The sequence below is a fragment of the Parahaliea aestuarii genome, assembly GCF_008064635.1.
Taxonomy (GTDB): Bacteria; Pseudomonadota; Gammaproteobacteria; order Pseudomonadales; family Halieaceae; genus Parahaliea; species Parahaliea aestuarii.
Genome location: NZ_VRYZ01000005.1, coordinates 286,212 through 343,882, shown reverse-complemented (window position 1 = coordinate 343,882; position 57,671 = coordinate 286,212). Strand labels below are relative to the sequence as shown.

At 62.1% G+C, this 57,671-nt stretch carries 49 protein-coding genes and 2 tRNA genes (2 of these 51 cut by a window edge); 16 read left to right on the top strand and 35 right to left on the bottom strand.

The features are described 5' to 3' along the window. The 3 genes in view from dnaQ to FVW59_RS13200 are tightly spaced (each overlapping or abutting the next) and all read right to left on the bottom strand, a layout consistent with a single transcriptional unit that may run on beyond the window. Window positions 1-325: the beginning of a DNA polymerase III subunit epsilon gene (gene dnaQ, locus FVW59_RS13210; RefSeq protein ID WP_148064809.1), read on the bottom strand. It extends 398 nt beyond the left edge of the window; the window shows 325 of its 723 coding nt (coding positions 1-325); its start codon is at window positions 323-325; the stop codon falls past the left edge of the window. Further along, window positions 322-759: a ribonuclease HI gene (gene rnhA / locus FVW59_RS13205; RefSeq protein ID WP_148064808.1), complete on the bottom strand. Its 438-nt coding sequence runs from the start codon at window positions 757-759 to the stop codon at window positions 322-324. Before rnhA ends, dnaQ begins: the two co-directional genes overlap by 4 nt. Continuing rightward, window positions 756-1,505, bottom strand: a complete 750-nt coding sequence (locus FVW59_RS13200; protein ID WP_187275881.1) for a class I SAM-dependent methyltransferase — start codon at window positions 1,503-1,505, stop codon at window positions 756-758. The genes rnhA and FVW59_RS13200 overlap by 4 nt, the downstream gene beginning before the upstream one ends. 115 nt (window positions 1,506-1,620) lie before the next feature. Here FVW59_RS13200 and gloB point away from each other — a divergent pair, with 115 nt between their 5' ends. From gloB to FVW59_RS13185, 3 genes are all read left to right on the top strand, one after another. Continuing rightward, window positions 1,621-2,388, top strand: coding sequence for a hydroxyacylglutathione hydrolase (gloB, locus tag FVW59_RS13195; protein WP_148064806.1), 768 nt, complete (start codon window positions 1,621-1,623; stop codon window positions 2,386-2,388). 150 nt (window positions 2,389-2,538) lie between these two features. Further along, the gene (locus FVW59_RS13190) at window positions 2,539-3,783 is read left to right on the top strand and encodes a LysM peptidoglycan-binding domain-containing protein (protein WP_246139732.1); all 1,245 of its coding nucleotides are present in this window, start codon (window positions 2,539-2,541) and stop codon (window positions 3,781-3,783) included. Continuing rightward, window positions 3,783-4,928 carry a class I SAM-dependent methyltransferase gene (locus FVW59_RS13185; RefSeq protein WP_148064805.1) on the top strand — a complete coding sequence of 382 codons (1,146 nt, stop codon included), beginning with the start codon at window positions 3,783-3,785 and terminating at the stop codon, window positions 4,926-4,928. The genes FVW59_RS13190 and FVW59_RS13185 overlap by 1 nt, the downstream gene beginning before the upstream one ends. Here FVW59_RS13185 and FVW59_RS13180 read toward each other — a convergent pair whose 3' ends face one another. After that, window positions 4,929-5,657 carry an NAD-dependent deacylase gene (locus FVW59_RS13180; protein ID WP_148064804.1) on the bottom strand — a complete coding sequence of 243 codons (729 nt, stop codon included), beginning with the start codon at window positions 5,655-5,657 and terminating at the stop codon, window positions 4,929-4,931. It lies immediately after the preceding gene. Between the two features lie 86 nt (window positions 5,658-5,743). Here FVW59_RS13180 and FVW59_RS13175 point away from each other — a divergent pair, with 86 nt between their 5' ends. Next, window positions 5,744-6,622 (top strand): LLM class F420-dependent oxidoreductase, encoded by an 879-nt coding sequence (locus FVW59_RS13175; protein WP_148064803.1) that lies wholly within the window; start codon window positions 5,744-5,746, stop codon window positions 6,620-6,622. Here the strand turns inward: FVW59_RS13175 and FVW59_RS13170 are convergent. Then, a complete protein-coding gene (locus tag FVW59_RS13170; RefSeq protein ID WP_148064802.1) occupies window positions 6,619-9,945 on the bottom strand; it encodes a UvrD-helicase domain-containing protein in 3,327 nt (1,108 codons plus the stop codon). The genes FVW59_RS13175 and FVW59_RS13170 overlap by 4 nt on opposite strands. Continuing rightward, complete coding sequence (locus tag FVW59_RS13165; protein WP_187275880.1) at window positions 9,942-12,647, bottom strand: PD-(D/E)XK nuclease family protein; 2,706 nt, start codon at window positions 12,645-12,647, stop codon at window positions 9,942-9,944. Before FVW59_RS13165 ends, FVW59_RS13170 begins: the two co-directional genes overlap by 4 nt. Window positions 12,648-12,811: 164 nt before the next feature. Here FVW59_RS13165 and FVW59_RS13160 point away from each other — a divergent pair, with 164 nt between their 5' ends. Further along, a complete protein-coding gene (locus tag FVW59_RS13160) occupies window positions 12,812-13,888 on the top strand; it encodes a 3-deoxy-7-phosphoheptulonate synthase (RefSeq protein WP_148064800.1) in 1,077 nt (358 codons plus the stop codon). A gap of 273 nt (window positions 13,889-14,161) precedes the next feature. Here FVW59_RS13160 and nfuA read toward each other — a convergent pair whose 3' ends face one another. Next, window positions 14,162-14,737, bottom strand: coding sequence for a Fe-S biogenesis protein NfuA (gene nfuA, locus FVW59_RS13155; protein ID WP_148064799.1), 576 nt, complete (start codon window positions 14,735-14,737; stop codon window positions 14,162-14,164). A 207-nt stretch (window positions 14,738-14,944) separates the two neighbouring features. Here nfuA and metH point away from each other — a divergent pair, with 207 nt between their 5' ends. Next, window positions 14,945-18,631: a methionine synthase gene (gene metH / locus FVW59_RS13150; protein ID WP_148064798.1), complete on the top strand. Its 3,687-nt coding sequence runs from the start codon at window positions 14,945-14,947 to the stop codon at window positions 18,629-18,631. A gap of 16 nt (window positions 18,632-18,647) precedes the next feature. Continuing rightward, complete coding sequence (locus FVW59_RS13145) at window positions 18,648-18,878, top strand: DUF2970 domain-containing protein (RefSeq protein ID WP_148064797.1); 231 nt, start codon at window positions 18,648-18,650, stop codon at window positions 18,876-18,878. A 23-nt stretch (window positions 18,879-18,901) separates the two neighbouring features. On the opposite strand, the gene FVW59_RS19705 is transcribed toward FVW59_RS13145, so the two are convergent. Then, complete coding sequence (locus FVW59_RS19705; RefSeq protein WP_222711508.1) at window positions 18,902-19,015, bottom strand: methionine synthase; 114 nt, start codon at window positions 19,013-19,015, stop codon at window positions 18,902-18,904. Window positions 19,016-19,220: 205 nt separating this feature from the next. Between FVW59_RS19705 and FVW59_RS13140 the strand changes: the two genes are divergently transcribed. From FVW59_RS13140 to FVW59_RS13130, 3 genes are all read left to right on the top strand, one after another. Further along, on the top strand, window positions 19,221-20,885 hold the full coding sequence (locus tag FVW59_RS13140; RefSeq protein WP_148064796.1) for a nitrite/sulfite reductase: 1,665 nt from the start codon (window positions 19,221-19,223) through the stop codon (window positions 20,883-20,885). Beyond that, window positions 20,869-21,339, top strand: coding sequence for a DUF934 domain-containing protein (locus tag FVW59_RS13135; RefSeq protein WP_148064795.1), 471 nt, complete (start codon window positions 20,869-20,871; stop codon window positions 21,337-21,339). The genes FVW59_RS13140 and FVW59_RS13135 overlap by 17 nt, the downstream gene beginning before the upstream one ends. 91 nt (window positions 21,340-21,430) lie before the next feature. Continuing rightward, entirely contained in the window at window positions 21,431-22,609 is a 1,179-nt protein-coding gene (locus FVW59_RS13130) for a cation:proton antiporter domain-containing protein (RefSeq protein WP_148064794.1), read from the top strand. 527 nt (window positions 22,610-23,136) lie between these two features. On the opposite strand, the gene FVW59_RS13125 is transcribed toward FVW59_RS13130, so the two are convergent. Beyond that, a complete protein-coding gene (locus FVW59_RS13125) occupies window positions 23,137-24,066 on the bottom strand; it encodes an electron transfer flavoprotein subunit alpha/FixB family protein (RefSeq protein ID WP_148064793.1) in 930 nt (309 codons plus the stop codon). Next, window positions 24,066-24,815 carry an electron transfer flavoprotein subunit beta/FixA family protein gene (locus FVW59_RS13120; protein WP_148064792.1) on the bottom strand — a complete coding sequence of 250 codons (750 nt, stop codon included), beginning with the start codon at window positions 24,813-24,815 and terminating at the stop codon, window positions 24,066-24,068. Before FVW59_RS13120 ends, FVW59_RS13125 begins: the two co-directional genes overlap by 1 nt. Before the next feature lie 306 nt (window positions 24,816-25,121). On the opposite strand from FVW59_RS13120, the gene FVW59_RS13115 reads away from it, so the two are divergent. Continuing rightward, a complete protein-coding gene (locus tag FVW59_RS13115) occupies window positions 25,122-26,774 on the top strand; it encodes an electron transfer flavoprotein-ubiquinone oxidoreductase (RefSeq protein WP_148064791.1) in 1,653 nt (550 codons plus the stop codon). Window positions 26,775-27,267: 493 nt separating this feature from the next. Here FVW59_RS13115 and FVW59_RS13110 read toward each other — a convergent pair whose 3' ends face one another. Then, window positions 27,268-27,786 carry a DUF1285 domain-containing protein gene (locus FVW59_RS13110; RefSeq protein WP_222711507.1) on the bottom strand — a complete coding sequence of 173 codons (519 nt, stop codon included), beginning with the start codon at window positions 27,784-27,786 and terminating at the stop codon, window positions 27,268-27,270. Between the two features lie 83 nt (window positions 27,787-27,869). Here FVW59_RS13110 and FVW59_RS13105 point away from each other — a divergent pair, with 83 nt between their 5' ends. Further along, window positions 27,870-28,721 carry a YiiX/YebB-like N1pC/P60 family cysteine hydrolase gene (locus FVW59_RS13105; protein WP_148064789.1) on the top strand — a complete coding sequence of 284 codons (852 nt, stop codon included), beginning with the start codon at window positions 27,870-27,872 and terminating at the stop codon, window positions 28,719-28,721. Window positions 28,722-28,731: 10 nt separating this feature from the next. Here FVW59_RS13105 and FVW59_RS13100 read toward each other — a convergent pair whose 3' ends face one another. From FVW59_RS13100 to FVW59_RS13000, 21 genes are all read right to left on the bottom strand, one after another. Continuing rightward, window positions 28,732-29,916 carry a phosphoglycerate dehydrogenase gene (locus tag FVW59_RS13100; protein ID WP_148064788.1) on the bottom strand — a complete coding sequence of 395 codons (1,185 nt, stop codon included), beginning with the start codon at window positions 29,914-29,916 and terminating at the stop codon, window positions 28,732-28,734. A gap of 44 nt (window positions 29,917-29,960) precedes the next feature. Beyond that, complete coding sequence (locus FVW59_RS13095; RefSeq protein WP_148064787.1) at window positions 29,961-31,841, bottom strand: SurA N-terminal domain-containing protein; 1,881 nt, start codon at window positions 31,839-31,841, stop codon at window positions 29,961-29,963. Between the two features lie 175 nt (window positions 31,842-32,016). After that, a complete protein-coding gene (locus FVW59_RS13090; protein ID WP_116364149.1) occupies window positions 32,017-32,292 on the bottom strand; it encodes an HU family DNA-binding protein in 276 nt (91 codons plus the stop codon). A gap of 219 nt (window positions 32,293-32,511) precedes the next feature. After that, entirely contained in the window at window positions 32,512-34,923 is a 2,412-nt protein-coding gene (gene lon, locus FVW59_RS13085; RefSeq protein ID WP_148064786.1) for an endopeptidase La, read from the bottom strand. A 116-nt stretch (window positions 34,924-35,039) separates the two neighbouring features. Beyond that, complete coding sequence (gene clpX / locus FVW59_RS13080) at window positions 35,040-36,329, bottom strand: ATP-dependent Clp protease ATP-binding subunit ClpX (RefSeq protein WP_148064785.1); 1,290 nt, start codon at window positions 36,327-36,329, stop codon at window positions 35,040-35,042. A 110-nt stretch (window positions 36,330-36,439) separates the two neighbouring features. Then, entirely contained in the window at window positions 36,440-37,084 is a 645-nt protein-coding gene (gene clpP, locus FVW59_RS13075; RefSeq protein WP_148064784.1) for an ATP-dependent Clp endopeptidase proteolytic subunit ClpP, read from the bottom strand. A gap of 70 nt (window positions 37,085-37,154) precedes the next feature. Further along, the gene (gene tig / locus FVW59_RS13070; protein ID WP_148064783.1) at window positions 37,155-38,477 is read right to left on the bottom strand and encodes a trigger factor; all 1,323 of its coding nucleotides are present in this window, start codon (window positions 38,475-38,477) and stop codon (window positions 37,155-37,157) included. 104 nt (window positions 38,478-38,581) lie between these two features. Continuing rightward, a tRNA-Leu gene (locus tag FVW59_RS13065) sits at window positions 38,582-38,666 on the bottom strand. Window positions 38,667-38,829: 163 nt separating this feature from the next. After that, entirely contained in the window at window positions 38,830-40,125 is a 1,296-nt protein-coding gene (locus tag FVW59_RS13060; protein WP_148064782.1) for a hypothetical protein, read from the bottom strand. Between the two features lie 3 nt (window positions 40,126-40,128). Beyond that, the gene (locus tag FVW59_RS13055) at window positions 40,129-41,223 is read right to left on the bottom strand and encodes a beta-N-acetylglucosaminidase domain-containing protein (protein ID WP_148064781.1); all 1,095 of its coding nucleotides are present in this window, start codon (window positions 41,221-41,223) and stop codon (window positions 40,129-40,131) included. Between the two features lie 321 nt (window positions 41,224-41,544). Then, the gene (locus FVW59_RS13050; RefSeq protein WP_148064780.1) at window positions 41,545-41,898 is read right to left on the bottom strand and encodes a PilZ domain-containing protein; all 354 of its coding nucleotides are present in this window, start codon (window positions 41,896-41,898) and stop codon (window positions 41,545-41,547) included. Between the two features lie 20 nt (window positions 41,899-41,918). Then, the gene (holB, locus tag FVW59_RS13045) at window positions 41,919-42,905 is read right to left on the bottom strand and encodes a DNA polymerase III subunit delta' (protein ID WP_148064779.1); all 987 of its coding nucleotides are present in this window, start codon (window positions 42,903-42,905) and stop codon (window positions 41,919-41,921) included. Beyond that, entirely contained in the window at window positions 42,902-43,558 is a 657-nt protein-coding gene (tmk, locus tag FVW59_RS13040) for a dTMP kinase (protein WP_246139731.1), read from the bottom strand. The genes holB and tmk overlap by 4 nt, the downstream gene beginning before the upstream one ends. Then, window positions 43,558-44,586, bottom strand: coding sequence for an endolytic transglycosylase MltG (gene mltG / locus FVW59_RS13035; protein ID WP_148064778.1), 1,029 nt, complete (start codon window positions 44,584-44,586; stop codon window positions 43,558-43,560). Before mltG ends, tmk begins: the two co-directional genes overlap by 1 nt. Beyond that, window positions 44,583-45,425: an aminodeoxychorismate lyase gene (pabC, locus tag FVW59_RS13030; protein ID WP_187275879.1), complete on the bottom strand. Its 843-nt coding sequence runs from the start codon at window positions 45,423-45,425 to the stop codon at window positions 44,583-44,585. The genes mltG and pabC overlap by 4 nt, the downstream gene beginning before the upstream one ends. A gap of 9 nt (window positions 45,426-45,434) precedes the next feature. Beyond that, on the bottom strand, window positions 45,435-46,676 hold the full coding sequence (gene fabF / locus FVW59_RS13025) for a beta-ketoacyl-ACP synthase II (protein WP_148064776.1): 1,242 nt from the start codon (window positions 46,674-46,676) through the stop codon (window positions 45,435-45,437). A gap of 100 nt (window positions 46,677-46,776) precedes the next feature. Further along, window positions 46,777-47,013, bottom strand: coding sequence for an acyl carrier protein (gene acpP, locus FVW59_RS13020; protein ID WP_116364162.1), 237 nt, complete (start codon window positions 47,011-47,013; stop codon window positions 46,777-46,779). Between the two features lie 167 nt (window positions 47,014-47,180). Further along, window positions 47,181-47,921, bottom strand: a complete 741-nt coding sequence (gene fabG, locus FVW59_RS13015; protein WP_148064775.1) for a 3-oxoacyl-ACP reductase FabG — start codon at window positions 47,919-47,921, stop codon at window positions 47,181-47,183. Between the two features lie 36 nt (window positions 47,922-47,957). Then, window positions 47,958-48,914 carry an ACP S-malonyltransferase gene (gene fabD, locus FVW59_RS13010; protein WP_148064774.1) on the bottom strand — a complete coding sequence of 319 codons (957 nt, stop codon included), beginning with the start codon at window positions 48,912-48,914 and terminating at the stop codon, window positions 47,958-47,960. Between the two features lie 246 nt (window positions 48,915-49,160). Continuing rightward, on the bottom strand, window positions 49,161-49,343 hold the full coding sequence (rpmF, locus tag FVW59_RS13005; RefSeq protein ID WP_148064773.1) for a 50S ribosomal protein L32: 183 nt from the start codon (window positions 49,341-49,343) through the stop codon (window positions 49,161-49,163). 9 nt (window positions 49,344-49,352) lie between these two features. Further along, entirely contained in the window at window positions 49,353-49,742 is a 390-nt protein-coding gene (locus FVW59_RS13000; RefSeq protein WP_187275878.1) for a YceD family protein, read from the bottom strand. Window positions 49,743-49,990: 248 nt separating this feature from the next. Between FVW59_RS13000 and FVW59_RS12995 the strand changes: the two genes are divergently transcribed. Next, window positions 49,991-50,599 (top strand): Maf family protein, encoded by a 609-nt coding sequence (locus FVW59_RS12995; protein ID WP_148064771.1) that lies wholly within the window; start codon window positions 49,991-49,993, stop codon window positions 50,597-50,599. On the opposite strand, the gene FVW59_RS12990 is transcribed toward FVW59_RS12995, so the two are convergent. Together FVW59_RS12990 and rluC are read right to left on the bottom strand one after the other, a co-directional pair. Then, window positions 50,545-51,201, bottom strand: coding sequence for an HAD family hydrolase (locus FVW59_RS12990; protein ID WP_148064770.1), 657 nt, complete (start codon window positions 51,199-51,201; stop codon window positions 50,545-50,547). The genes FVW59_RS12995 and FVW59_RS12990 overlap by 55 nt on opposite strands. After that, window positions 51,201-52,127, bottom strand: coding sequence for a 23S rRNA pseudouridine(955/2504/2580) synthase RluC (rluC, locus tag FVW59_RS12985; RefSeq protein WP_342779702.1), 927 nt, complete (start codon window positions 52,125-52,127; stop codon window positions 51,201-51,203). Before rluC ends, FVW59_RS12990 begins: the two co-directional genes overlap by 1 nt. A gap of 598 nt (window positions 52,128-52,725) precedes the next feature. Between rluC and rne the strand changes: the two genes are divergently transcribed. Both rne and FVW59_RS12975 read left to right on the top strand, forming a co-directional pair. Next, a complete protein-coding gene (gene rne, locus FVW59_RS12980; protein ID WP_148064768.1) occupies window positions 52,726-55,584 on the top strand; it encodes a ribonuclease E in 2,859 nt (952 codons plus the stop codon). 119 nt (window positions 55,585-55,703) lie between these two features. Then, window positions 55,704-55,791: transfer RNA gene (locus FVW59_RS12975), tRNA-Ser, on the top strand. A gap of 168 nt (window positions 55,792-55,959) precedes the next feature. Here FVW59_RS12975 and FVW59_RS12970 read toward each other — a convergent pair. Continuing rightward, entirely contained in the window at window positions 55,960-56,889 is a 930-nt protein-coding gene (locus tag FVW59_RS12970; protein ID WP_148064767.1) for a M14 family metallopeptidase, read from the bottom strand. 204 nt (window positions 56,890-57,093) lie between these two features. Between FVW59_RS12970 and FVW59_RS12965 the strand changes: the two genes are divergently transcribed. Continuing rightward, window positions 57,094-57,671, top strand: the 5' portion of a protein-coding gene (locus FVW59_RS12965) for a Bax inhibitor-1/YccA family protein (RefSeq protein WP_148064766.1). Its footprint extends 109 nt past the window's final position; 578 of the gene's 687 nt are visible here — the first part of the coding sequence; the start codon lies at window positions 57,094-57,096; its stop codon lies off the right edge, out of view.

The following is a 57,671-nucleotide window of genomic DNA, read 5'->3' as shown; positions in this document are numbered from 1 at the left end:
GTCCAGCGTCCAGGCGGCGCAGTTCGGCGTTGAGGAAGCCGATGTCGAAGGCCGCATTGTGAATGATCAGCTCGGCGCCGCTGACGAATTCGAGAAAGTCCCGGGCAATCTGCGCGAAAAGCGGCTTGTCCTGCAGGAAATCATTGGTGATGCCGTGCACTTCGATAGCGCCCTGGTCCACTTCCCGCTCGGGATTGATGTACTGGTGGTAGTGGTTGCCGGTCAGGCGGCGGTTCATCAACTCCACACAGCCAATCTCGATGATCCGGTGGCCCTGGCTCACTTCCAGGCCGGTGGTTTCGGTGTCGAGTACGATCTGTCTCATGCTCTCATCTCGTCGATGCCGCGGTTGGCAAGCTGGTCGGCAATTTCATTTTCACGATGGCCGCTGTGCCCCTTCACCCAGCGCCAGTCCACCCGATGGCGCTGGTTCTGCTCGTCCAGGGCGCGCCACAGATCCTCGTTCTTGACCGGTTTGCGCGCGGCCGTTTTCCAGTCTTTGGCCTTCCAGTTGGCCAGCCACTTGGTGATGCCGTCACGCACGTAGACTGAGTCGGTGGTGAGGGTGACAGCGCAGGGTTCCTTCAGTGCCCGTAAGCCTTCGATGGCAGCGGTCAGTTCCATACGGTTGTTGGTAGTGTCGGGCTCTGCCCCGTAGAGCTCGCGTTCCCGACCCTGGTAGCGCAGCAGGGCGCCCCAGCCGCCAGGGCCGGGATTGCCGCGGCAGGCACCGTCGGTAAAAATTTCTACAACCTTCAAGCGGCACTGTCTCCTTTGGACCGTGAGGTGGGGGCCGGCCGGGTAGCCGGCTTGGGTACGGCCAGATCAATCAGCCGCGGGCTGCGCGAACGCTGCACCGGGCGCACCTGCCCCGCCACCTGCTTGATGGCGTGCACCAGGTAGACGCCGCCGATGGGTAGCCCGTGTTGTGTACACCAGGCGTTGGCGGCCTCGATGCCCCGCCGCAGGCGCCCGCGCCCCGCGGGCGGCAGGGCAAAGCAGTGGTGGACCTCTTCGACTTCCAGCCCCAGCAGGTTGAGCCAATCGTGCAAGCGCCAGGTGCTGATAGCGCGCCGCTGGCGCCAGAGGGTCGAGCCGAAACGCGAGGACAGGGCCATGCCCATACCCGGCAGGCTGGCGGGGTTGAAGCCGATGATGAACACACGCCCCTGGGGGGTGAGAACCCGGTGTATTTCCCGCAGGGCCTGATGCGGATTGGCGCAGAACTCGAGCGCGTGATGGGCAATCAGCACATCCACACTGTCGCTGGCCAGGGGCAGCTCGTAGGCCAGCGCCTGTAACCCGACACGTTCACCGCGGTCCGGCGCCACGGCGATGCGGTGGCGGATCGGGCTGCTCTCGAACAGTGGGTGGCAGCCAGTCACACCCACCTGGACCAGGTGGTAGCCGAAGGCGGTATCCAGCTCGGCCGCCAGCTTCGCGCGCAGGCATTCCAGCAGGTACTCGCCCCTGGGGCTCTGATACCAGGTTTCCAGTTCCGTCAAAATCTCGTTAAACTCTTTCCTCGGCGCGCGGTCAGATAGCCGATGCCGAAGCCCCTGCGGGGTGCTTACAGTGCGTCAATGGTACTGGATTTTCAGCTCAATTGAACGGTGCGCCATGCTTTCAATACTGCCGATTCCGGCATTCAACGATAATTACATCTGGCTTCTGGAGCACGCCGGGGAAGCGGTAGTCGTCGACCCGGGCGAAGCCGGCCCGGTACGGCGCACCCTGCAAGAACGCGGCCTGCGTCTTGCCGGAATATTGATCACTCACCACCACTTCGACCATGTTGGCGGCCTGCCCGAGTTACTCGCGATTCACGATGTACCGGTGTGGGGGCCACACAATCCGGCCATCGAAGCGATCAGCGAGCGGCTCGGGGCCAATGACCGGGTCACCGTACTTGGTCACGACTTCGAGGTACTGGAAGTGCCTGGCCATACCCTCGACCACATCGCCTATTTCCACGCTGGCGACCAGCCCCTGCTGTTTTGCGGCGATACCCTGTTCGCCGGCGGTTGCGGGCGACTCTTCGAAGGCTCGCCGGCAATGATGCACCAGTCCCTGCAGTCGCTGGCAGCGCTGCCGCCAGAGACGCTGGTTTACTGTGCCCACGAGTATACCCTCGCCAACCTGGCTTTCGCGCGAGCGGTGGAGCCGGACAATCACGACCTGGCCAAACGTGAAACACACTGCCGCAACCTGCGCGAGCGCAGCGAGCCCACAGTGCCCACCAGTATCGGGCAGGAGCTGGCCACCAATCCCTTCATGCGATGTAACACGGCCGCCTTGCGCGATGCCCTGAGCCAGCAGGGGCGCCTGGAGGGCGCTTCCGGTGCCGAGGTATTCGCTACCGTGCGGGCTTGGAAAGACCATTTCTAGCGAAGAAGATAAAATTTGATTTTCAAAGACTTATATCGACTATCTGCAGTCGTTTGCAGCATAGCTCTGGCGGCGGGTTGCCAAAGCCTGGCGCCGGAATCGGCCGATGGCCGGGCGGGACAGGCAGAGACCACAACGGTGGCCGGCAAGGTGCCCGCGAGATCGCCAGTTACGGCACAACCCCTGCCCCGGCGCCCGACTCCCCTGCAGCCGGTGGACCAGGACGCGGAAGACCTGTGGCAGCGGCTGGGCGACCAGCTCTCCTGGCAGATCACCAACAACGACCAGGTCAAGGCCGCCCGGCAATCCTTCCTGCAGCAGGACAACTACCTGGATGTGATTACCGAGCGCTCCGCACTCTACCTGTATTACATCGCCGACGAGGTGGAAGCCCGCGGCATGCCGGCGGAGATTGCCCTCCTGCCCCTGGTGGAAAGCACCATGGACCCCTTTGCCCGCTCTCCCAACCACGCGGCGGGTTTGTGGCAGATCATGCCGGCTACCGGTGAACACCTGGGGTTGACCAGCAACTGGTGGTACGACGGGCGCCAGGATGTGCGTGCATCCACCCGGGTGGCGCTCGACTACCTGGAGGCACTGCAGGCGGATTTCGACGGCGACTGGCTGCTGACCCTGGCGGCCTACAACTCCGGCGCGGGGCGCGTGAACCGCGCAATCGCAGCCAACGAGGCCGCTGGCAAGCCCACCGATTACTGGTCGCTGCCCCTGCCAAAGGAGACAAAGCGCTACGTGCCAAAGCTCCTCGCCCTTAGTTCCATTATCGGCAATCCCGACCGCTACGGTGTCGAGTTGCCGCCGCTGCCCAATGACCCGGCCTTCGTGGCCACCCCCACCGGCGGCCAGATCGAGCTGTCTCGCGCCGCGGAGCTGGCCGGCGTGGACGAGGACCTGCTGCGGGCCCTGAACCCTGGCCAGCTGCGCTGGGCCACCGCCCCCAACCAGGCCCACGAACTGTTGCTGCCCCCCGACGCCGCGCCCCGTTTTGAAGAGGCTGTGGCCGAACTCGGCAGTGACGAGCGGGTCCGGTGGGAACACTACCGCATCCAGCGCGGCGACAGCCTGAGCAGTATTGCCCGGCGCTTTGGCACCGAGGTCGGCCTGTTGCGGGACACCAACCACCTGCGCGGCAACCTGATCCGCGCCGGAGATACCCTGCTGATTCCGCGGGGAAACCCCGGGTCCGGCAGCCTGGCCAAGAGTGGCGGCACGCCGCGTAGCCATGGCTACCGGGTGCGTAAAGGCGATTCACTGTACCGCATCGCCGGCCGCTTTAAAGTGTCCATCAACGACATCATCAGCTGGAATTCCCTGAACCCGGGGGCCTATCTGCAGCCGGGCCAGCAGTTGACCCTGTACCTCAGCGACGACGGTTGATGGACGCTGCTGACACTTGCTTCGTTACACCCTTCGGCACCTTTGACCTGCAGCGCTACCCGGCCCGTCCGCGGGAGCCGCTGCAGGCCTGGTGTGCTGCCGACGGCCTGTTGCTGGAGGCAGCGGCGGAGCTGGATGAACCCTCCCGCGCCTCAATCGTGGTTGTCAACGACGACCATGGCGCACTGGCCTTGCCCCTGTCCGCCCAGAGTCTATGGACCGACTCAGCCCTCAGTGCCCGCGCGACGGCGGATAATTGTCGCCGCAATGAGCGCCCGCAACCTACCGTCACCTGGAGTCTGGATACACCACCCCCCGCCTCCCTGCTAGTCATGCGGGTGCCGAAACAGCTGGAGTTCTTTAGCGACCAGCTGACCCGTATCGCAGCCAGCCAGCATCCAGGCACACGTTTGCTGGTGGGCGGCATGGACAAACACCTCTCGCCACACACCGCGAACCTGATCGAGCAGTATATTGGCCCCACCGAACGCCACCGCGGCCAGCGCAAGGCGCGGATTTTCTCAGCGCAGGTCAGTGCTGAGGCAAAAGCGCACGGTCACCGGGAGGCCGACAGGTGGCGCGCTTACCTCTGCCAGCCCCTCGCGGCGGAACTGCGCGCCCTGCCGAATACTTTCAGCGGCGATCGTCTGGATGGCGGCAGCGCCCTGCTACTGGCGACCCTGGGCAAGCTGCCGCCGGTGACCCGCCTGACCGACCTCGCCTGCGGCAACGGCGTGCTGGGCCTGGCCGCGCTGTCACAGGGGCTGGCGGGCGGCGTACTGTTCTGTGATGAGTCGGCGATGGCGGTGGCTTCCGCGAGGGCCAATGCGCAGCGTCTGTTTCCCGATCACATGGATGCGCTACAGTTTCACCACGGTGACGGCTTGCTGGATGTCGAACCGGCGACGGCGGACCTGATTCTGTGCAACCCGCCGTTCCACCTGCAGCACACGGTGGATGAATATGCCGGCCGCCGCCTGCTGTCGCAGGCCGCCCGGCATCTCACGGACGGCGGCCAGCTGTGCCTGGTCGCCAATCGACACCTGCGCTATCTGCCCCTGTTGCAGCGCACCTTCCACAAGGTCGAGCACATCGCGGATGACCGCCGCTTCAGTGTGTGGCTGGCCAGCCGTCCGAAACGCTGATCACCCGACCCGTCCCGCCATCAACTCATCCACCAGCAGGCCGAGCTGATCGGTGGCGCAACCGGTGTAGTGGTGGTGGAAGTAACCCGCGACGTCGCTCTCTTCCCGATTGACCTCGATCGTTGTCGCGCCGGCGCTGCGCGCCAGTTGCACAAAGCCCGCCGCCGGGTATACCGCGCCGGAGGTGCCCACCGCCACAAACAGGTCGCAGGCTCGCAGGTGGGTCTCGATGGTGTCCATGAAATGGGGTATCTCGCCGAACCACACAATGTCGGGGCGCAGGCCGCCGCGGGCTTCGCAGCAAGGGCATTCGCTAGCCCTGTCGAACTGTGGCAGGGCCGGCTGTCGCTGGCCACAGTGCAGGCACAGCATGGAGCGCAGTTCGCCGTGCATATGGCAGACCTGCTCACTGCCGCCGCGCTCGTGAAGGTCATCCACGTTTTGCGTCACCAGAAACAACGCATCCCCCAGCGCCGCCTGAAGGCGTGCCAGCGCGCGGTGGGCGCTGTTGGGTTGCACATCTTCCAATTGCCGGCGCCGGGCGTTATAGAAGCGGTACACCAGGGCCGGGTCGCGGGCGAAGGCCTCCGGCGTGGCAATGTCCATGGGGTCGTGGTTTTCCCACAGGCCGTCGGCATCGCGAAAGGTCGACAGGCCCGAGGCGGCGGAGATACCGGCGCCGGTGAGTATGACAATTTGATCGATGGCGCGCTGCCGGTAGTAGAGCATGGCGGGAGTGGTCCGGGGCCGGGTAGAAGGGTTTACAGTAACGGCTCTGGCAGCCAGTGAACAGATAATAACAGGGAGCAGTCCGCGTGAAGTTCGTCCTTTCCACCTCTTTCAGTACCGTCGCCCACCTCACCCAGTTGGCCCCGGTGGCAGACAGCTGCGGCTGGCACGCCATGTCTTTTTCCGACCACGTGGTCAATCCGGAGCGCATCAGCAATCCCTATCCCTACACGGAAGACGGCTCCCGCCGCTGGCAGCCCTTTACCGACTGGCCCGATCCCTGGGTGACCATTGGCGCGCTGGCGGCGATCACCGAGCGGCTGCGTTTTACCAACAATATTTTCGTGCTGCCCATGCGCAACCCCTTCCTCGTGGCCAAGGCCATCAGCACCGCCGCCATTATCAGCAACAACCGGGTGACGCCGGCCTTTGGCGTGGGCTGGTCGGAGGACGAGTTCGGCCTGTTGCAGCAGGATTTTCGCAGCCGCGGCAAGCGCACCGATGAGATGCTGGAAATCATGCGCCTGCTATGGACCGGCGAGATGGTGGAGTACCACGGTGAATACTACGACTTTGACCGGCTGGAGATGAACCCGGCCCCGAGCGAGCGCATTCCGCTGTGGATTGGGGGTATTTCCAAACCGGCCATGCGCCGCGCCGCCCGCCTGGCCGACGGCTGGGTCACCGACCTGCAGACTTCGGCGGACATTATCGAGAGTATCGAGCAGATTGACAGCTGGCGCCGGGAATACGGCCGCGACCACGAGCCCTTCGAGGTGATGGCCACGCCCTCGGACGCCTGGGATATCGACGGCTACCGCCGCCTGGAAGACGCCGGCGTGACCCACATTCTGACCATGCCCTGGGCTTTCTACCACGGCGAAACCGAGGATGTGCAGCTGAAACAGGATGGTATTCGCCGCTTTGCCGACGATGTGATCGCACACTTCGACGGCGGCAGCTAGCTCACGTCTACCGGAACCAGCTGCGCCAGCGCCGTAAAATACAGCGCGCAGCGCAGCGGCTCCGTCCCCAGGCTGGCCATCGCGTCGCGGTACCCGGCCAGCTGCTCGCCGTAGCGCACGACCTCTTCCTGCAGAAAGTGCTCCAGCGGCATGCCTTCAGGGGGGCGGCTGGATTTGTAGTCGACAATCCAGCGCTCGCCGGTGCCGGCGTCCACAAAGCAGCGGTCGATCACAATGTCGTTGATAACACCGTCCTCACGCACCCGCGTCAGCGGCAACTCGCAGTGGCTGGCCGGGTGATCGCTGCGCAGTAGCCAGCGCCCGGCCACCTCGTCGGCCAGCGTAGTGTGAAGAGCCGCGATGACCCGCTCCAGGCCCTGCGCCAGCGCATCGCCGCTCAATCCGAGACTGGCCAGAGCCCAGACGCTGAAGCTCTCTTCATCGGCGCCGGGATGTTGCGGCAGCACAGGCAGTGTCGCCAGCCGCTCCAGGTTCTGGTGGATGACGGTGCCGACATGGCGTTCCAGGCGGTTGTGCGCCGCTTCCGGCAGGTTCCCTGTGCCCTGGTTGAGGTCGACGATCGCAGGCGCTGAAGGCGGCAGCTGGCGCTGGCGCAGCAGCCCCCCCGCTCCCCTTGCCTCATCCGCTGTGACAGCGTCACCAGCCTGCGCTTCGACGACGCTAGCGATGTCGGCCACCGCGGGCCAGATAGTGGCCAGCAGGCTCTGGGCTCCCGGATCGGTCACACCGCCCTTCTTGCGGTCCTCGCTAAGGCAGGCGCTCAGTGTAAGGCGGCGAATGGCGCGGGTTGCGCCCACATAGAGCAGGCGGGTGTTTTCCAGCAGACGCTTGCGTTTGCGCTGGCTGGCCAGGAAGTTGTAGAGACCGGCGCTCTCCTTCTCGCTGTGATCATCGGCAGCCAGCAGAAATCCACTGTCCCCGGCGCGGGTGGTGATTTCATCCCACAGGAACAGCGCACGCTCGTCACTGCGGCTGCCTTTGCCGAGGGCGGGGATGAAGACATGGTCAAATTCCAGCCCCTTGGCCTTGTGCAGGGTCATGATTTGCACCCGGGCCCCGGCGCCGCCGGCATCGGCGTAGAGACGCTCCAACTGGTTCTGCAACCACGGCACATCGAGGACCCTGCCCTCCAGTTCCCCCTGCTCGAGCAACTGGAAAAAGCGCTCGGCGTCGTTGAGAAGCTGGGTACTGGCGGCGGTGGCGGGACCGCCCAGGCGCAACCACAACAGTTCCAGCCAGGCCCGCTGCGACAGCCGGTCGCGCTGCTGTTCCGCCCAGGCCATGGCCGCCGCCAGGTGCGCCACCGCGCGCTGCCCGCAGTTGCTCAATACCGCACCTAGTTCGAGTTCGGTGGCCACAGCCATTGGGTCTGATGGCGCCAGCACCAGCAAGCGGTGCAGGTCAGAAAGGGTCAGTCCGCAGTACGGCCCGCGCAGCAGCGCGGCCCAGGCCACCCGGTCGGCGCTATTGGCCAGCACTCGCACCAGACTCATCAGGTCCATGATCACACTGGACTGCGACAGGCGATCCATATCCTGGGCCGCAAAAGCAATGCCGCGCCTTTGCAGGCCCTGCACAAAGTCCTGTAACTGGGGGCGGCTGCGCCCGAGAATGGCGACGGTGCCCTCGGCATCTTCCGCCAGTGCCGCCGCCACGCCGTCGCAAAGTGCGGACACCTCCGCGCTGGCGGCGTTGTCGCCGTGGAACACCTGTACCCGCACCGCTTCGCCGTCGCCGCCCGGTTTGACCGACTGGGCAGTACTGAAGGCCACCTCGCCGCGCCCGATGTTGTCCTGCGCCGGAAAGGCCCTGGCGAAGGTGGTGTTGACCCAGTTCACCACACCGGCCTCGGAACGGAAGTTGCTGCGCAGCTCCAGGTAGCGCGGTACCACGCCATTGAAGCCCCGGTCCCGGGCCTGCAGAAACAGGCCGACATTGGCGTCGCGGAAACCGTAAATGGACTGCATCCCGTCGCCGACGATCAGGAAGGTGCGGGGGCGCCCGGGAGACATCTCATTGTGCTCGGCCCAGCCCCGGGTCAGTCGCCGCAGTAATTCGTACTGATTGATGGCGGTGTCCTGGAATTCATCCACCAGAATGTGTTCGATGCGGTAATCCAGGCGCAGGGCGAGGTCGGTGGGGGCGTCGTCATCCCCCAGTGCCTGCAGGGCGGACTGGGCCACCTGGCTGTGGTCGACACTGCCGCGACGCTCGAACACCAGCAAGAGCTGGGCGGCCAGTACCGGCAATACCCGGGTCAGGTGCACCACCAGGCGCCAGCTTTCACTGTCCTCCCCCGGGGTGGGCAGCAGGGTAACCTCCTGCAGCGCCTCACTCAGGCCTTCGCAGGCGCTGAGTTCCGCCAGCACCGACTGCAGGCGGGCCTTCATCTCCGCCGGCCGGCCCTTGTCGGCGGGGAAGCCCTCCGTTCTGGTGATGCGGCTGCGCCACTTGCCGTCACGGGTCAGCAGGAAATGGCGCAGAGCCTGCCAGGCAGGCAGATCCTCCACCCGGGCGGTCGGCACGCCGGGAGGTTCCTGCTCGCCCTTCTGCTGCGCCGCAAAACACTGCAACTCGTAGAGCTCCCCGAGGAAAGGACCCATCTGCCGCTGCAAATCACCGAGCGCGTCGACCACCATGGCCGCCACCAGTTGTTCCAGTGCGGCCTGGGCCGCGAGCGGCTCTCGCCCCACCCCGAGATAGGTGAGCCACTGCTCGCGGCGGGCCAACAGGCTCTTCAGCAGTTCCGCCAGCCGATCCCAGTGATTGTCAAAATGCAGCATCAATTGCTGCAGATCCTCTACCACCGGATACTGCGTTTCCAGCAAGGCGAACAATTCGGCCACGGCTTCGGCATACAACGGGTCGGCATCATCCACCGCGCGAACCTGTGCGCCAAAGTGGCTGAGCACCGGCATTTGCCGGGTCAGCGCGCCGCAGAAACCATCAATCGTGCGGATACTGAGCCGCGCGGCGTTGGCCATCAGTTGCCAGCCTTGCCGTTCGTCCACCGCCAGCGCCGCCAGGGCAAGATCGCGGGTACGCTGCTGGTGGGGGCTGCTGCAGGGCTCACCCGCTCGTGCCTCGTGCAGGGCCTGCATCACCCGCTCGCGCATCTCGGCTGCCGCCTTCCGGGTAAAGGTGATAGCCAGCACCTGCTCCGGCCGCTCCACCCGTGCCAGCAGGGCCAGGAAACGCTGGATCAGCAGTTCCGTCTTGCCCGAACCGGCCGGCGCGCTGACGCAGAAACTGTGCAGCGGATCGAGCGCCGCTTCGCGCTCTGCGGCATCGACAATACTCATGCCTCTTCCTCCGGCGCAGCACCCTCGCCTGTTACACCGATTCGACACAGACTCTGCAGACCACAGTAGGTGCAACTGCCGCTGTTGAGCGGGTCGACCGCGGCCTCCCCCGCCAGGAACTCCTGCGCCAGGCGCTGCACGGTTTCATGCCAGCGCTCCAGCAATTCCGGCCAGCTATCCAGTGGCTCTTTGCGGCTGGTTGCGCGCGCTATGTCGTCTTTGATACCCGGGGCGACCTGGCGTGCACCGAGCCCCTTGTAGGTCGTGTGCCGCGCCTTGACATGGGCGAAGGCCAGGGCCTCCACCGGCGCCTGGCTGGCGACACTGTAGAGGGGCAACTGGGGCAGGCTCGGCCGCTGCCCGAGCCACTGCGTCGCCTCGCAGCTACCGGTTTTGTAGTCGATGATGGTGACGGGGCTGGCGCTGTCACCGTGAGCGGCAATTGCACTGCGGTCGATACGATCGACCTGTAGCTGCAACTGCAAAGCACCCAGTGCGATTGCCTGGCGCTGCTCACGCGCGACCACGACGAAGGGCTCCCGCTGGCGCTCCGTCTCCAGCCACTCCTCCAGCAGTGCGAGCAGATAGCGCTGTTCCTGCGCGATACAGGCATGCCCCACGGCCAGGCGCCGCATGGCTGGCAGGGCGTCGATGGCGGCAGAGGTTGCCCGTACCAGCAGGTCGGCCTGCGCATCCGCCGCCAACGCCTGCAGTGCCGCCGACTCACCCAGCTCTCCCCAGATCACATACAGAGCCTGGTGCACCAGCGTCCCGCGCTCGGCCGCTGTCAATGCCAGGCTGGGCTCTGACAGCGCCTGCAAGCGCAAGCGGCGGCGGGCAAAGGCGCGGAAGGGACAGTGCGACTGGTCTTCAATCAGACCGCTGCCGCCGCCAATGCGGGCCAGCTCCTCCGCGTCCGGCAACGGCGCAACAGCGTCTGGCAAGGTCTCGACGTCACGCTCCCGCCACTGTTGCAGCCAGGATGCCGGAGGCCCCTCGTCGTCACTCGTCGCTTGCCAGCTGAAATCTTTCAGCAGTGCGCTGGGCAGCTCTGGCGCGCCGTCGACACTTTGGCTGTAGCTGGCGATGAGGGTGTCGCAGTGGGCGCGGTATTGCTGCAGCAGGCCATTGGCGTAGTGCCACTCGCGCTCTGCACTGGCGTGCGGCATGGCGCACTCGCGCTGTAAGGACAGCGGCAGAAAGGGATTGGGGCGCGCCGGAGCTGGCCACTGGCTGGCCTGCATGCCGCACAGCCAGAGAGCATCAAACTGCAGGCCGGCCGCCTCCAGCGGACCCAGCACCTGCACCCGGCTGTCGGCCGTGCGCGGCTGGAAGCTGGCGTCCTGGCAGCACTGACGCAGCAGTGCCAGCGCTTCGCTGTAAACCATCGGGCCGCAGACCGCATCGAAAGTGGCGAGGCTTTCAAGCTGTCGGTAGCCCTCTTCCACCTGCTGGAATTCCAGGGAGTCCAGCCCGCCCTCCCCCGGCCAGCCCCACAGGGTCAGCAGCTGGTGAAAGTGCCCGGCCCAGACTGAGGGGAGCGACCGCTCGCGCAGCTGCCGCATACCGGCACAGCTCAGCAGCACCTCGCCGAGGCGCAAGTCCTTCGCCAGGGTACGCAGAGCACCCGCGTCAACCTGCTCGCGACCGTGATCGTGCAGTTTTGCAACAAATGCCAGGCCGGCTGTACTGTGGCGATCCGGTAGCTGCAGAAAACGCGAGCGCAGCAGTGCCAGTACATCCTGTACATACACTGCGGCATTCACCGCAGACAGTGCTGTCAGGGCATCGCGCATCACGGGTACTTCGGCCAGCTGCCAGCCGGTCGAGAAATTGACCGGCAGGGCGGCGTAGTCCGCATCGAGGCAATTGAATTCGCGCCGTAACAGGTACTCCAGCCGCTGGCGGTCGCCGCGCATATCATCCAGCACAATACCGATACTGGCTTGCGGGCGCGCAGCGCAGGTCTCACGGGCCCAGCGCGCCACGGCGCGCAGCTCACTGTTGCGGTCGGCATAGGCGCGGGCCTGGCACGCAGCCGCTGCAGCGGGTTGTGGCAATTCCTGCACATCCGCGCAGCACTGGTCGAGCGCCGCGCGCAGCAGGGGCGGCACCTCGTCGAAGGCGATCAACAGCGCGCGCGTCGATGCCCGGCTGGCGGGCCGCTCTGCCGCCTGCAGTAAAGCAATGACATCCAGGCCCGTCGCCAGGTTGCGCTCCTGCAACTGGATTTCGAAGGCTTCGTGCCAGCGCAGGAATGTGGAGCAATCCGTATCCAGGCGAAAGCGGGCGGCGATGCCCGGATCGGCTGGGTTCACCTGCCAGCGCAGGAGTTGATTGCGGGCCTGCTGCGCCTGGCTGGCGGTTGCCTCCACCTGCAGCAGACTGTAATCACCCTGGCGCTCGTCCTCCTCGATAGCCTGCCGCCATACCCTCAGTGCCAGCGGCGTGTCGAGCAGATGCCGGCGCAGCGCTGCCTCCTGGCAGGCGCGCTGGTGCCAGGCCTGCTGCAGCCAGCCCTCCAGCGGATGCACCGGCAGCGGTTGCCAGGCGCGATGGCCGGCGGCGAGCTGGCGGGCATCCCACTCGGCCTTGATACGCCGCGCCAGGCGCAGGTTGGGTGTGAGTAGTACATAGCCCTGCCCGATATAGGGCAGCAGCGGCTCGAGGTCGTAGCGTGAGCCGGCGGTATCGCGCGCCAAAGGGCGTCCTCCTTGATCCTGCACGTCCCGGGGCCGTTCTACCCAAAGGCCGCGGGCTGCTATAGAATGTCGCGCCCTCCTGCGGGCGAATGGCATACCTGTTACCACACAACTGCAAGCCATGGGCCGGCGCGAGAGGCAAATACTCTAGCAGGTAAGCAGTAATGAGCAACACAGCCGTACACAATATCAATGTCGCCTCACAGGATGTGCTGATCACCCCGGAGCAGCTGAAAAGCGCCCTGCCCCTGAGCGAAGCGGCCCAGCGGATGGTCACCGGCAGCCGGCAGACCATCTGGGACATCCTCGATCGCAAGGACCCGCGCCTGTTCGTGGTGGTCGGCCCCTGTTCCATTCACGACACCGCCGCCGCCATCGACTACGCCAAACGCCTGCGGGAGCTCGCCGACGAAGTCTCCGATACGCTGTACATCGTCATGCGCGTGTACTTTGAAAAGCCCCGCACTACCGTGGGCTGGAAAGGCCTGATCAACGACCCCCACCTCGACGATTCCTTCAAGATCGAGGAAGGCCTGCACATCGGCCGCCGGCTGTTGCTGGATATCCTCGAACTCGGCCTGCCTACCTCCACCGAGGCGCTGGACCCGATTTCACCCCAGTACCTGCAGGACCTGATCAGCTGGTCGGCCATCGGTGCGCGCACTACCGAATCCCAGACTCACCGCGAGATGGCCAGTGGCCTGTCCTGCGCCGTCGGCTTCAAGAACGGCACTGACGGCGGCCTGACCGTGGCCACCAATGCCCTCAATTCCGTGGCCAAGCCGCACCGCTTTCTGGGCATTAACCACGAGGGGCAGGTATCGGTTTACACCACCAAGGGCAACCGCTACGGCCATGTGGTGCTGCGCGGCGGCAGCGCCGGGCCGAACTACGATTCGGTGCATGTGAAGCTGTGCGAGGATGCGCTGGCGAAGGCGAAGGTGCCACAGAATATTATGGTGGACTGCTCGCACGCCAATTCGAACAAGCAGCCGGAGTTGCAGCCGCTGGTGGTGGAAGATGTGACTCACCAGATTCTGGAGGGCAACCGCTCGATTGTCGGCCTGATGATCGAGAGCAATCTGAAGGCGGGCAATCAGTCGATTCCGGAGAATCTTGCGGATCTGGAGTACGGTGTTTCGGTGACGGACGGCTGTATCGATTGGGATACGACGGCGAAAACGCTGCGGGATATGCGGGCAAAATTGAAGGATGTGTTGCCGGGGCGTAACTCGCAATGACTGTCGAAGAGTGCTTCTTTACCTGGTAGAGCGACCACAGCAGGTCTTATTTGCCATAAATCGATTTTGATGGCGGCTCGCAACACCGGTAACCCTTCCGCGAACCGCCAAAAAGCAGACGTCCATGTCGGGCTTGTAGGCGCACGTCCTGTGCGCCTACATTTGCTGAGAGGCTATCGGAGTTACGGGCCGCCACCCAACCAGAATAGAACTCGATCCATCGAAACAAAAAAGGCCAGCAAAATCCAGCCCTTTGATTCAATCGCTGCCTAATCAGTAATAGGCGTTCGACTTGTCAGAATGGTCGGTCATATCCCGCACGCCCGCCAGCATCGGCAGCTGTTCCAGCAGCGTCTTCTCCACACCGCCTTTCAGCGTCTGGTCCACCATCCCGCAGCCCTGGCAGCCACCGCCAAAACGCAGAATCGCATACTTGTCCTCAGTGACCTCCACCAGGCTCACCTCACCGCCGTGGGACGCCAGCGCCGGGTTCACCTCGTTGTAGAGCACATAATTGATGCGGTCTTCCAGCGGGCTGTTCTCGTCCACCCGCGGCAACTTCGCATTGGGCGCCTTGATCGTCAGCTGGCCGCCCATGCGATCCTTCGAATAGTCTACCAGCGCGTCTTCCAGGTAAGGGAGACTGCGGCCGTCGAACCAGGCATTGAATTTCTCGTAGGCGCGCTCTTCGTCGCCCTCCTGCAGATCCCCGTCGCGGGCATATGCGATGCAGGTTTCGGCGCGGGGGGTGCCGGGCTGATTGATGAAAACCCGGACGCCGAGAGCGTCGTCCTGCTTGGCAAGAAGTTCAGCGAGGTAGTCCTGGGCCGATTCGGTGATGGTAACCATAATGTGTTCGATGTCCGTGTTCCGGGTGAATCGCGAGTTTCCGAGTAAAACGGTCAGGTATTCTAGCGCACTCTCTAGCTATCTACGAGAAGTCTTTGAATTTGAACGCCCTTGTGGTTCCTGTTCTGCTAGAATACGCGCCCTCTTCGGCGGAGCCAGCGGCCTCCGGCGACGTCAATCACTACCTTTGAAGCGCAGGACAGTATCATGCCTACCCGCAAGCCCTCACCGACCGCCATTGAGCGGGCCCTGAACGAGCGTATTCTGGTGCTGGACGGCGCCATGGGTACCATGATTCAGGCGCAGGGCTTGTCCGAGGAGGACTACCGCGGCACGCAGTTTGCCGACCACCCCGGTGATCTCAAGGGCAATAACGACCTGTTAGCGCTGACCCGCCCGGATGTGATCAAGCGCCTGCACCAGGAGTTCCTGGACGCCGGCGCCGACATCATCGAAACCAACACCTTCAACAGCACGGCGGTGGCCCAGGGCGACTACAACCTGGAATCGGTGGTCTACGAGCTGAATGTGGCCGGTGCCCGCGTGGCCCGGGAAGTGGCGGATGCACAGACCGCCCTGACCCCCGAGAAGCCCCGCTACGTGGCCGGTGTATTGGGGCCGACCCCGCGGACGGCGTCCATCTCCCCCGATGTCAACGACCCGGGGGCGCGCAATATCCACTTTGATGAGCTGGTCAGGGATTACAGCGACGCCACCCGCGCGCTGATCGAGGGCGGGGTCGACCTGCTGATGATCGAAACCATTTTCGACACTCTCAACGCCAAGGCGGCCATTTTTGCGGTTCAGGGGGTGCAGGAAGAGCTCGGCACCGAGTTGCCGCTGATGATTTCCGTGACCTTCCCGGACACCAGCGGACGGGTCCTGTCGGGCCAGAGTCCAGAGGCCTTCTGGAACGCCATTGCCCACGCCAAGCCGCTGATCGTTGGCAGCAATTGTGGCCGTAGATTCAAGGAGATACGCCCGTTTCTTGAGGAGCTTTCCAGTGTTGCAAGCTGCTATTTCAGCGCCCATCTGAACGCCGGCCTGCCCAACGCCTTCGGTGACTACGACGAAACGCCGGAGGATATGTTCGAGGATTTCCGCAGTTTCGCAGAGCGCGGCATGCTCAACCTGGCCGGCGGTTGCTGCGGCACTACCCCGGCCCATATTGCGGCGATTGCGCGGGCGGTTGAGGGCATTGAGCCGCGCCCACTGCCGCAACCGAAACCGGCCTGCCGCCTGTCGGGCCTCGAGCCCTTCAACATCACCGCTGACTCCCTCTTCGTCAACGTCGGCGAGCGCTGTAATGTCACCGGTTCCGCTGCCTTCAAGCGGCTGATACTGGAGGACGATTACGAGACCGCCCTCAATGTGGCCCGCACACAGGTGGAGGACGGCGCCCAGGTGATCGACGTGAACATGGATGAAGGCATGCTGGATGCCGAGAAAGCCATGGTCACCTTCCTCAACCTGGTAGCCTCGGAACCGGATATTACCCGGGTGCCGATCATGGTGGACTCCTCCCGGTGGAATGTGATCGAGGCCGGGCTCAAGTGTATCCAGGGCAAGCCGGTGGTGAATTCCATCAGCCTCAAAGCCGGTGAAGCCGAGTTCCTGCAGCAGGCCCGCCTCTGCCTCCGCTACGGCGCCGCCGTGGTGGTGATGGCTTTTGACGAGGACGGCCAGGCCGACAACCTGCAGCGGCGCCAGCAGATCTGCCAGCGCAGCTACGACCTGCTGGTGAACGAAGTCGGTTTCAACCCCAGCGATATCATCTTTGACCCGAATATCTTCGCTGTGGCCACCGGTATTGAAGAGCACAACAATTACGCGGTGGACTTCATCGAGGGCACCCGCTTCATCAAGGAAAACCTGCCCGGCGCGCTGGTTTCCGGCGGTGTCTCCAACGTGTCCTTCTCTTTCCGCGGCAACAACGCGGTGCGCGAGGCCATTCACTCAGTGTTCCTCTATCACGCTATTCGCGCCGGCATGGATATGGGTATCGTGAACGCAGGCCAGCTGGCTGTGTATGACGAACTGCCGGCCGAACTGCGGGAGGCTGTGGAAGACGTCATCCTCAACCGCCGCGACGACGGCACCGAGCGCCTGCTGGAACTGGCGGAGCGCTACCGCGATAGCGGCGGTGGCGGTGAGCGCAAGGAAGACCTGAGCTGGCGCGAGCAGGATGTGGCCAAGCGCATCGAGTACGCGCTGGTCAAAGGCATCAACACCTACATCCTTGAAGATGCCGAAGCCGCTCGCCAGGTATTCGCGCGCCCGATCGAGGTCATCGAAGGCCCGCTGATGGACGGCATGAATGTGGTTGGCGACCTGTTTGGCGAGGGCAAGATGTTCCTGCCCCAGGTGGTCAAAAGTGCCCGGGTGATGAAGCAGGCCGTCGCCTATCTGCAGCCCTACATCGAAGAGGAAAAGACCGACAGCAACCAGACCAACGGCAAGATCCTGATGGCCACGGTCAAGGGCGATGTACACGACATCGGCAAAAACATTGTCGGTGTGGTGCTGCAGTGCAATAACTTCGAGGTGATCGATCTCGGCGTCATGGTGCACTGCGAGGAAATCCTGCGGGTGGCGCAGGAAGAGAAGGTGGACATCATCGGCCTATCCGGCCTGATTACCCCCTCCCTCGACGAAATGGTGCATGTGGCCAGCGAAATGCAACGCCTGGATTTCCAGATACCGCTGATGATCGGCGGCGCCACCACCTCCAAGGCGCATACGGCGGTGAAGATCGAGCCGCACTATGAAAACGATCAGGTCATCTATGTACCGGATGCCTCGCGCAGCGTCTCGGTGGCAACCCAGTTGATGGGTGACAACAAGGCGAAATATATCGCCGCGTTGAAGGAAGAGTACGGCGTCGTACGCGAGCGGGTCGCCAATCGCCAGCCCCGCACCCGCACCCTGCCCTACACCGAGGCGGCGGCCAACGGCCCGGAGCTGAACTGGGACGGCTATACGCCCCCGGTGCCCAGCTTTACCGGTACACGGGTACTCGAGGTGCCGGTGGAAGACCTGGTCGACGTGATCGACTGGACGCCCTTCTTCATCTCCTGGGAGCTGGCGGGCAAGTACCCGGCCATCCTCGACGACGACAAGGTCGGCAGCCAGGCGCGGGAATTGTTCGCCGACGCCCAGGCCATGTTGCGCAGAATCATCGACGAGCGGTGGCTCAAGGCCGAAGCCGTAGTGGGCTTCTGGCCCGCGTCCCGGCGCGGCGACGACATCGTGCTCTACACCGATGAATCACGCAGTGAAGAGCTGGAGACTCTCCACCACCTGCGCCAGCAGATGGAAAAGCCCGGCGGCGATGCCAACTTCTGCCTGGCTGACTATATCGCCCCTGAAGGCAGCGGTATTTCCGACTACGTCGGCGGCTTCTGCGTGACCACCGGCCACGGGGTGATGGAGCGGGTGCTGGCCTACAACGCGGATCACGACGATTACAACAGCATCATGCTGCGCGCGCTGGCCGACCGGCTGGCCGAGGCGCTGGCCGAGCACATGCACCGCAAGGTGCGCACCGAGTTGTGGGGCTACCAGCCCGAGGAGCAGTTGAGCAACGAGGACCTGATCCGCGAGCGCTACCAGGGCATCCGCCCCGCGCCGGGGTATCCGGCCTGCCCCGACCACACCGAGAAGGCGACCCTGTTCCGGCTGCTGGACGCGACGGCTGCCACCGGCGTGGAACTGTCGGACAGTTTCGCCATGCTGCCGGCATCTGCGGTGAGCGGCTGGTATTTCTCCCACCCGGAGTCCCGCTACTTCGCCGTCGGCAAGATTGGCCGCGACCAGGTGGTGGATATCGCCCGGCGCAAGGGAATGGAAGAGCGCGAAATGGCCCGCTGGCTGGCGCCCAACCTGAACGCATGAGCATGAGATTGCCGCAATGAGTGATAGGGAACCACCAAAGGACGAAAAGGAAAAGCTCAGTCCCTGGCAGGTAGTGGCCTCAGTGTTTGCCGCCGGCTTCGGGGTTCAGAGCAGCCGCAACCGCGAGCGGGACTTCAAACAGGGACGTTTCGGCGTTTTCATCGCCGCAGGGATTATCTTCACCCTGCTGTTTATGGGTACTGTTTTCGCCGTGGTGAAGCTGGTATTGAAAAGCGCCGGTCACTAGCGAACGGCGCTGCGGGCCAAGCCCTAGTGGGGCATGCCGGAGAGCCACAGATAGAGGCTGAAGACAACGATAGTGATGATGGCAGTGGCCGCGATAGCGTCGGCACCACCATCGGTGTGTTGGGATTGGCCTGACATTGGGACTCCTTATTGATTGTCAGTGAAAACAGTTGCGCCGGCATTATAGCAGCGCCCCGGCGCTTGGGAAGGCCACCCCGGAAAGGCCTGCGGGACTCCCAGTGGGAGTTCTAACCTTATGAAAAGAAGGCATATTTAACCCACAACCTTTTCTGGTATGGTAGCGCCCCTACGCGAATCAGCCAGCGGTGACAGGATCCACCCGATGTACGTTTACGACCAATACGACCAGCGCATCATCGATGAGCGAGTGGCCCAGTTCCGGGATCAGACCCGGCGCTATCTCGACGGCAAGATCAGCGACGAGCAGTTCCTGCCGCTGCGCCTGCAGAATGGCCTCTACATTCAGCGCCTGGCGCCGATGATGCGCATCGCGGTGCCCTATGGCCTGCTGAACTCCCGGCAGCTGCGCAAGCTCGCCCACATTACCCGCCACTACGACAAGGGCTACGCCCACGTCAGCACACGCCAGAATATCCAGCTCAACTGGCCTCTGCTGGAAGAGGTGCCGGACATCCTGGCGGAGCTCGCGGAAGTGCAGATGCACGCCGTGCAAACCAGCGGCAACTGTATCCGCAACACCACCACCGACCAGTTCGCCGGTGTTGCCCGGGACGAGCTGGAAGACCCGCGGCCCTGGTGCGAGATCATCCGCCAGTGGAGCACCTTCCACCCCGAATTCGCCTTCCTGCCGCGCAAGTTCAAGATCGCCGTCTGCGCCACCGAGCAGGATCGCGCGGCGATCCACGCCCACGATATCGGCCTGGAACTGGTAGCCAATGCGGATGGAGAAGTTGGCTTCAAAGTACTGGCCGGCGGCGGCCTCGGGCGCACCCCGGTGATTGGCTCCGTGGTGAGCGAGTGGATCGAGAAAAAGCACCTGCTGACCTTCCTCGAAGCCATCCTGCGCGTGTACAACCAGCACGGCCGTCGCGACAACAAATTCAAGGCGCGCATCAAGATCCTGGTCAAGGCCATGGGCATTGAAGCCTTCCGCGAAGCCGTGGCCAAAGAGTGGGCTCCGATCAAGGACGGCCCCAGCACCCTGACCGAAGAGGAGATCAGTCGCGCCAGCTCCTTCTTTACCGACCCGGACTACGAACAGTTTGACGAGGCCGCCGCTGCGGCGGCGCTTGCCGGGCAGGCCGCTGCGGACCCGATTTTCGGTAACTGGGTCAAGCGCAACACCGTGAGCCACCGGGTACCCGGTTACCAGGCGGTAACCATTTCCCTGAAGATGACCGGTCACGCCCCCGGCGACATCACCGACCGGCAACTGGAACTGCTGGCCGAGCTGGCGGACCAGTTCAGTTTTGGTGAGATTCGCACCACCCACCAGCAGAACATGGTACTGGCGGATGTGCGCCAGCAGGACCTCTACGCCCTGTGGCAGCGTCTCCAGTCCGCCGGCCTGGCGACCCCCAACATTGGCTACCTGACCGACATGATCTGCTGCCCGGGCGGGGATTACTGCTCCCTGGCCAATGCCAAGTCCATACCGGTGGCGGAGGCGATCCAGGCCCGTTTCGACGACCTCGACTATGTCTACGATCTCGGCCCGCTGGAGCTCAATATCAGCGGCTGTATGAACGCCTGCGGCCACCACCACATCGGCCATATCGGCATTCTCGGCGTCGACAAGAAAGGCGAGGAGTTCTACCAGGTTTCCCTCGGCGGCAGCCAGGCCAAGGACGCCTCCCTCGGCAAAATTCTCGGCCCCTCCTTCAAGCAGGAGGACATGCCAGAGGTAATGGAAAAAATTATCAACACCTACGTGGATCTGCGCGGTGAGGAGGAAACCTTCCTCGACACCTACCGTCGCGTGGGTATCGACCCCTTCAAGGAGCGCGTCTATGCCAAAGCTGATTAAGAACGGCGAAGTCGTCAACGATGAGCGCTGGCAGGCGGTGGACACCGAGGCCGACAACGCCGCTCCGGGCGTGATTGCCACACTCAGTCAGTGGCAGGCACTGGATGACAAGGCTGGCAGCGCCGTGCAACTCGAGCCGGGCGACGGCGTAGAGACGCTACTGCCCCACCTTGCGGACATCGAACTGATCGCCATCAGCTTCCCGGTATTTACCGACGGCCGCGGCTTTTCCTATGCCCGGGAACTGCGCCAGCGCGGCTATACCGGGGAACTGCGGGCGGTTGGCGGTTTTATCCGCGATCAGTTGCACTACCTGAGTCGGGTGGGCTTCAACGCCTTCCAGATGAACGACGACAGGGAACTGGAAGAGGCCGTCGCCAGCCTCGGCGATTTCAGCGAACACTATCAGGCGGCGGTCGACCAGCCCCTGCCGCTGTTTCGCCGTCGCGCCTGATCGGCAAACCGCAATAATTGCCGGGGCGTTCCTGTCCCCGGCCCCCTCCCCTCCAGTACACTGTGAACGGACTCACAGTGGTTAGTGCACTATGGACGGCGGCAGCATTACCTTTTCCTTCTTCCTGATCTTCACCGGCGCGGCCATCTTCGCCTCGGTCGCCCTCTACACCCGCCAGCCCCTGATCATCGCCTACATCGCCCTCGGCGCCGCCATCGGCCCCTATGGTGCCTCGCTGGTAACCGATCTAAAATTGCTGTCCGACATCGGCCACGTCGGCATTATCTTCCTGCTGTTTCTGCTCGGGCTGGACATGCAGCCCAGGGCGCTGCTGGCTACGTTGCGCAAATCGACGGTGGTTGGCCTGGCCAGCTCCGCCATCTTTGCGCTCATGGGCTTTGCCGTGGCACGACTGTTCGGGTTTTCCGCACTGGAATCCCTGGTAATCGGCGCGGCGATGATGTTCTCCTCCACTATCATCGGCATCAAATTGCTGCCCACCACCATCCTCCATCACCGCCATATCGGCGAACTGATGATCGGCCTGCTGCTGCTGCAGGACCTGCTGGCGATTATGGTGCTGGTGCTGCTGGGCGCCGCCGGGGGCAATAAGGCGGAAGACACCATGCTGTGGGAGATCGCCTTTCCCTTTCTTGCACTGCCCCTGCTGGGAGCGGGTGCCTGGCTGGCCGTGCGCTACGTATTGCTACCGTTGATCACCCGCTTCGACCGCTTTCACGAGTACATTTTCCTGGTTGCCCTGGGCTGGTGTCTGGGCGTGGCGGAGGTAGCGGAACTGGCCGGCCTGTCTGCGGAAATCGGCGCCTTTCTCGCCGGTATCACTATCGCCACCAGCCCTATCTCCCAGTACATCGCGGTGAACCTGAAGCCGCTGCGGGATTTTTTCCTGATCCTGTTTTTCTTCTCGGTGGGCGCGCGCTTTGAGCTGGCGCTGCTCAGCACTGTGCTGCTGCCCGCCCTGCTGCTGTCGGTACTGGTGCTCGGTGTGAAGCCGGTGGTGTATCGCTATCTGCTGAAGGGGATGAGCGAGAAGCGGGTACTGGCCTGGGACCTGGGTTTCCGCCTGGGGCAGGCGAGTGAGTTTTCGCTGTTGATTGCCTATGTGGCGATTGCCAACGGTCTGATTGGACAGAGTGCGTCGCTGCTTATTCAGGCGACGACAATCATCACACTGTTGGCGTCGTCGTATATTGTGGTGCTGAACTATCCGACACCGATTGCAATTTCGGATCGACTGCGGCGGGATTGAATTCAGTTGATTTGTATATTTAGCTTGATCCTGAAAACGCTTGTGGAAACCTCCATGAATAGATTTTAGGCACTTCGTACTCGGTTTGTGTGGCGGCTCGCAATTCCGGTAACCCTTGCGCAAACCGCCAAAAAGCGGACGTCCGTGTCAGGCTTGTAGGCGCACATCCATGTGCGCCTACATTTGCTCCAGGGTTACCGGAATCACAAGCCTTCTACTCAAAGAATTGCGCTTTACCCGCCGAATCAAGCGGCATAACGAAATACCTCATCAACTGGAGTAAGTCTCAGGTGTTTGAATCGAAGGCTTACGGTTGGGATAGCCCTGCAGCGAACGTCGGCGCCCATGGATGGGTTGGGCCGCATTCGGCACGTCGAGCCTGACATGGATGTCCGCTTTTTGGCGGTTCGCGGAAGGGCTATTCCAGCCGTAAGACGCCACTGCATCAGTAACTATGCAATTCCGTTCCTTCAATAACAAAAAAGCCGGCACAAAGGCCGGCTCTTCTGATCGATAGCAGGAAAGGCTTACAGCTTGCCTTCAAGCTCCGGCAGCGCCTCGAACAGGTCCGCCACCAGGCCGTAGTCCGCCACCTGGAAAATCGGGGCGTCCTCGTCCTTGTTGATGGCCACGATGACCTTGGAGTCCTTCATACCGGCAAGGTGCTGAATCGCGCCGGAAATACCGACCGCGATGTACAGATCCGGAGCGACGATCTTGCCGGTCTGGCCGACCTGCATATCGTTGGGTACAAAGCCCGCGTCAACTGCAGCTCGGGAAGCGCCGATGGCGGCACCCAGTTTGTCGGCAATGCCGTCCAGCAGCTTGAAGTTTTCGCCGTTCTGCATGCCACGGCCACCGGAAATAACCACAGAAGCGGCAGTCAGTTCCGGACGGTCGGACTTGGCCAGCTCTTCACCGACGAACTCGGAAATACCGGCGTCGTGGGCAGAGGATACGGCCTCAATGCTGGCGGAACCGCCTTCGGGCGCAGCGGGGTCGAAAGCTGTGGTGCGCACAGTGATCACCTTCTTGGCATCGGCGGACTGCACAGTGGCAATCACGTTGCCGGCGTAGATCGGGCGCTTGAAGGTGTCGGCGGATTCGACAGAAAGGATGTCGGAAATCTGGGCGACGTCCAGCAGCGCCGCAACGCGGGGCATGGTGTTCTTGCCGTTGGTGGTGGCGGGGGCAACCACGTTGTCGTACGCGGCGCCGACCTCGGCGATCAGCAGGGCCAGGTTCTCTGCCAGCTGGTGGCCGTAGGCGGCGTTGTCCGCTACCAGTACCTTGTTGACACCGGCAACAGCGGCGGCCTGCTCGCCCACGGCGGCACAATCGGCGCCGGCGACGAGGATGTCGATGTCTGCACCCAGTGCCTGGGCTGCGGTCACCGCATTGAGGGTCGCTCCGTTGAGGGTGCTATTGTCGTGTTCTGCAATAACCAGAGTGCTCATCAGATTACTTTCGCCTCGTTTTTCAGTTTGTCGACCAGCTCGTCCACGCTCGCTACCTTGATGCCGGCCTGGCGCTCTGCCGGCGGCTCAACCCGGAGCTGGGTGAGGTGGGATTTCACTTCCACGCCCAGGTCGGCCGGGGAGAAGACATCGAGCTGCTTCTTCTTGGCCTTCATGATGTTGGGCAGGGAGGCATAACGGGGTTCGTTCAGGCGCAGGTCGGTGGTGACAATAGCGGGCAGCTTCAGCTTGACTGTCTGCAGGCCGCCATCCACTTCGCGGGTCACACTGACGGCATCGCCGTCGACCTTGACCTCGGAGGCGAAGGTGCCCTGGGCCATGTTGGCCAGCGCGCCCAGCATCTGGCCGGTCTGGTTGTTGTCGCCATCGATGGACTGCTTGCCCAGGATAACGAGTTGGGGCTGTTCTTTCTCGACCACGCCCTTGAGCAGTTTGGCCACCACCAGCGGCTCGACGGCGCCTTCGGTTTCCACCTGGATGCCGCGGTCGGCGCCCAGTGCCAGTGCGGTGCGGATTTGCTCCTGACAGGACTTCTCGCCCACGGAAACCACGACCACTTCAGAGGCAACGCCGGCTTCCTTCAGGCGCACGGCCTCTTCAACGGCGATTTCACAGAACGGGTTGATGGCCATCTTGACGTTGTTAAGGTCAACATCGCTACCATCGGCTTTGGCGCGGACTTTGACGTTGTAGTCAACGACGCGCTTTACAGCAACAAGAACCTTCATGGATTCTCCAACACAGTAAGACGTAAGTGGGTGAATTAAGGGCGATAAAGAGACGGCTGGAAAGCGGCCAAAATCGGGCGCCCGCGATTTAACGGCGGAACATGTTGCCGCCAAAGACCGGGGAGGTCAATAGCTGTAGGCGACAGTGAAGTTAACGCAAACGGTCAATTTAGCTATACGTACCATTCATCGGCTTTATGGCCATTAATCTTTGAAAATTATATACTTGCGCCCCTTTTCACGGGTCGGCCCCTGCCGCGCCGACTGCCAAAAAGACAACAGAGCAACGACAGAGAGGACAGGCTTGTGGAACGCGAAGCAATGGAATTTGATGTAGTCATCGTCGGCGCCGGACCTGCAGGACTGTCGGCCGCCTGCCGCATCATGCAGCTGGCCCAGGAAAAAGAACAGGAAATCACTGTCTGTGTGGTGGAGAAAGGCTCCGAAGTCGGCGCCCATATTCTCTCCGGCGCCGTGCTGGAACCCCGCGCCATCAACGAGCTGTTCCCCAACTGGAAAGAACTGGGCGCACCGCTGGCCACCGAGGTCAGCGAGGATCGCTTCTTTTTCTACACGAGTGAAAAGAGCGCCATCAAACTGCCCAATTTCTTCATCCCCAAACCCACCCACAACGACGGCAACTACATTGTCTCCATGGGCAACGTATGCCGCTGGCTGGCGGAGCAGGCCGAGGGGCTGGGTGTGGAAGTCTACCCCGGCTTCGCCGCCGCCGAAGTGCTCTACCACGAGGATGGCAGTGTCAAGGGGATCGCCACCGGCGACATGGGCATCAGTGCCAGCGGAGAACAGAAAGACAGCTACATGCCGGGCATGGAGCTGCACGCCAAATACACCCTGTTTGCCGAAGGTTGCCGCGGCCACCTCGGCAAACAGCTGATCGACAAGCTCAAGCTGGACGAGGGCAAGGACCCCCAGCACTACGGCATTGGCCTCAAGGAAATCTGGGAGATTCCCGCTGACAAGCACCAGCCCGGCCTGGTGGTGCACGGACTGGGCTGGCCGCTGCAGGAAACCGGCTCCAGCGGCGGTGCCTTCCTCTACCACGCGGAGAACAATCAGGTGTACCTGGGCCTGATCGCGGACCTCAATTATTCCAATCCGCACATGAGCCCCTTCCAGGAATTCCAGCGCTGGAAGCACCACCCGGAGACCGCCAAATACCTTGAGGGCGGCACCCGCCTCACTTACGGCGCCCGCGCCATCGCCAAGGGCGGTCTCAATTCCCTGCCGAAGATGCACTTCCCCGGCGGCCTGCTGATCGGCTGCGACGCCGGCACCCTGAACAGCGTCAAGATCAAGGGCAACCACACCGCCATGAAGAGCGGCATGCTGGCGGCGGAAGCCGTGGTGGAGGCCCTGGCCCAGGGTGAGAGCGCACCGAAGGATCTGGCCAGCTACGCGGACAAGGTGAAGGGGTCCTGGCTCTATGAAGAGCTCTATGCCACCCGCAATTTCTCCGGCTTCATGCACAAGCTGGGCACTCTGGTGGGGTCAGCAATGGTGTGGATCGACCAGAATATCTTCGGCGGCAAACTGCCCTTCACCCTGCACGACACGGTGCCGGATTACGCCACGCTGAAACCCGCGGCGGACTGCAAGAAGCCGGTTTACCCGAAGCCTGACAACAAGATCAGCTTTGACCGCCTGTCCTCGGTATTCCTGTCGAACACGAACCACGAGGAAGACCAGCCCTGTCACCTGACGCTGAAGGATGCGGACATTCCGCTGACGCAGAATCTGCCGATGTACGACGAGCCTGCCCAGCGCTACTGCCCGGCGGGCGTGTACGAGATTGTGGAAGATGAGGCCGGCAAGCGTTTCCAGATCAATGCCCAGAACTGTGTCCACTGCAAGACCTGCGACATCAAGGACCCGGCGCAGAATATTGTCTGGGTGACGCCGGAAGGGTTTGGTGGGCCGAATTACCCGAACATGTGAAGTTTCTTGCAGGGTTTTGCAGCCCTGCCCTGCTCTTTCCTAAGCTCGCTTTTGCGGGCTTTTTTGTTTCTGCGTGCTAATTTGCGTGAGCTTCGTCTTACGGCTGGTGGCGGCTCGCGATGCCGGTGGCCCTTGCGCAAACCGCCAAAAAGCGGACATCCATGTCAGGCTTGTAGGCGCACGTCCTGTGCGCCTACATTTGCTCCAGGGCCACCGGCATCACAAGCCTTCGACCAGAACTTCTGCAAAACTCCCACCTGATTCAGGCACAAATCTGAATGTCGGTTTCTACGTAAGAGGCAAGCACTCCTACGTCTAAATCGAAGGGGCGCGGTTGGGGTAGCCCTGTAGCGAACGTCGGCGCCCATGGATGGGTTGGGCCGCATTCGGCACGTCGAGCCTGACATGGACGTCTGCTTTTTGGCGGTTCGCGAAAGGGCTACCCCGACCGTAACCCGCCAACGTTCTTTAAAACGAAGCCAGCATCGCTCTGCTAGTCATTACCCACCAAACTCCAACTCACATCTCCACTCCACACCAACAGCTCATCACCCTCCCCCTCTGCCATCTCCACCAGCCGATACCACGCCGCCCGACTACAGAGCGCCGTCAGCCCGTGATTGAGCTGAATGCCGGCAACACCCTCGCAGTCCGGATCCAGAAACAGCCCGTGCTCCCGGTCCAGCACAACGCGTTTGCCCGTATTGAGCGTCGCCACGAGCTCATCACCCACGCGATCGATCTCCGTAATCAGCAAAGGATGCGATTCAACCTGCAGGCGCCACTTCTCCCCCGGCGTCACCAGGTAGTACTCACCATCGTCCTCGCGCCGCAGAATAGTGGCAAACAGGCGCACAATCTCGGGTCGCTCGATGGGGTCGCCCTCGTGCCACCAGCTGCCGTCGCTGCGAATCACAATATCGATTTCACCGCTCAATGGCGGATGCCATTTTTCCAGTGGTGGCTCATCAAAATTGCGACCGGCTTTCACCTGGTCTTGCAGTGTGTCCAAATCGCGTCCGGTTTTGTTCGAGGCTGGCATAGAAACTCCCGCTGCGTTATAAGGACAGAGTATAGCGATTTACGAAGGACGGTATGATCAGCTGGATGCGCAAAGCCGTCATTCGGTGGCTGCAACACAAACGCCCGCTCCCGAGCACGCCACTGAGTGACTTTGAAAGGATTCGCCACGAGGTCAAGCCCTGCGACGTGATTCTGGTGGAGGGACGCTCCCGCGTCAGCGAGGTGATCAAGCTCATCACCCAGAGTAGCTGGTCACACGCGGCGCTCTATATCGGCCGCCTGCACGACCTGGAAAACCCGCTGCTGCGGGACCTGCTGCGCCAGCACTACATCGGCACCGCCGACAAGCAGCTGATAATCGAGAGCGAGCTTGGCATGGGCACCATAGTGCGCCCACTGACCGTCTATGAAGAAGAGCACCTGCGAATCTGCCGCCCGCGCAACCTCGGCTACCACGACAGCCAGCAGGTGATCGCCTACGCCATCGGTCGCCTCGGCACGGCCTACGACGTGCGGCAGATTTTCGATCTCGCCCGCTTCCTGTTTCCCTGGTGGGTCCTGCCGAGACGCTGGCGCTCCAGCCTGTTCAAGACCAATCCGGGGAAAACCACGCACACGGTGTGCTCCACCATGATCGCCGAGGCCTTTGGCAGCATCCAGTTTCCCATTCTGCCACTGGTAAAGCGGCTGGAGGGCGAGCGCTACAAGCTCTACATGCGCAATCCGAAGTTGTGTACACCGAGTGACTTTGACTACTCACCGTACTTCGACATCATCAAGTACCCATTCCTTGATTTTCACGCCTACAGTGACCAGCGCCTGCTGCCCTGGAGTGGCACCGGCGAGCTGAATGAAGATGAACGGGGACTCTATGTTTCCGTGGGAGAAGATCTGCCGGCGGAGCCGGCGGCGGACGAGGCCTGAAGCAGCCGCCTCAGGCGCAGCTGCCAATCAGGCGCACGCTGGTGACGCCGTCGAGATTGCGCATGGTTTCCAGCAATTCGGTGCTCGGTGTGGTATCGATATCGATCAGGTTGTAGGCCACTTCCTCGCGGCTCTTGTTCAACATGTCGATAACGTTAATGTTTTCGTCAGCCAGAAGGGCCAATACGCTGCCGAGAATTTTCGGCACATTGCTGTTGGTCACTGCCAGGCGGCAGCCACTGACCCGCTCCAGTTGCAGGGTGGGAAAGTTCACCGAGTTGCGGATATTGCCGTTCTCGAGAAAATCCCTCAGCTGTTCTACCGCCATCACCGCGCAGTTGTCCTCCGCCTCGTCGGTACTGGCGCCGATATGCGGTGTCAGAATGACATCCTTGCGGCCTATCAGCGCCGGCGAGGGGAAATCGGCGATGTACTTGCGCAACTGTTTTTTGTCCAGCGCGCCTACCAACGCGGCCTCGTCAACGATTTCCTGGCGGGCAAAGTTGAGCAGGCAGGCATGTGGCTGCATGGCGCCCAGGAGCTCGCTATTGACCAGGTCGCGGGTGGAGTCCAGTACCGGCAGGTGCAGGCTGATGTAGTCGCAGCGGGAGAACAGGGCTGACAGTGTATCGGCCTTCTTCACTTCGCTGGGCAGGCGCCAGGCCGCATCGACCGACAGGGCCGGATCATAGCCCATCACTTCCATACCCAGGGTCAGGGCCATTTCCGCGACCAGCGAGCCGATGGCGCCAAGGCCCACTACGCCGAGGCGTTTACCGTAAAGTTCACTGCCCTTGAACTGCTTTTTCTGGGCTTCCAGGGTGCGATTCAATTCGGCTTTGTCCGTTACGCCCGCCAGGGTGTCGACATAGTCGCTGCCCTCAAGAATACCCCGGGAACCGAGTAACAGGCCCGCAGCCACCAGTTCCTTTACCGCATTGGCATTCGCCCCGGGGGTGTTGAAAACCGGGATGCCGCGGCGCGTACACTCCACAACGGGAATGTTGTTGACACCGGCCCCGGCGCGGGCAATGCCCAGTACGCTGTCGGCGATATCGTCCGCCTGGAGCTTGTGGCTGCGCAGCAGAATGGCGTCGGGATGAGCAAACTCACTGGCTATCTCGTAGCTGTCGCGGGGCAGCCGCTCCAGACCGAGTACTGAAATCTGGTTGAGGGTAAGAATGCGCTTGGCCATGTTGACTACGTCCCTGTCTCTTCTCTTATAGGAGTGGCGTTTGTTTAATAAACAGTGATGTCCGCCTGCTCGCGCAGCTCGCGTCGAAACTCCTCCTGCACCAGAACGCCGTGCTCACCGTCCACCAGCTGGCTGATCTGCGCCTGCCTTGCCGCCGGCAATTCGCCGAGTTTACCCGGCGCGACGCGCGATACTTCGTAGACCAGCGCATCACCCGTGGGCGTCATGGTGTAGTCGGCAACTCGTTCACCTTCAGGCGGCGCGCGCAATGCAAAGGCGGCATCGGCGAGAGCGGGATTGAGCATACCGGAATCCCGCTGGGCGCCAATTTCAACCTGCCATTCAAAACCCAGCGCTTCCGCCACAGCTTCAACACTGCCGCCGGCACGCAGGCGTGCCACGGCCTGTTCCGCAATTCTGGCAACGGCTGCCCGAGCCTGCTGATCGCGCAGCGTCACGGCAATCTCATCGCGCACAGATTCCAGCGGTTGCAGCTCCGGCTCCCGATGTTCTTCTACCCGCAAGGCAACGAAATGATCGGGGGCGAGTTCAAACACTTCGCTATTGTGCCCCATCTCCAGTACGTCTTCGGAGAAAGCCGCGGCAAGCAGTGCCGGATTGGCAAAAAGGCCCTCTGCCTGATTGCGCGTCACCGGATCACTGGTACGCACTTCAAGCTCAAGTTCCGTCGCCGGGCCGGCCAGGCTCTGGGCGTTGAAGGCGAGATCGCGGAGCGTTTCCACAGTACTCAGCAATGCAGCCTGGGACTCGCGCTCCTGCACACGCTGCTCCAGTTCCGGGCGCATTTCGGCAAAGCTCGGGGCCTCGCCTTCGCGGCGTTCGGTCACCACGATAAAATGGGTGCCGGCGTCGGTGGCTACCGGCTCGGACACAGTGTTCAACTCCAGGCTGGCAATGGCTTCTTCCATGGCCTCGGGGAAGGCGTCGCCGGCACTGTAACCGAGATCACCGCCGGCGCTGGCGGAACCGATATCATCAGAGGCACTTTCTGCGAGGGCCGCAAAGTCACCGCCTTCATTCAGCTGCTTTTGCACGTCGGCAATACGCGCGGCGTAATCGGCATCGCTTTCGTCTTCACCCTGGGTCAGCAGGATATGGGAAACACGGTTTTCAGTCTGGTACTGATAGCCGCTCTTTTCCTGCTCGTACATGGCCAGCAAGTCATCTTCGTCAACCGGGGCAGTAAAATCAGACGCCCGCAATTCGATATAGCTGAGAGTTACGCTCTCGTCGCTGTAGAACGATGACTCGTTGGCATTGTAATAGGCCGCAATCTCTTCGTCGCTCACGGAGACGCCCGCCTCCACCGCCGCCAGCGGAACCGTCAGGTAGCGTATATCGCGCTGTTCGGCAACGATGCGCGCCGCCAGCTCCCGCTCGGCAGGGGTGGAAAACTCACTGCCGGGCAAACCGCTGCGCAACTGATTGACCAGAATATCCTGCTGCAGTGTCTGCTTGAAGGAAGCCGGTGTATAACCAGCCTGTGCCAGAGTGCTTTTGTACAGCTCGGGCGAGAACTGGCCGTTGATCTGGAACTGTTCCATGCCACTGATGAGTCGCCCCATTTCCGTGTCGGACACAGCCAGATTCATCTCGGTGGCAGACTGCACCAGCAGGCGCCGGCCAATGATGCTCTGCAGTGCCTGGTTGCTCAGGCGCTGCTCGTCCAGCATCGCTGGATCGATGTTCTCGCCGAACATGGAGATCAGCTGGCGCTGCTGGGTATTCACCACCTGCTGCACCTCCATCGGGCTGATTTCCTCGCCATTCACTTCGGCGACCCCCGAGCTACTGCCGCCGAGGAGTATGGATTCGATGCCAAAGAGGGCGAAGGAAACGACAATAACCCACACCACGACCTTGGCCGCGGTGCCCTGAACGTTCTGGCGAATATCTTGCAGCATGGGAGTGTAATCCGATGGACTTCAACGTAAACGACTGCCGCAGCAGCCCGGCGGCTTGCCGGTAACCCGGTGCGCGCCCTGTCATTCAAATACAAAAAAGCGCACGTAAACGTGCGCCTTTCTGTGTTCTACCCTTCGGGAGTTCCTGCCAGCGGCTTGCTGGGGAACGCCGTAATCAGGCGTTTACCGCGTCTTTCAGCGCCTTGCCAGCCTTGAAGCCGGGGACGTTGGAAGCGGCGATCTGGATGGTGGCGCCGGTTTGCGGGTTGCGGCCTTCACGGGCTGCACGCGGCTTGACGGCGAAGGTGCCAAAGCCAACCAGTGAAACCTGCTCGCCTTTGGCGAGGGCTTCGGTAATGCTGTCTACCACGGCATCCAGCGCACGGCCTGCAGAAGCTTTCGGCAGGTCGGCGGCGGCGGCGATGGCATCAATGAGTTCGGTCTTGTTCACACTTATCCCCTTGGAATTTATAGGTGGCGTTTTGGATGAGCCCCCGACTTGCGGGGGCGAATCAGTTGTTTGTTCGGCTGCTGCTGCGGTTGGCGGCACGACCTGGCGCGTCGCCGGAAACCCTACAGATATCGGGCTAAAAGCTACCGGGGGTAGCCGCCTGATCAGTCGGCTGACTTTATACCAGAGCTTGGAATTGGGTCAACCGGAAGCCTCGTTTTAATGCGTATTTATCCGGTTTTGCTCGCTCTGTTCGTCGTCTTTGCCCGCCGCCATCGTGCCGGCGAGGTACTCTTCGTCACTCAGGGGCTCCGGCATCTGCTCCAGCGCGATGGTCAGCACTTCATCAATCCACTTGACCGGCCGGATATCCAGGTGCGCCTTGATATTGTCAGGCACCTCTTTCAAGTCGCGCTCATTCTCTTTCGGAATGATCACGGTCTTTATGCCGCCGCGACGCGCTGCCAGCAGTTTTTCCTTCAACCCACCGATCGGTAACACTTCCCCGCGCAGGGTGATCTCTCCCGTCATGGCGACATCGGCGCGCACTGCAATACCGGTACAGACTGAGACCAGCGCCGTACACATGGCAATACCGGCGCTGGGGCCGTCCTTCGGTGTCGCCCCTTCCGGCACGTGAATATGCACATCGTGCTTCTCGTGGTAACTGGCGTTGATACCCAGCAACTGGGAGCGACTGCGCACCACGGTGGTAGCAGCCTGTATCGATTCTTGCATCACATCACCGAGGGAACCGGTTTTGACGTGGCGCCCCTTGCCGGCCACCGACACGGCTTCGATGGTCAGTAACTCACCACCGACAGACGTCCAGGCCAGGCCGGTCACCTGGCCGATCTTGTTCTCTTCCTCGGCGATGCCGTAGTTGAATTTCCGCACCCCCAGCAAATCCGCCAGCATGTCCCGTTCAACGACGGCACTGTCGCCCTGCTGCTCCAGGGCAATGGCCTTGACGATCTTGCGACAGAGCTTGGCGATCTCGCGCTCAAGGGCGCGCACGCCGGCCTCGCGGGTGTAGTAACGAATAATGTCGAGAAGGGTCGCTTCCGGCACCTCGATTTCGCCCTTCTTCAAGCCGTTCTGCTTGATTTGCTTGGGCAGCAGATAGCGCAGCGCGATATTGACCTTCTCGTCTTCGGTATAACCGGGGATACGGATGACTTCCATCCGGTCCAGTAGCGGGCCGGGGATATTCATGGTGTTGGAGGTGCAGACAAACATCACATCGGAGAGGTCGTAATCCACCTCCAGGTAATGGTCGTTGAACGCGTGGTTCTGCTCGGGGTCCAGGACTTCCAGCAACGCTGAAGCCGGGTCGCCGCGATGATCCATGCCCATCTTGTCGATTTCGTCCAGCAGGAACAGCGGATTGCGCACTCCGGCCTTGGCCATTTTCTGCAGCAGTTTGCCGGGCATGGAACCGATATAGGTGCGTCTGTGGCCGCGAATCTCGGCCTCGTCACGCACGCCACCCAGGGCCATGCGCACAAACTTGCGGTTGGTCGCGCGCGCCAGTGATTCCCCCAGAGAGGTTTTACCGACGCCGGGCGGACCGACCAGGCACAGCACCGGACCCTTGACCTTGCGCACACGCTTCTGCACCGCCAGGTATTCGAGAATGCGCTCCTTCACCTCTTCCAGGCCGTAGTGATCTGCGTTGAGAATCTCGGTCGCACCCTTGAGGTCATGCTTGACCTTGCTGCGTTTGGCCCAGGGCACCGATACCATCCAGTCGATGTAGCTGCGCACCACCGAAGCCTCCGCGGACATGGGCGACATCATCTTCAGTTTGCCCAGTTCGGTTTCGGCTTTAACCTTCGCCTCTTCCGGCATTTTCGCCGCGTCGATACGCCCCTGCAGTTCATCCAGTTCGTTGGGCGCCTCGTCCATCTCGCCCAGCTCTTTCTGGATCGCTTTCATCTGCTCGTTGAGGTAGTACTCGCGCTGGCTCTTTTCCATCTGCTTCTTGACGCGACCGCGAATGCGCTTTTCCACCTGGAACAGGTCGATCTCCGCCTCCATCAGGCCCATCAGGTGCTCGAGGCGGGTGCGGATGTTGGCCATCTCGAGGATCTTCTGCTTTTCCTCCAGATCGACGCTCATGTGGGCGGCAATGGTGTCGGCCAGTCGACCCGGCTCGTCGATGCCGGTGAGTGAGGTCAGCACCTCAGCCGGCACTTTCTTGCTCAGGTTGACATACTTCTCGAACTGGCCAACCGTCGAGCGCAGCAGGCCCTCGGCTTCGTCTTCTGGAATTTCGTCGCTCTCGATTTCGCGCACACCGGCGACAGCAAAGCGGCCATCGTCGTCCACCGCGTCGATCACCGCGCGATAGCCGCCTTCCACCAGCACCTTGATGGTGCCGTCAGGCAGCTTCAGCAACTGCAGAATGTTGGAGACAGTACCAACCTGGTAGATATCGTCGGCGCCGGGATTGTCATCGGCAGCATCGCGCTGGGCGACCAGCAGAACCTGCTTGTCGCTGGCCATGGCGTCCTCCAGGGCCTCGATGGATTTTTCCCGACCCACGAACAGAGGCAGCACCATGTGGGGGTACACCACCACATCACGCAGGGGCAGCAGGGGAAGTTCGACGACAGAAGGGGAACCCATATATATCTCCGGGTTGAGGAAGTCCGAGGCTTACAGCCTTATATGGGGGCCAATGGCCCCGCTACAAGGGGACTGCAGCAAATGCCCGGGCCCGGCGCAGGCCGGACCCGCAGGCGCTAATCGTCCTTGGACGCAGTGCGCGGGGCCGGCTCGCTGTTCTGGTAGACCAGCAGCGGCTCACTGTCGCCGCGAATCACCGATTCATCGATGACCACCTTGCTGACGTCATCGCGAGACGGGATGTTATACATCGAGTCCAGCAGCACGCCTTCGAGGATGGAGCGTAGGCCCCGGGCGCCGGTTTTGCGCTCCATGGCGCGCTCGGCAACGGCGCGCAAGCCGTCCTCGCGGAAATCCACCTCGACGCCTTCCATCTCGAACAGCTTGCCGTACTGTTTGGTGAGGGCGTTCTTGGGCTCGGTGAGAATCTTCACCAGCGCCGGCACGTCCAGCTCTTCCAGGGTGGCGATCACTGGCAGGCGCCCGACAAACTCCGGGATCAGGCCGTACTGCACCAGGTCGTCGGGCTCCAGGTCGGACAGCAGCTCGCCAACATTGCGGCTCTCGTCCTTGCTCTTCACCTCGGCGCCGAAGCCGATACCGCCCTTCTCCGAGCGATTACGGATGACCTTGTCGAGGCCGGCAAAAGCGCCGCCGCAGATGAACAGAATGTTGGAGGTATCGACCTGCAGAAACTCCTGCTGCGGGTGCTTGCGGCCGCCCTGTGGAGGCACCGATGCCACAGTGCCCTCGATCAGCTTGAGCAGTGCCTGTTGCACACCCTCACCCGAGACATCGCGGGTGATGGAGGGGTTGTCCGACTTGCGGGAAATCTTGTCGATTTCGTCGATGTAGACAATGCCCACCTGGGCCTTCTCCACATCGTAGTCGCACTTCTGCAGCAGCTTCTGGATGATGTTTTCAACGTCCTCGCCGACATAGCCCGCCTCGGTGAGGGTAGTGGCATCGGCGATCGTAAAGGGTACATCCAGCAGCCTTGCCAGTGTCTCCGCCAGCAGGGTTTTACCGCTGCCGGTGGGGCCCACCAGCAGGATATTGCTCTTGCCGAGCTCTACGTCCTCGCGGCCGCTCTGGCCGTGACGCAGGCGCTTGTAGTGGTTGTAGACAGCGACAGAGAGCACCTTTTTGGCGCGCTGCTGCCCGATAACGTATTCATCCAGGATGGCTTTGATTTCGTGGGGAACAGGCAGGCGATCCTGCTGGCTGTCGGAACCGCTCTCCTGGACTTCCTCGCGAATGATGTCGTTACACAGATCGACACATTCGTCGCAAATAAACACCGACGGTCCGGCGATCAGCTTGCGCACTTCATGCTGGCTCTTGCCACAGAAAGAGCAGTACAGCAGTTTGCCGCCATCGTCGGATTTGGTGGTTTCGTCACTCATTCAATCGACCTACATACTTCCGTTCGGGTCTTGGCGCTTGATACGCCCTAAAGATGGGGGTTTTTACCGCGCATTGCAAGCCCGGAAAAACCCCTCGCCAGGCAGGGAAATCAGGTGGCCGGCGCGCTGCGACTGCTCACAACTTCGTCGATCAGGCCGTACTCCTTGCTCTGCTGGGCATTCATAAAGCGATCGCGCTCGGTGTCGCGCTCGATGGTGGCAAGGTCCTGCCCGGTGTGTTCCGCCATCAGCTGGTTGAGGCGCTCCCGGATGATGAGGATTTCCCTGGCGTGGATGTCGATATCGGTCGCCTGGCCCTGGGCGCCACCGCTGGGCTGGTGAATCATGGTGCGGGCATTCGGCAGGCAGTACCGCTTGCCCTTGGCGCCGCCACTGAGCAGGAAGGCCCCCATGGACGCGGCCTGGCCAATGCACATGGTGCTCACATCGGGCTTGATGAACTGCATGGTGTCATAGATGGACAGACCAGCTGTGACCGAACCACCGGGCGAGTTGATATAGAGGTGAATATCCTTGTCGGGGTTTTCCGACTCAAGGAACAGCAGCTGGGCCACGATCAGGTTGGCCATATGATCCTCGACCGGCCCCACCGCAAAAATCACCCGTTCCTTGAGCAGACGGGAATAGATGTCGTAGGAACGCTCGCCCCGGGAGGTCTGTTCGACCACCATCGGAATAAGACCCAGGTTGGTGATGGTGTTCTGGTTGGTACCTTGCGGCTGGTAAGAAGGCATGAACGCGTCCCCGTCGATGGATTATGGCTGTACAGGGGCGGCCGTGGGCCGCCCCGGGGAGAGTGCGACTTCAGGCCTGGGGCTGTGCCTGCCCGATGGCCTCCTGATAGCTGCACTCCTTCTCGGTAATTTGGGCATTCTCCAGCAGTTTTTCAACCACCGCGTCCTCAAGTACCTTGGATTCCACTGAAGACAGCTGCTCCGGATTGGCGTAATACCAGTTCACCACTTCTTCGGGCTCCTGATAGGTAGAAGCCATATCCTCGATGGTGCTGCGCACCTTGTCGGCGTCTGCCTTCAGTTCAAACTTGCTGATCATTTCCGACAGGATCAGGCCCAGCTTGACCCGGCGCTCCGCGTTTTCAGTGAACATGTCGTCGGGCAACAGGGACTTCAGGTCCAGGTTCTGGCCGGCGGCGCCACCGAACTGCTGGAACATCTGGTTGCGCAGCACATTCACTTCCTGGGCGATCAGGGCCTTGGGCACTTCCAGCCCTTCGTGAGCGGCAACGACAGCGTCCATCACCTGCTGCTTGACCTTGCCTTCCACGGCGTTCTTGAGCTCGCGGCTCATGTTCTCGGCGACTTCCTTGCGGAACTGCGCTTCCCCACCCTCTTCCACACCGTAGAGCTTGAACAGGTCTTCGTTCAGTTCTGCTGGCTCCAGGGCGGTTACGCTGTTTACCTTGACCGCGAACTCGACAGCGGCGCCCTTGAGCTCTTCGCTGTGGTAGTCCTCGGGGAAGGTCAGGGACAGGGTTTTCTCATCACCGGCCTTCATGCCGACGATGCCGTCCTCGAAGCCGGGGATCATGCGACCAGAACCCAGCTCCAGGTCGGAGCCCTCTGCGCTGCCACCTTCGAAGGCCTCGCCGTCGCGGGTGCCGGCGTAGTCGATATTGACCTTGTCACCTTCCTCGGCGGCGCGCTCAACGGTATTCCAGCTGCCCTGCTGCTTGCGGAATACTTCGATAATGTTGGACACATCTTCGTCGCTGACTTCTGCCACCGGCTTTTCGATGTTGAAACCGGTCATCTCTGCCAGTTCGACTTCAGGGAACACTTCAAACGTTGCGATGTACTCCAGGTCCTTGCCGGCATCGAGATTCTTCGGTTCGATGTTGGGCTGGCCGGCGGGGCGCAGCTTTTCCTGCACCACGGCTTCCTGGAAGGACTGGCTCATAACTTCGCCCAGCACTTCCTGGCGCACACCGGCGCCAAAGCGCTGGCGCATGACTTTCATCGGTACCTTGCCAGGGCGGAAGCCCGGCAGGCGCACATTGCCGGCAGCTTTCTGCAGTCGGGAATCGACTTCGCTGTCGACCCGGGCCGCGGGTACGCCGACGGTCAGGCGACGCTCCAGCTTGGAAGTCGTTTCAATAGATACCTGCATGGTAGATCCTCACAATCCTGAATTCGTTGGGCGCGTGCGCCCCTGTAATCGAGCCGGCGATCTCCCCGGCATCATCATGCCGCTCGGCCCCGGCGGGAATAAACTGGTGCGGAAGGGGGGACTTGAACCCCCACACATTGCTGCACTAGAACCTAAATCTAGCGTGTCTACCAATTCCACCACTTCCGCGCATTGCACTGCCACCCGGGCGGCCGGCAACACGCTGGAGGCGCCTTCACAAATGCGCCCTAAGCGATTGATTATTCAATAATAAAAGGCCGGCAAAGCTGCAACTGGGGGCAGTTACAAGGGCGCAGATTCTGCCACAAAGGCGGCAGCGGTTCAACCGCCCTCAGCGCGGCCTCGCCAGCAGCATAACCAGAGGCTCCGCAGCGCCGGCCCCGGCCTGGTAAATCGCATCTCGTTGCGGCAGCAACAAGGCCTCGCCGGGCCCAAAGACGCGCTCTCCCAGATGCAGCGCGCCGCTGACCACCATCGCCAGAAGATAGCTGTCGGCAGCCTCCAGCGACATCGAGGCGCCCGCCTCCAGGGTCGCTCGCTGTACTTCAAAATCCTCGAAGTCGACAATGCGCTCAACCTGCAGCTGCGCCGCTTGCTGTAACAGCTCAAAAGGCTCCTGCGCAGGCGGTGCCAGTTGCATTACCTCGGCGGCCTCGCGGGTATCCCAGTGATCCTGGGTCAGCACCCGCTGGGCGAAGGAGAGGATTTTACGCTCGTACACCGGGGTCTGGAATTCCACGGTACGTACACCGTGCTGCAGTGAATGCGGCAGGCGCAGCGGTACCTTGATGACATCGCCCACCTGCAGGGGGCGCAGGAAGGTGAAGCGGTCCATCGCGGCGCGAAGCCGGGCTTCCTGCGCCAGTACCTCTGCGGAGGGCGACAACTCCGGCGGCAGCGCATCGATCTGCCGCCGCACCCCCTCGTAGTCCGCAACCGCCTCGAGATAGGCACCACGAAAGTCCTCGTCGCTGGGGAAGCCGGCCCGCACAGCGGGGTCAAAGCCATAGCGAATAGCGCCCACGCCGTCGGGCCAGGCCTGGCGGTCAATGTGCGTCACCACATAGACCTCCCGCTTTTGCTCGTGCAACTCAAAGTAAAGGTCGCCTCGCACTGGCTCCGGCAGCGGATCGAGTATTTTCAACAATACCAGCCCCCTGCCCGGCTCCCCCGCCGCATTGGCGGGCATTGCTGCCTGCAGCCAGGGAATTGGCAGCTCACTGCCCTCGGCAGCAAATGCACAGACACCCCGCTCCTCCACCCCGGTGAACCAGATCTCCTGCCCCCAGGGCTTGGGGATATGGCGCGGCGACAGGGTCAGCGCCTGTGTCGGATCAAATGCGGGGAGCTGGTGCCGCTCAAGCCACAGTGAGAACTGGTCCCGCACCGACAGGCCGTCAGTGGCGGCAAGGGTGGCGTCGGTCACGCTGACACGAAGCCCCTCGCCGTCTTTCAGGTAGAGTGCCGTCAGCGCCACAGGGGGCGAGCCCTGCAGCCAGTATTGAGGCAATTCGAAATCCACCAGCAGCAGTGCTGGCAGCCGCTCTGGCTGCCAGCCAGCCAGAGCCTGCTGTGGCTCTCCCTGGCAGTAATGCAGCACAGGGCTCGGGGTAATGGTGTGTCGCAAGTGTCAGTCCGTCAGGCAGGCGGGGTCGAAAGTATATTCACCGCGCAACCAGGCGGCCACCTCTGCTGCAGCAGCACCCGGAAGCCCGGCGTACTCGGCGGCCAGGCGCTGGCGCTCGCTATCGCCCAGCGCGTCCAGCCCCTGCTCCTGGAAACGCCTGCCGTCGCGCTGCAGACGCTGCCAGCAGGCACTGCCCAGTAGCGATTGCTCCCAGTCCGGCGGCAGCCTGTCGGTGCGATACAGTTCCGCCAGGCCGCGCAGGGCCGGCAGCGATAACCACGCCTGGTTCATCGGGTTGCAGAAATGTCCGCGCAGCGCAGCTCCCATGCCCGGCTCGCGTCCGGGCAGTGGCTCACTATAGAGATGCTTGCTGCGCACGGCGCCATCATTGACCGGATAGTTATCCCACAGGGTCGGAGGCCTGCGCAGAAGCTCTCCCATGTCCAGCAGCTCTTCCGCGCCGATGCGCTCTGCGCAAACACGGCTCCCGGTCCAGAAGATATCGACATCCTCACTCACCGACACGCCCAACTGCTCCCAGTAACCTGGGGGCATGGCACCAAAGTGCTTCTCCAGCACCGGATCGGTGGAATAGTAGGTCGGGCACATCAGCAATCGCATCTCCGGCAACCAGTGGCGGATGTCGGCGAGAATCTGCGCCTGCCGTTCGGCGAGGTCAGCGACATCGCCAGGCATGTCATCAAACAGCACGGCGAGCAGCGACGCATCGAGATCGGCAAGGCGCAGCACCTTGTCACGCAGCTGACGTCGCTCTGCCTCGCCGTAGTGTCGATACAGGGCAAAGGGAGACAGACCGACACCGAAATGCAGATCGCGTTGGCGGAAATGCTGCCCGAGGGCACAGAGCTGGCGCCACTCGGCTGGCGGCCAGTGATCCTGCCACTGCCTGCGCAGCCAGGGGTCGGCCTTGGGGCAGTAAAGATAGGCATTGAGCCCCATGGCGGGCATCAGTTCGGCATAGGCCCGGCGATCGGCATCCCGCCAGACACGGCCGTAAAAACCTTCAACAACACCGACAAGAAAGTTATTTTTTTCTTTTATTTCAATTTCTTGTTTTTCATTTCTAATGTTATTCATTAATAATTGACATTCCAGGAGCTTATATCGAAATATAATTTGCTGTTATTTCAATATTTCAAAATAAGCTAAAAATCGCGGGAATAGGCTGTGGAAAATTGCCGTAATTGAGCGATACTAGAAATGTGGCTGCTTATCCCCTAGTTCAAACGAGCAGTCACCGGAGCACACCCAATGCTCCTGAGGGAAGCAATTCCTTTATGTTTCACTCCTAATGGTCTTATTGGGTCCCAAACGGGACCCATTTTTTTTGCCATATAAAACGCAAAATCAACCACTTGCGAAGACTATCCAGAATTAACTGGAACAATGGCGCAGTGCTCACATTGTATGGGTCGGACGGTCAGAGTTGAGCGAACCCGCCAGATGATTTTCAATCTTGGCGTTGGCTGCCGCGTCCTGTTCTGAAAATTGCACCCCTATCCCTGCGGTGCGATTGCCCTGGGCACCCCGGGGAGTTACCCACACAACCTTACCGGCAATCGGGATCTTTTCAGGCTCGTCCATCAGGGTGAGCAACATGAATACCTCATCCCCCACCTGGTAGGACTTGTTGGTCGGCACGAACAGGCCCCCGTGGGTGAGAAAGGGCATATAGGCGGAGTACAGCACCGCCCTGTCCTTGATGGTCAGCGACAGAATTCCGTTGCGACTGTTGTGCGCCTGATCGTTCATCGACACCCCTGACTGTTCTGTTATGCCGGCATCTTAGCACCGGCGGCCGGCGCGCCCAACTGCTGCCGCAACTGCTCCAGCAGTGATTCCCTGAGCAGCGCGGCATTGGGGTTGGAGCCTCCCTCCATTGCCCGCTGGATGCGACGCAGGTCATCCAGCAAACCGAAACCTGCGCGACCCTGGTCGGCGAGCTGTCCCTTGCCAAGCTGGCGAATACGCTTCTCGACAACGTCGGTGAGCAGTTCCAGGAAGTACTCATTGGCGAGTTCCGCCAGGCTCCCTGCCGCCTCGACCGGCGTGGCGCGCCCCTCCAGCACCGCAGTCAGGGCAGCTTCCTGTGCCAAACGCGCATCGGCAGATGAATCCCGGAAATAGTCTTCCGCGCGCAGGGGTGCGCCACCCGCCAGTTCCAGCAACTCGCTGCTGACACGGCGTTCGCCGGTAAGACTGTCCAGCCAGGCGAGCGCCGGCTCGGCCGCCGGCAGCGGGAAGCGCAGTATCTGACAGCGCGAACGAATGGTCGCCGGAACCCCGTGCAGGCGCTCGCAAACCAGCAGGATATGCGTATTCGCCGAAGGCTCCTCCAGTGACTTGAGCAGAGCATTGGCGGCATTGGTATTCATGGCATTGGCCGGGGAGATCACCAGCACTTTGCGCTGGCCGAACCCCGCCGTCCAGTGAGCGAAATCAACCGCCTGACGCACCTGATCGATCTTGACCACCCGGCTTTTCTCGCCGGGCTGCAGCCAGAGGAAGTCACCGTGAGTGCCATTGCGGCTGAGTTCGCACCCCTGACACTGGCCGCAGTTGTGACCGGCGCTGGGCGCGTGGCACAGCAGCAGGCGGGCCAGTGCCAGCGCCAGCCGTGCTTTACCGGTACCAGATGAACCCGCCAGCAACAGGGCGTGGGGAAAGCGCCCCTCCTCCAGCTGCAGGCCGAGGCGCTGCCAGGCCTCGGCGTGCCAGGGCAGCGGCGCGCTAACGGCGGGCAGTCCTTCCAGGTTCATTGGTGACGCACACTCCAGCAATCGAGCAATTCAGTACTGACGGTATGCAGCTTCTCGCGCACACATTCCAGCGACTGACTGGCGTCGATAACCCGAAAGCGGCCGCTGCTCTCCCGCGCCAGCCGCAGGTAGGTCTGGCGCACCCGCTCGAAGAACTGGATCTCTTCCAGCTCGAATCGATCGAGGCTACCCCGGTTGCGGGCCCGCTCCATACCGACTTCCACGGGAGCGTCAAACAACAAGGTGAAATCCGGCCGCAAATCCCCCTGAACCAGCGTTTCCATTCGCCGTACCAGGTCCGGATCGAGGCCGCGCCCTCCGGACTGGTAGGCATAGGTAGCGTCGGTAAAGCGGTCGCACAGTACCCAGTGACCGGCGCCCAGCGCCGGCTCGATCACCTCCGCGATATGCTGGGCGCGGGCGGCAAAGATCAGCAGGAGCTCCGCGAGCGGATCGAACTTTTCCTCGCGCTGCTGCACCAACAGCTCGCGAACCTGCTCCGCCAGGGCAGTGCCCCCTGGCTCCCGGGTCAGCACCAATTCCACGCCGTGATTGCGCAGGTAGTCCTGCAGATAATCGATGTTGGTGGATTTGCCCACGCCCTCCCCGCCTTCAACGGTGATGAACAGGCCTCTGGGCTGTGGAGCGGACACTAGTGTTCCCCCGGACTGGATCGATAGTCTGAACGACGCTGCAACTGGTATTTACGCACAGCGGCTTCGTGCTCAGCAAGGCTGGCGCTGAAGACATGGCTGCCGTCACCCCGGGCAACGAAAAACAGGGCATCGCCATCGGCCGGGTTGAGGGCCGCCTGTATTGCCGCCCGCCCGGGCAGGGCAATCGGTGTTGGCGGCAGGCCCGTATGGCGATAGGTGTTGTAAAGGTTGGCGTCATCCCGCAGGTGCGAACGCCGCAGGTTGCCGTCGAAGGCGTCACCAATACCGTAAATGACGGTCGGATCGGTCTGCAGGCGCATCTGCCGCTGCAAACGGCGCACGAAAACGCCGGCGATCTCGGCCCGCTCGGCGGCCACACCGGTTTCGCGCTCGATGATGGAGGCGAGAATGAGTGCTTCGTAGGCATTCTGCAGGGGGCTGTCGGCACTGCGCCCGGCCCACTCCTCGGCCAGTGCCTGTTCCATTGCCGCAAAGGCGCGCTGCAGAATCTGCCAGTCGCTATCGCCGCGGGCGAAGCGGTAGGTTTCGGGGAGAAACAGGCCCTCGGGGCCGGGGTAGTCCGCTGTCAGCGTGATAATGCGCTCGTCGTCCACCCCGCTCAACTGCTGCTCCAGCACCGGGTCGCTGGCCAGCACTGCAAGGGCCTGGGACAGGGTTAGCCCCTCCGGCAGCGTCACCTGATAGTAAATGACCTCCCCCCGGGCCAGCAGCTCCAGCAAACCGCTGGCGGTGGTACCCGGTTCGAGCCGGTATTCACCATGCTTGAGCAGGGAGTCAACGCCGGTATAGCGCCCGTAGGCGATCAGCAACCACGGCTGAGCGGTAACGCCGGCCCGCTCCAGGCGTTCTGCAATACGGCGCAGGGAATCGCCGCGTTGCACCTCGAACACCATGCCTGTCGCTGGTATGGCGAGCGGTTGCTGCCAGCGGCGCTGGATTTCCAGTGCCGCCAAACCGCTCGCAATCAGGAGCAGCAGGCATAGCGCCAGCAGAGTACGCTTCACGCCTGCACCATCCCGTCCATTTCCTGTCGCGCCACATCGAGCAATGCGCGGGTCACCGGGAAGTCTGACCAGCGCCGCTTGCGGCAGACGCCGACCGCGCGCAGCCCCTGGAGGCTGTTACAGATAAAGACTTCATCCGCCTGCTGCACCACTTCCCCGTCAATGGCGCACTCCTCCACCGCCAGCCCCAGCGCCGGCGCCCAGCGCTCAATCACGGCCCGCCGTCGCGTGCCCGCGACACCACAGCCATCCAGCGCCGGTGTCAGCAGGTCGCCGCCGCGGACAAGAAACAGGTTGCCGGCAACGGCGGACACTACTCGCCCGCTTTCGTCCAGCATCAGTGCTTCACCCCAACCCTCGCGGGCACACTCTGCCGCGGCCAACACCTGTTCGAGCCGATTGAGGTGTTTGATACCCGCCAGTTGTGGTTGCCTGCCCAGCCTGACAGAGGAATAGTCAATCGCGAGCGGCTCGCGCCAGGCATACGGGTCGTGTTGCAGTGGTGAAAGCTGGACAATGACCCGCGCCGAAGGCGCCGGGGGTGGCGCGTAGCCACGCGGGCCAGTGCCCCGAGTCACGGTGACGCGCAGCGCCGCGTACCCCGCAGGGGACTCCCCTGCCGCCTGCTCGACGGTTGCCGCCAGGAGCGGCCGCGTCGCCGCTATGCCCAGGCGTTCGAGTCCGCTCTGCAGACGCTCTTCGTGGTATGCCAGCAGCATGGCCGCGCCGTTGACCAGCAGCAGGGTTTCGAATACCCCGTCGCCAAACGCCAGGCCGCGATCCGGAAGTGGAAGCTGCGAACTGCGCTCGCCGTCTACCCAGCAGGGATCTGCCGTCACCGCCACGAATCAGTCGAGACGGCGGAAAATCAGGGAGCCGTTGGTGCCACCGAATCCGAAGGAGTTGGACAGCACATTACGAATTTCCCGCTGCTGCGCCGTGTGAGGAACATAGTTCAGATCACACCCCTCGTCGGGGTTGTCGAGATTGATGGTCGGTGGAGCCACCTGGTCGCGAATGGCAAGCACCGAGAAAATCGCCTCCACCGCGCCAGCCGCACCCAACAGGTGACCAATCATCGACTTGGTCGAACTCACCGCGACCTGCGCAGCCGCGTTGCCCATCACGCTTTTGACAGCGCAGGTTTCCGCCAAATCGCCGGCGTTGGTGGAAGTGCCGTGGGCGTTGATGTAGTGAAGCTCACTGACATCCAGCCCGGCATCGTTGATTGCATTGCGCATGGAGGCCGCCGCGCCGCGCCCGTCTTCCGGTGGCGAGGTCATGTGGAAGGCGTCACCACTCATGCCGAAGCCGGTAATTTCCGCATAGATTTTCGCACCGCGAGCCCTGGCAGATTCGTACTCTTCCAGCATCATCACACCGGCGCCGTCACCGAGGACAAAGCCATCGCGATCTTTATCCCACGGCCGCGATGCGGCAGCGGGGTCATCATTGCGGGTAGACAGCGCGCGCGCTGCCGCAAAGCCGCCGAGGCCGACCGGCGTCGTCGCCATTTCCGCCCCGCCCACCAGCATGGCATCGGCGTCGCCGCTGGCGATCAGCCGCGCGCCGAGACCGATGTTATGTGTGCCGCTGGTGCACGCCGTCACCATAGCGAGGTTGGGGCCCTGCAGGTTGTATTTGACCGAGAGGTTGCCGGCGATCATGTTGATGATGGAACCCGGCACAAAGAAGGGGGAAATCTTGCGTGGCCCGGCGGTGCGCACGATTTCCGTGTTCTTTTCAATCTGGCCGATACCGCCGATGCCGGAGCCAATGGCACATCCCACACGCCCGGCGTTGGCTTCTGTCACTTCCAGGCCGGCATCCTCAAAAGCCTGAATGCCCGCCACCATGCCGTACTGCACGAAGACATCCATCTTGCGCGCGTCTTTGGCAGGTATGTAGGGATCTGAATCGAAGTTTTTTACGCTGGCGCTGAAGCGGGTGCTATAGGCGGAAACATCGAAAAGCTCGATGGGGGCCGCGCCGCTTTTGCCCGCAAGAATGTTTTCCCAGGTCTCTGCTACGGTGAGACCGACCGGGCTAACCATGCCGAGACCGGTTACAACAACTCTTCTGCCTTTCACAGCGTAAACTCCTTAACCGCGGGAAATTAGGGGGAAACCAGAAAGAGAAAAAGCCGTTCTATGTTAAATAGAAACGGCTTTTCGGTACAGTGAGGAAAAATCAGGCGAGATTGTCGTTGATGTAATCGATCGCCAGTTTCACTGTGGTGATTTTCTCGGCTTCTTCATCCGGAATTTCGGTTTCGAATTCCTCTTCCAGCGCCATAACCAGTTCAACGGTATCGAGGGAGTCAGCGCCCAGGTCCTCAACAAAGGAGGCCTCGGTCTGTACTTCTTCTTCTTTCACGCCAAGTTGCTCTGCAACGATCTTCTTAACGCGTTCTTCAATGCTGCTCATGATATCGGGTCACTCCTGAGTTTAGTGCTGAATCAAACCATCGAACCGGCCTGAAGCGAGGATTTTACTCTGTTTTTCCAGCCGGTAAGAAGTTTTTTTTGACGCACGGCACCGTGGCGCCGAACGAATAGTAGGCCGCGGGGCCAATTGTACAAAGGTTGTCTGGCTCATGCCATATACATGCCGCCGTTGATGTGCAGAGTCTCACCGGTGATGTACCCGGCGACGTCGCTGCACAGGAAAGCGACAAGCGCTGCAATTTCCTCGGGCTGCCCGAGGCGACCCAGGGGAATTTGCCCCAGCATCAGGTCACGCTGGGCATCCGACAGTTCCCGCGTCATATCGGTGTCGATAAAACCGGGCGCAACACTGTTCACTGTCACCGAGCGCGAACCCAGCTCGCGGGCCAGTGCACGGGAAAAGCCCTCGGCCCCGGCCTTGGTGGCAGCATAGTTGCTCTGGCCTATATTGCCCATTGAGCCCACCACAGATGTAATGTTCACTATGCGACCCCAGCGCGCCTTCGTCATACCGCGCAGGCAAGCTTTGCTGACGCGATAGAGGGCATTCAGGTTGGTGTTGATGACATCGCTCCACTCATCTGCCTTCATGCGCATCAGGATATTGTCGCGGGTGATGCCGGCGTTATTTACCAGCACCAGCGGCGCGCCGAACTGCTCCGCAATGCTCTTCAGCACGACATCCACGCTGTCGTCGCTGGCGACATCCAGCGCCATGCCACAGCCGGCATTGCCCGCCGCCTGCAAATACGCCGAAATCGCCTCGGCACCCGATTCACTGGTCGCTGTTCCAACCACGGTGAAACCGTCCGCAGCCAGCTTCTCGGCAATGGCGCGACCAATGCCGCGGCTGGCGCCGGTGACCAGCGCAACTTTCTGTTCAGACATGATCTTTTCCCCTGTTCGTTGTTCTGGTGATAAAGGTCAGGCCGCGCCGGCCAGCGCAGACAGCGCTTCCTGCAGGCCTTCCGGCTCTTCCAGCGAGTGGCTGGACAGCGATTTGTCGATGCGGCGATTCAGGCCGCCGAGCACCTTGCCGGGGCCGCACTCAACCACGTCGCTGACGCCGCGCTCAACCATCGCCTGTACGCAGCCCGTCCACTGAACGGGGCTGTAGATCTGCTGCACCAGCAATTCACGGATACGCTCCGGGTCTGACTCCGCCTGGCAGTGTACGTTATGGATGACCGGAATTGCCGGGGAGTTGATAGCGACGGTGGCCATCGCCTCGGCCAGGCGTTCGCCCGCGGGTCTCATCAGTACCGTATGGAAAGGCGCGCTGACTGGCAGCGGCATGGCGCGTTTTGCGCCGGCGTCCTTTAATGCCGCAATCGCCGCGTCGACGGCACCTGTATGGCCGGCAATCACTACCTGGCCGGGGGAGTTGAAGTTCACCGCGGCGACCTCGCCTGCGCTGCCACCGGCCACACCGGCACAGATATCGACGATGACCTGGTCATCGACACCGATAATCGCCGCCATGGCGCCCTCACCCACCGGCACCGCCGTCTGCATAAATTCGCCGCGCTGGCGCACCAGGCGCACTGCATCGGCAAAATCCAGAGCGCCGGCGCAAACCAGGGCGCTGAACTCACCGAGACTGTGCCCGGCCATCACCAACGGGCTGTCACCGCCCTGCTCCTGCCAGGCGCGCCACAGGGCGACGCTGGAGGTCAGCAGGACCGGCTGGGTGGTTGCGGTCAGGTTGAGGGCTTCCTGTTCGCCATTCTGGATCAGGTCCCACATATCGTATCCGAGGGCCTCAGAGGCGGCGCTGAAGGTATCGCGTACGGCCGCATAGGCCTCGTAGGCGGCAGCCAGCATGCCCACTTTCTGGGAGCCCTGGCCGGGAAAAACAAAGGCAGTATGTGCGAGTGCCATGATATGGATCCTTAACGGTAGCTTTGCCCGACGCCTGCAAAAACGACGCGCAGCACTGCGCTGCAGCAGCCTTCGAGCAAGGCGACAGCGGGCGGAAGGAGTATCGAAAGAGGGAATGTTGACAGCGCTTGCTGCGCCGGAGGGGAAAAACTGCGGGGGCCTGGGCCCCCGCGGGTCTGGCAAACGGCGTGCAATGCCGTTCGACGCAAACCGGATCGTCCTGGGACGGCTGGCTAAGCCGGAAGCTTAGTCGTCAGAGCCGGTGTCGACGACTTTCTTGCCGCGGTAAAAACCATCGGCGCTCACGTGGTGGCGACGGTGGGTTTCACCTGAGGTCTGGTCCACACTCAGAGTGGAACCATTGAGGGAATCGTGCGAACGACGCATGCCGCGACGCGAACGGGTTTTCTTGTTCTGCTGAACAGCCATGACTTACTCCTAGTGTTTCTCGCCGGGCTTCAATTGCGCCAGCACTTCAAAAGGGTTGGGCTTTTCCTCGCGCTGCTCCTGTTCGGGCTCGGAGGCGGCCAGACCCACCAATTCTTCATTGCAGTCTGCCTGTTCGTGGTAGCTGTAGGGAGGCAGGCTGAGCATCAGCTCGTCCTCCACCAGTTCCCGCAACACGCAGGGCTCCTCGGTCAGGATCAGCGGATCCAGGTGCTTCGGAAGGTGCCTGGCCTGCTCGTCGGTCCACACGATGGCCAGCGTATTGCTGGACTGCACGGTGGTCGTCGTCGGCTCGAGGCATCGCTGGCAGGTAACCGACACGGTAGCATCAACGTCCACGGTTACCAGGTAGCGACCTTCTTCGTCCCGGGAGAACGCCAAATGCGCCTGAATATCACCATCTTCCGAGGCCAGAAGGCCACGGAAACGCTGTAATTCAAGCGGTTTTAGCGCCCCACTGACACTCACGCCGCGCGCGGCTGCCTTACGGACATCCAGCGTCGTCGGGAGGGGCTCGGTCAACATAGGCGCGCATCATAGGGGCGGAATAGGCCCTTGTCAAAAAAATCTTTAAAATACAGGAGCTTCGGAATTTATTCACAACTTGCCGCCAGTCACGGGATTTTGCCATGAACCTGATTCTCGCCTCCACCTCCGTCTATCGCCAGCGCCTGCTGGAACGCCTGCAACTGCCGTTTACCTGTATCGCCCCGGAAACCGATGAAACCCACCTGCCCGGCGAGGCCCCGCCCCCCCTGGCAGCGCGCCTGGCCCGGGCCAAGGCGGCCGCGGTGGCCGCGCGGCACCCGGAGGCACTGGTGATCGGCAGTGACCAGGTCGCCTCGCTCGACGGCTCCCTGCTCGGCAAGCCCGGCAGCCATCGGCAGGCTGTCGCCCAGCTGGAGGCCTGCAGCGGCAAAACCCTGCACTTCTATACCGCTGTCAGTCTGCTCGGGCCGGGCATCGACAAGACCCACACCGAACCCTTCACCGTCGACTTCCGGCCGCTGGGTAATGAAGAGATAGAGATCTACCTGCGCCGGGATACACCCTACGACTGCGCCGGCAGTTTCAAATGGGAGAGCCTGGGCATCGCACTGTTCGAGCGCCTGCACGGCAATGACCCTACCAGCCTGGAGGGTCTGCCGCTCATCGCGCTCACCCGCCTGCTGGCGGAAAGCGGTCACCCGGTGCTGGCAAGGGCCTCTTCCAGCAGCGGCCGCAACTCGGAGAGCTGATCCACCACCGCGAGGGGCCCGTGCTGCCGCAGGCGCTTTGCGCTGTGCACCCCGAAACTGACGCCAATTGAGGCCATGCCGGCGTTCCGAGCCATGGCCAGGTCGTACTCACTGTCGCCGATCATGACGGCCTGGCCGGCAGTTCGGCGTCGCTCCTGCAGGATCTGCTGCAGCATCAGCGGGTCGGGCTTGGATGCAGTTTCATCGGCGCAGCGGGTGGCCTCGAAAAATCCGCTCATACCCGCCCCCGCCAACACGCGGTTCAGGCCGCGACGGCTCTTGCCTGTGGCCACCGCCAGTTCGAAGCCGGCGGCGTGCAGGTCGTCCAGCATCTCCCGCGCGCCGGCAAACATAGGCACCGGCCCGCTGGTGGCCGCCACGTACTGGCGGGAGTAGGCCTCGGCCAGGGCGATGCGCTCACCCTCGGCACTGCCGGGAAACAACTGCGCCAGCGCCTGGGGCAACCCGAGGCCGACTATATCGCGCACTGCCGCCACCTCTGGCGGCGCCACGGAGAGCTCCTCCGCCGCGGCCCGCATGGCCAGCACAATGCCGTCGACGGAATCGCACAGCGTCCCGTCCCAATCAAATATCACTATCATTACAAAGGCTTACGAAGCTTTTCCAGAATTGATTCGAGCTCGGGGTCGAGTGCGGCCTGCACCTCGATGCGCCCCTGGTCGGGAAGCGTAAAGCGCAGCGAGCGCGCGTGCAGGAACAGGCGCCGCAGGCCCAGCTCGGCGGCCAACGCCTCACTTTTCGGATCGCTGTACTTCGGATCCCCCAGCAGGGGGCAACCGGCGTGTTGCGCGTGCACCCGAATCTGGTGAGTGCGGCCTGTCACTGGCTTGGCCTCGACCAGGGTTGCACGGGGGAAGCGCTCCACCGCGCTGAATCCGGTCACCGAGGGCTTACCCTCTTTGCTGACTCTCACCATGCGCTCACCGGACTGCACCACATTCTTCTCCAGCGGCGCCTCCACCACCGACAGCCGCCGGGGCCACTTGCCCGACACCAGCGCCAGATAGCGTTTGTCGACCTTGTCGGTGCGCAGCAGCTTGTGCAGCTCCCGCAGCACCGCGGGCTTGCGCGCCACCATGACCAGGCCGGAGGTATCGCGGTCGAGGCGATGCACCAGTTCCAGTCGGCGGTCATCCGGGCGCATCTGCCGCAGGCATTCGATCAGGCCATAGTTGAGTCCCGAACCACCGTGCACCGCCAGACCGGAGGGCTTGTCGATAATCAGCAGGCTCTCATCTTCATACACCACGCGCCGGGCGAGCTCTTCCGTCCAGTAGCCAGGCACCGTGGCCGGGGCGCCCTGTTCCGCAGTACGAATCGGCGGCACCCGCAGCACATCTCCTGCCTGCAGGCGGTACTCGGCCTTTACTCTTCCTTTATTGACCCGGAACTCACCTTTGCGCAAACCCCGGTAGATGCGCGTTTTTGGCACCCCTTTGAGGATTCTCAGCAGGAAGTTGTCCAGGCGCTGCCCTACGTCATCCGTATCGATTGTCAAAAATTGCACGCCGGAACCGGCGAGGGACTGTTCCGTAGAAGCCATAGTCAAGAATCTGTTGATAATTGAAGCACTTAGTGTTTGCTGCTATAGTCGCGCCGGTGTGGCCGCCGGCGTCGAAACAAAAACCGACACCGGCGCAGCAACATTGCCTGGCGAAGGTAGGGCCTGCCGAAGAAATTGCACGGCTCCGTCAGAGAAAACCACACTTCTGTATCGGTTGTCGACGCGCCCCGGATTAGCGGTAAACACAATGCCGCCGGAGTGCAGCGCGACGACACAACATCAACCGCGCAGTTCGTCTGCCGGGATGCAGAATCAGTTTACGGAATATCACGGCGTGGTCGCAGGATTCAGGTGCTGCGACACTAACAAAAAGGCCACCAAAGCGCCACCCGCGCACGGCCCAGGACGCTAACCGGTACCGCTCAAGCGCACACCGGGACAAATGATACTTGATCACCTGAACGTATTGCGCAGAGCCACCGGACGGGCGCGCACCAACAAGCTAAGCCCGCCCCCACTGGCCCTCCATATGCCCGGCCCCGCGCCGGCCCGCCACTGATAGCTGCCCCGCCAGACCTGTGCGAAACAGGTAATTGGCACTATGAAAAAAATGCTTATCAATGCAACTCAGCCAGAAGAGTTGCGCGTTGCACTGGTTGACGGTCAACGTCTCTACGATCTGGACATCGAAAACCGCACCCGTCTGCAAAAAAAATCCAACGTCTATAAAGGCAAGATCACCCGGGTTGAACCCAGCCTCGAAGCCGCCTTCGTCGACTTTGGCGCCGAGCGCCACGGTTTCCTGCCCCTGAAAGAAATTGCCCGCGAATACTTCTACCGCGATCCGGGTGCCGTTGAAGGCCGCCTGAAGATCAAGGACGTTGTTAAGGAAGGCACCGAAATCATCGTCCAGGTCGACAAAGAAGAGCGCGGCAACAAAGGCGCCGCACTCACCACATTCATCAGCCTGGCCGGGCGCTACATCGTTCTGATGCCCAACAACCCCCGGGCCGGCGGTATCTCCCGCCGCATTGAGGGCGATGAGCGCAGCGAGTTGCGCGATGCCCTGAACACCCTGGAAATCCCCAACGGCATGGGCGTGATCACCCGCACCGCCGCGGTCGGCCGCACCGGCGAAGAACTGCAGTGGGACCTGAACTACCTGCTGCAACTGTGGCAGTCCATTGCCGATGCCAGCACCACCGCCAAAGCGCCGGTACTGCTGTACCAGGAAAGCAATGTCATCATCCGCGCCATCCGCGACTATCTGCGCGACGACGTAGATCAGGTGCTGATCGACTCGAACGAGGCACACCAGCAGGCGACCGACTTCGTCAGCATGGTAATGCCCCAGTACAAGAGCCGTATCAAACGCTACGAAGACTCCATCCCCCTGTTCAACCGCTTCCAGGTGGAAAGCCAGATTGAAACGGCCTTCCAGCGCGAAGTGCGCCTGCCCTCCGGCGGCTCCATCGTGATCGACCCCACCGAGGCGCTGGTTTCCATCGACATCAACTCGTCTCGCGCCACCAAAGGCAGCGACATCGAGGACACCGCCCTGCAAACCAACCTCGAGGCCGCCGACGAAATTGCACGCCAGCTGCGCCTGCGTGACATGGGTGGCCTAGTGGTTATCGACTTCATCGACATGCTGGCGGCTCGCAACCAGCGCGCGGTGGAGAACCGCATGCGCGACGCCCTGGAGATTGACCGCGCCCGGGTTCAGGTGGGCCGCATCTCCCGTTTTGGCTTGCTGGAGATGTCCCGCCAGCGCCTGCGCCCCTCACTGGGAGAGACCAGCGCCATCGTCTGCCCGCGCTGCACCGGCCAGGGCACCATTCGCGACACCAAGTCGCTGGCGTTGTCCATCCTGCGCCTGCTGGAAGAGGAAGCCATCAAGGAACGCAGCGCCGAGATTCGCGGTATCGTACCCGTGGACGTGGCTGCGTACCTGCTGAACGAGAAGCGCCAGGCTCTGTCCGAGATCGAGCAGATCAGCCGCTCGCGCATTCTGGTCATCCCCAATCCGAACCTGGAAACACCGCACTACGAAGTGCAGCGCCTGCGCGACGACGAAGTGGAAGGCGATTCCGTCAGCTACAAGGTGGATATCACGGTACCGGATACCGAATCGATCTCTGACAGCCACAGTTCCGTCCTGCCCCAGCAAGAAGCGCTGGTGAAGGGCGTCCAGCGCACTACGCCGGCGCCCGAGGCGCGTGAGAAACCGGCAGAGGAAAAGCCTAAAGGCGAGAAGAAGCCGGGCAAGCACAAGGGCGGCAAACACCCGCACAAGGGCAAGAAGAAGCCGGTCAAACAGGGCTTTTTTGCCCGTCTGGCTGCCGCGCTGTTCGGCGCGGAAGAAGAGCCGGCCAGGAAAGAGAAAACCGACAAGCCGAAGTCCAAAGCCGATGGCGACAAGCAGCGTAGCCAGCGTGATGATGAAGAGCGAGGCAAGTCACAGAACAACCGCAATCGCAATCGCCGTCGCGGTGGACGCGGACGCAACCGCAACGCCAGTGACAACCGCGAGCAGCAAAATCAACAGCCACAATCTCTCCGCGAGCGGGACACTGACAGCGACAAAGAAGGCGAGAGCCGTCGCGAAGAGCAGGCGCCCCGCCGCCCGCGCCGGGACGATGAAAGCCGCAATCGCGGCCAGCGTCGCCGCCGCCCCGAGCAGGACGACAGCAACCTGTCTCAGGAAGTGGAAGCGGAAGCAGTAGAGGCAAACTCCGGCAATGAAGAAGCTGGCGAAGACAAGGCCCGCAAGCGCCCCAACGACAAGCGTGGCGAGCCGCGCCGTCGTCGTCGCAATCGCGGACCGCGTCCGGAAGGCGCCGACAACAACCAGGAAACTGGTGCTGCCGCTGAGATCAAGGAAGCTGAAGTAGCTCCCGCAACAGCCGCAGCTGCAGTTGCCACCGCAGTCACTGCAGAGGCCAACGACAGCACTCCACAGGTAGTTGCCGAGGATGCGACGCCGGTTGCCGAGCAGGCTGGCAGCGATGATGTCCGCGCAGCAGAGCCCGTATCTGAGCAACCGGCGCCAACAGTTGAGGCTGCTGCAACGGAAAGCATTGCTGAAGCAGCAGAACCTGCAGAACCCGCAGCGACCGAAATTGCTGAAGAAGAGCCGGCTGCAGTAGAGGCCCCGGCTGCAGTGGCGTCTGCGCCTGCCACCGAGGCACCGGCAGCCGAGCCGGAACCTGCGCCAGTCATCACTACCGGCCTGACCGACAATGGCCGCGCAGTGAACGACCCGCGCGTTGCACCGCAACCGGTCGCCGAGGTGCAAATCAGCACCGCCCACCCGGTGCTGTTCAGCGATGTTGTGGCACCGGCTGTTGTTCCCAGCGGACGCGCCGCCCCCCGGGCCAGCAACGACCCCCGCGGCCCACTGTCCGGCAATGCCGGCAATGACACCGCGGACTACCCGGAAGCGGCCAGTCAGGGATAAAACCCCTGTTTTCAGGGCACAAGAGCCACATCGGCTCTTGTGTCCGGAAAGCAGCGCTGTATAATCTCGCCTTCTTCGCGGGGCGCTACAAATCGCGAAGCTAAATATTACGGTTTTTCGGTGGGCTGGCTGAGTGGTCGAAAGCGGCGGTCTTGAAAACCGTTGAGGGGAAACCCTCCCGGGGTTCGAATCCCTGGCCCACCGCCATACAAAAAAGGGGCTCCCAAACGGGAGCCCCTTTTTTGTATGGCGGTGGGTTAGGTCCTGGTTCAACCCCCCGTTCGACAAAACGCGCCAGCGTTTTGCACCGAGCGGCAAAGCCGCGAAGCCCGAAGGGGCACAACGCGCCACAGCGCGTTGTGCGTCATCCCCTATCTACCCCCGCCCAGCTTCCAGCAGAAAATCCAGCGCCGTACAAATGGCCGTAACCTGCGCCAGGTTGCAATTGGCGTCATCCACCCGCGGGCTGTCGGGGTAGACCTCCGTCGTCGTCACAAAACGGGCATCGGTGATTCCGGCGCAGAGGCCCAGTTTGCGCACCGGGTAGTTAATGACGCCGTGTTGCTCCAGCGTTTCACCGATGATGGTGCCGTCGCTGTCCGGCGGCGCAATATGGGTCACCGCCTCCACCGCCTTGATCACCGCCGCCTGGAAAGCCGGCTCCGGGCGCTCGCTATCTCCCACGAGGTAAAAGCCGTCGGGAATATGCTCCCACAGATCGATGGACTCACCGTCGCGGGCGGCCAGGGCAGGACGGAATTCGCTGGCATCGGTATCGGTGGTTTCGTGAAGGTCGATGTGCAAATCAAACTGTAGGCCCTCCCTCGCCAGCAGGGCCAGTACGGCAGCGGACTCCTCCGCCGGGCTGTCGACATGGAAGGAGCGGTTGGGGTCGATTGCCAGCGGATTCCAGCGGTTGATGGTCTCAAAAGCCCAGGGGCTGATACAGGGCAGCACCAGCAGGTTTACCCGACCCAGGTAAGCCTCTGCAGCCTGCTGCAGGAAATCGATGGCACCCTGCACGCCGCTGGTTTCATAACCGTGTACCCCGCCAGTTACCAGGGCCGACGGCCGGGTTCTGTCCCACTCCTGGCTGCGAAAGGCCAGCAGCGGATAGCGCTGGGGGTCGTGGCTCAGTGCGCCATAGGTTACTCGCTCAAAACCCGTCGGTGTCGCCTCCAGGCGGGACAGCACCAGGCTGGCATAACTCCGCTTTACGCCCTGCCGGCCGTGCCACTCGGCCCGTTCGGCATCGCCCCATGGTGTGCCGGGCGTGCCAATGGAGTAGGATGTGGTTTGGCTCATGGAGACCTCCTGTGAGTCGGGTACTGAGCGGCGCTGAAAGGCAGGCGCGCAGTATAGCGCCGAATGGGCGCAGGGGCCGGAGTCGGCGGTAGAAAGCGGCTCGTCGCAGCGGCGAAGAGATTGCTTGAATTTGGAATTCCCGCCCGTATTATTGGTCAAAGTAGCTATCGCAGTAACCGTGCTGCGCGCACAACGGAGTAGATCATGGAAAACAAACCGATGTACCAGAGTGAGTACAACCTGAACACAACGGGTATGGAGTCTCTCGTCAGCACCAACAAGGTGCTGAAGAACACCTACCTGCTGCTGGGCCTGACCCTGGCGTTCAGCGCGCTGACCGCCGGTATTTCCATGGCCATGGGCCTGCCTCACATGGCGGCCCTGGTGCTGATGCTGGTAGGTTTCGGTCTGCTGTTCGTGGTCAATAAAATGGCCGATACCAGCAAGGGACTGTTGGCCATCTTCGCCTTCACCGGCGTCATGGGCGCCTCCCTTGGCCCGCTGCTCAACGCCTACGCCGCCATGCCCGGTGGCCCGGCGCTGGTCATGCAGGCCCTCGGCGGCACCGCCATCGTGTTCTTTGGCCTGTCCGCCTACGCCCTGACCACCCGCAAGGATTTCTCCTTCATGGGCGGTTTCCTGATGGTGGGCCTGATCGTGGCGGTGGTGGCGATGATTGCCAATATATTCCTCGCCATTCCGGCCCTGGCCCTCACCATCAACGCCGTGGTCATCATGATCATGTCGGGCCTTATCCTGTTCGACACCAGCCGCATCATCCA

Bases quoted from the DNA above. Each gene is read 5' to 3' on its own strand.
- gloB (WP_148064806.1), top strand. From the start codon at position 1,621: ATGCTTTCAATACTGCCGATTCCGGCATTCAACGATAATTACATCTGG.
- FVW59_RS13185 (WP_148064805.1), top strand. From the start codon at position 3,783: ATGGACGCTGCTGACACTTGCTTCGTTACACCCTTCGGCACCTTTGAC.
- FVW59_RS13180 (WP_148064804.1), bottom strand. From the start codon at position 5,657: ATGCTCTACTACCGGCAGCGCGCCATCGATCAAATTGTCATACTCACC.
- FVW59_RS13170 (WP_148064802.1), bottom strand. From the start codon at position 9,945: ATGAGTATTGTCGATGCCGCAGAGCGCGAAGCGGCGCTCGATCCGCTG.
- FVW59_RS13160 (WP_148064800.1), top strand. From the start codon at position 12,812: ATGAGCAACACAGCCGTACACAATATCAATGTCGCCTCACAGGATGTG.
- nfuA (WP_148064799.1), bottom strand. From the start codon at position 14,737: ATGGTTACCATCACCGAATCGGCCCAGGACTACCTCGCTGAACTTCTT.
- metH (WP_148064798.1), top strand. From the start codon at position 14,945: ATGCCTACCCGCAAGCCCTCACCGACCGCCATTGAGCGGGCCCTGAAC.
- FVW59_RS13145 (WP_148064797.1), top strand. From the start codon at position 18,648: ATGAGTGATAGGGAACCACCAAAGGACGAAAAGGAAAAGCTCAGTCCC.
- FVW59_RS19705 (WP_222711508.1), bottom strand. From the start codon at position 19,015: ATGTCAGGCCAATCCCAACACACCGATGGTGGTGCCGACGCTATCGCG.
- FVW59_RS13140 (WP_148064796.1), top strand. From the start codon at position 19,221: ATGTACGTTTACGACCAATACGACCAGCGCATCATCGATGAGCGAGTG.
- FVW59_RS13135 (WP_148064795.1), top strand. From the start codon at position 20,869: ATGCCAAAGCTGATTAAGAACGGCGAAGTCGTCAACGATGAGCGCTGG.
- FVW59_RS13130 (WP_148064794.1), top strand. From the start codon at position 21,431: ATGGACGGCGGCAGCATTACCTTTTCCTTCTTCCTGATCTTCACCGGC.
- FVW59_RS13125 (WP_148064793.1), bottom strand. From the start codon at position 24,066: ATGAGCACTCTGGTTATTGCAGAACACGACAATAGCACCCTCAACGGA.
- FVW59_RS13120 (WP_148064792.1), bottom strand. From the start codon at position 24,815: ATGAAGGTTCTTGTTGCTGTAAAGCGCGTCGTTGACTACAACGTCAAA.
- FVW59_RS13105 (WP_148064789.1), top strand. From the start codon at position 27,870: ATGATCAGCTGGATGCGCAAAGCCGTCATTCGGTGGCTGCAACACAAA.
- FVW59_RS13100 (WP_148064788.1), bottom strand. From the start codon at position 29,916: ATGGCCAAGCGCATTCTTACCCTCAACCAGATTTCAGTACTCGGTCTG.
- FVW59_RS13095 (WP_148064787.1), bottom strand. From the start codon at position 31,841: ATGCTGCAAGATATTCGCCAGAACGTTCAGGGCACCGCGGCCAAGGTC.
- lon (WP_148064786.1), bottom strand. From the start codon at position 34,923: ATGGGTTCCCCTTCTGTCGTCGAACTTCCCCTGCTGCCCCTGCGTGAT.
- clpX (WP_148064785.1), bottom strand. From the start codon at position 36,329: ATGAGTGACGAAACCACCAAATCCGACGATGGCGGCAAACTGCTGTAC.
- clpP (WP_148064784.1), bottom strand. From the start codon at position 37,084: ATGCCTTCTTACCAGCCGCAAGGTACCAACCAGAACACCATCACCAAC.
- tig (WP_148064783.1), bottom strand. From the start codon at position 38,477: ATGCAGGTATCTATTGAAACGACTTCCAAGCTGGAGCGTCGCCTGACC.
- FVW59_RS13055 (WP_148064781.1), bottom strand. From the start codon at position 41,223: ATGAATAACATTAGAAATGAAAAACAAGAAATTGAAATAAAAGAAAAA.
- FVW59_RS13050 (WP_148064780.1), bottom strand. From the start codon at position 41,898: ATGAACGATCAGGCGCACAACAGTCGCAACGGAATTCTGTCGCTGACC.
- holB (WP_148064779.1), bottom strand. From the start codon at position 42,905: ATGAACCTGGAAGGACTGCCCGCCGTTAGCGCGCCGCTGCCCTGGCAC.
- acpP (WP_116364162.1), bottom strand. From the start codon at position 47,013: ATGAGCAGCATTGAAGAACGCGTTAAGAAGATCGTTGCAGAGCAACTT.
- fabG (WP_148064775.1), bottom strand. From the start codon at position 47,921: ATGTCTGAACAGAAAGTTGCGCTGGTCACCGGCGCCAGCCGCGGCATT.
- fabD (WP_148064774.1), bottom strand. From the start codon at position 48,914: ATGGCACTCGCACATACTGCCTTTGTTTTTCCCGGCCAGGGCTCCCAG.
- rpmF (WP_148064773.1), bottom strand. From the start codon at position 49,343: ATGGCTGTTCAGCAGAACAAGAAAACCCGTTCGCGTCGCGGCATGCGT.
- FVW59_RS12995 (WP_148064771.1), top strand. From the start codon at position 49,991: ATGAACCTGATTCTCGCCTCCACCTCCGTCTATCGCCAGCGCCTGCTG.
- FVW59_RS12990 (WP_148064770.1), bottom strand. From the start codon at position 51,201: ATGATAGTGATATTTGATTGGGACGGGACGCTGTGCGATTCCGTCGAC.
- rne (WP_148064768.1), top strand. From the start codon at position 52,726: ATGAAAAAAATGCTTATCAATGCAACTCAGCCAGAAGAGTTGCGCGTT.
- FVW59_RS12970 (WP_148064767.1), bottom strand. From the start codon at position 56,889: ATGAGCCAAACCACATCCTACTCCATTGGCACGCCCGGCACACCATGG.